This is a genomic window from Micromonospora sp. NPDC005174, assembly GCF_040608495.1.
Taxonomy (GTDB): Bacteria; Actinomycetota; Actinomycetes; order Mycobacteriales; family Micromonosporaceae; genus Micromonospora.
In genome coordinates this window covers 1-57,671 of record NZ_JBEXIJ010000022.1, presented here as the reverse complement: position 1 = coordinate 57,671, position 57,671 = coordinate 1, and the positions used below count along the sequence as shown (strand labels likewise).

The 57,671-nt window shown below is 72.4% G+C and carries 52 protein-coding genes (1 of these 52 running past the window's edge); 35 read left to right on the top strand and 17 right to left on the bottom strand.

What is annotated here, in order from left to right; genetic code table 11:
• Positions 1-1,136 carry the 5' portion of a type VII secretion integral membrane protein EccD gene (gene eccD, locus ABZU91_RS22620; protein WP_355243729.1) on the bottom strand. The gene continues 259 nt to the left of window position 1, outside the view, so 1,136 of the gene's 1,395 nt are visible here — the first part of the coding sequence; the start codon lies at positions 1,134-1,136; its stop codon lies beyond the left edge, outside the window.
• A gap of 157 nt (positions 1,137-1,293) precedes the next feature.
• Here eccD and eccCa point away from each other — a divergent pair, with 157 nt between their 5' ends.
• Complete coding sequence (gene eccCa, locus ABZU91_RS22615; protein WP_355243726.1) at positions 1,294-5,235, top strand: type VII secretion protein EccCa; 3,942 nt, start codon at positions 1,294-1,296, stop codon at positions 5,233-5,235.
• Between the two features lie 34 nt (positions 5,236-5,269).
• Here eccCa and mycP read toward each other — a convergent pair whose 3' ends face one another.
• Both mycP and ABZU91_RS22605 read right to left on the bottom strand, forming a co-directional pair.
• Complete coding sequence (gene mycP / locus ABZU91_RS22610; RefSeq protein ID WP_355243723.1) at positions 5,270-6,508, bottom strand: type VII secretion-associated serine protease mycosin; 1,239 nt, start codon at positions 6,506-6,508, stop codon at positions 5,270-5,272.
• 21 nt (positions 6,509-6,529) lie between these two features.
• Positions 6,530-8,968 carry a hypothetical protein gene (locus tag ABZU91_RS22605; RefSeq protein ID WP_355243720.1) on the bottom strand — a complete coding sequence of 813 codons (2,439 nt, stop codon included), beginning with the start codon at positions 8,966-8,968 and terminating at the stop codon, positions 6,530-6,532.
• Positions 8,969-9,150: 182 nt separating this feature from the next.
• On the opposite strand from ABZU91_RS22605, the gene ABZU91_RS22600 reads away from it, so the two are divergent.
• From ABZU91_RS22600 to ABZU91_RS22590, 3 genes are all read left to right on the top strand, one after another.
• On the top strand, positions 9,151-10,461 hold the full coding sequence (locus ABZU91_RS22600) for a hypothetical protein (RefSeq protein WP_355243717.1): 1,311 nt from the start codon (positions 9,151-9,153) through the stop codon (positions 10,459-10,461).
• A 95-nt stretch (positions 10,462-10,556) separates the two neighbouring features.
• On the top strand, positions 10,557-11,171 hold the full coding sequence (locus ABZU91_RS22595) for a superoxide dismutase (RefSeq protein WP_355243714.1): 615 nt from the start codon (positions 10,557-10,559) through the stop codon (positions 11,169-11,171).
• Positions 11,172-11,177: 6 nt separating this feature from the next.
• Positions 11,178-11,438, top strand: a complete 261-nt coding sequence (locus tag ABZU91_RS22590; RefSeq protein WP_355243712.1) for a superoxide dismutase — start codon at positions 11,178-11,180, stop codon at positions 11,436-11,438.
• Between the two features lie 75 nt (positions 11,439-11,513).
• Here the strand turns inward: ABZU91_RS22590 and ABZU91_RS22585 are convergent, their stop codons facing one another.
• Positions 11,514-12,119, bottom strand: a complete 606-nt coding sequence (locus tag ABZU91_RS22585; protein WP_355243709.1) for an STAS domain-containing protein — start codon at positions 12,117-12,119, stop codon at positions 11,514-11,516.
• Between the two features lie 55 nt (positions 12,120-12,174).
• Entirely contained in the window at positions 12,175-12,339 is a 165-nt protein-coding gene (locus ABZU91_RS22580) for a hypothetical protein (protein WP_355243706.1), read from the bottom strand.
• Between the two features lie 150 nt (positions 12,340-12,489).
• Between ABZU91_RS22580 and ABZU91_RS22575 the strand changes: the two genes are divergently transcribed.
• The 5 genes from ABZU91_RS22575 to ABZU91_RS22555 all read left to right on the top strand — a co-directional run bounded on the left by ABZU91_RS22575 (position 12,490) and on the right by ABZU91_RS22555 (position 15,791).
• Positions 12,490-13,179, top strand: coding sequence for a response regulator transcription factor (locus ABZU91_RS22575; protein WP_355243703.1), 690 nt, complete (start codon positions 12,490-12,492; stop codon positions 13,177-13,179).
• Positions 13,176-14,531, top strand: coding sequence for a HAMP domain-containing sensor histidine kinase (locus ABZU91_RS22570; RefSeq protein ID WP_355243700.1), 1,356 nt, complete (start codon positions 13,176-13,178; stop codon positions 14,529-14,531). Before ABZU91_RS22575 ends, ABZU91_RS22570 begins: the two co-directional genes overlap by 4 nt.
• Positions 14,528-15,097 (top strand): GerMN domain-containing protein, encoded by a 570-nt coding sequence (locus ABZU91_RS22565; RefSeq protein WP_355243697.1) that lies wholly within the window; start codon positions 14,528-14,530, stop codon positions 15,095-15,097. The genes ABZU91_RS22570 and ABZU91_RS22565 overlap by 4 nt, the downstream gene beginning before the upstream one ends.
• Positions 15,098-15,212: 115 nt before the next feature.
• Positions 15,213-15,596 carry a hypothetical protein gene (locus tag ABZU91_RS22560; RefSeq protein WP_355243821.1) on the top strand — a complete coding sequence of 128 codons (384 nt, stop codon included), beginning with the start codon at positions 15,213-15,215 and terminating at the stop codon, positions 15,594-15,596.
• Between the two features lie 48 nt (positions 15,597-15,644).
• On the top strand, positions 15,645-15,791 hold the full coding sequence (locus tag ABZU91_RS22555) for a hypothetical protein (RefSeq protein ID WP_355048005.1): 147 nt from the start codon (positions 15,645-15,647) through the stop codon (positions 15,789-15,791).
• 57 nt (positions 15,792-15,848) lie between these two features.
• Here the strand turns inward: ABZU91_RS22555 and ABZU91_RS22550 are convergent, their stop codons facing one another.
• Both ABZU91_RS22550 and ABZU91_RS22545 read right to left on the bottom strand, forming a co-directional pair.
• Complete coding sequence (locus ABZU91_RS22550) at positions 15,849-17,348, bottom strand: FAD-dependent monooxygenase (protein ID WP_355243693.1); 1,500 nt, start codon at positions 17,346-17,348, stop codon at positions 15,849-15,851.
• Between the two features lie 121 nt (positions 17,349-17,469).
• Positions 17,470-18,090: a TetR family transcriptional regulator gene (locus tag ABZU91_RS22545; protein WP_355243690.1), complete on the bottom strand. Its 621-nt coding sequence runs from the start codon at positions 18,088-18,090 to the stop codon at positions 17,470-17,472.
• A 339-nt stretch (positions 18,091-18,429) separates the two neighbouring features.
• Here ABZU91_RS22545 and ABZU91_RS22540 point away from each other — a divergent pair, with 339 nt between their 5' ends.
• A complete protein-coding gene (locus tag ABZU91_RS22540; protein ID WP_355243687.1) occupies positions 18,430-19,383 on the top strand; it encodes a cyclase family protein in 954 nt (317 codons plus the stop codon).
• A gap of 84 nt (positions 19,384-19,467) precedes the next feature.
• Here ABZU91_RS22540 and ABZU91_RS22535 read toward each other — a convergent pair whose 3' ends face one another.
• Positions 19,468-19,926 (bottom strand): peptidoglycan-binding domain-containing protein, encoded by a 459-nt coding sequence (locus ABZU91_RS22535; RefSeq protein WP_355243684.1) that lies wholly within the window; start codon positions 19,924-19,926, stop codon positions 19,468-19,470.
• Between the two features lie 146 nt (positions 19,927-20,072).
• Positions 20,073-22,310, bottom strand: coding sequence for a tetratricopeptide repeat protein (locus ABZU91_RS22530; protein ID WP_355243681.1), 2,238 nt, complete (start codon positions 22,308-22,310; stop codon positions 20,073-20,075).
• A gap of 186 nt (positions 22,311-22,496) precedes the next feature.
• Between ABZU91_RS22530 and ABZU91_RS22525 the strand changes: the two genes are divergently transcribed.
• Together ABZU91_RS22525 and ABZU91_RS22520 are read left to right on the top strand one after the other, a co-directional pair.
• Positions 22,497-23,207, top strand: coding sequence for a ThuA domain-containing protein (locus ABZU91_RS22525; protein ID WP_355243678.1), 711 nt, complete (start codon positions 22,497-22,499; stop codon positions 23,205-23,207).
• Positions 23,177-24,280 (top strand): Gfo/Idh/MocA family oxidoreductase, encoded by a 1,104-nt coding sequence (locus ABZU91_RS22520; RefSeq protein WP_355243676.1) that lies wholly within the window; start codon positions 23,177-23,179, stop codon positions 24,278-24,280. Before ABZU91_RS22525 ends, ABZU91_RS22520 begins: the two co-directional genes overlap by 31 nt.
• 18 nt (positions 24,281-24,298) lie before the next feature.
• Here the strand turns inward: ABZU91_RS22520 and ABZU91_RS22515 are convergent, their stop codons facing one another.
• Positions 24,299-25,282 (bottom strand): NAD(P)-dependent alcohol dehydrogenase, encoded by a 984-nt coding sequence (locus ABZU91_RS22515; protein ID WP_355243673.1) that lies wholly within the window; start codon positions 25,280-25,282, stop codon positions 24,299-24,301.
• Positions 25,283-25,384: 102 nt separating this feature from the next.
• On the opposite strand from ABZU91_RS22515, the gene ABZU91_RS22510 reads away from it, so the two are divergent.
• The 6 genes from ABZU91_RS22510 (at position 25,385) to ABZU91_RS22485 (ending at position 34,148) form a co-directional block, all read left to right on the top strand.
• Complete coding sequence (locus ABZU91_RS22510) at positions 25,385-26,101, top strand: TetR/AcrR family transcriptional regulator C-terminal domain-containing protein (RefSeq protein ID WP_355243671.1); 717 nt, start codon at positions 25,385-25,387, stop codon at positions 26,099-26,101.
• Between the two features lie 113 nt (positions 26,102-26,214).
• Positions 26,215-27,669: an alkaline phosphatase PhoX gene (locus ABZU91_RS22505; protein WP_355243668.1), complete on the top strand. Its 1,455-nt coding sequence runs from the start codon at positions 26,215-26,217 to the stop codon at positions 27,667-27,669.
• A 216-nt stretch (positions 27,670-27,885) separates the two neighbouring features.
• Positions 27,886-30,462: a class III lanthionine synthetase LanKC gene (gene lanKC, locus ABZU91_RS22500; RefSeq protein ID WP_355243665.1), complete on the top strand. Its 2,577-nt coding sequence runs from the start codon at positions 27,886-27,888 to the stop codon at positions 30,460-30,462.
• A gap of 5 nt (positions 30,463-30,467) precedes the next feature.
• A complete protein-coding gene (locus ABZU91_RS22495) occupies positions 30,468-30,587 on the top strand; it encodes a SapB/AmfS family lanthipeptide (protein WP_013734295.1) in 120 nt (39 codons plus the stop codon).
• A 76-nt stretch (positions 30,588-30,663) separates the two neighbouring features.
• Entirely contained in the window at positions 30,664-32,391 is a 1,728-nt protein-coding gene (locus ABZU91_RS22490) for an ABC transporter ATP-binding protein (RefSeq protein ID WP_355243662.1), read from the top strand.
• Entirely contained in the window at positions 32,388-34,148 is a 1,761-nt protein-coding gene (locus tag ABZU91_RS22485) for an ABC transporter ATP-binding protein (protein ID WP_355243659.1), read from the top strand. The genes ABZU91_RS22490 and ABZU91_RS22485 overlap by 4 nt, the downstream gene beginning before the upstream one ends.
• Before the next feature lie 10 nt (positions 34,149-34,158).
• Here ABZU91_RS22485 and ABZU91_RS22480 read toward each other — a convergent pair whose 3' ends face one another.
• From ABZU91_RS22480 to ABZU91_RS22470, 3 genes are all read right to left on the bottom strand, one after another.
• Positions 34,159-34,743, bottom strand: coding sequence for a response regulator transcription factor (locus ABZU91_RS22480; protein ID WP_355243656.1), 585 nt, complete (start codon positions 34,741-34,743; stop codon positions 34,159-34,161).
• A gap of 120 nt (positions 34,744-34,863) precedes the next feature.
• Positions 34,864-35,469, bottom strand: a complete 606-nt coding sequence (locus ABZU91_RS22475) for a response regulator transcription factor (protein WP_355243653.1) — start codon at positions 35,467-35,469, stop codon at positions 34,864-34,866.
• Positions 35,470-35,672: 203 nt separating this feature from the next.
• A complete protein-coding gene (locus tag ABZU91_RS22470) occupies positions 35,673-36,842 on the bottom strand; it encodes a hypothetical protein (protein WP_355243650.1) in 1,170 nt (389 codons plus the stop codon).
• Positions 36,843-37,113: 271 nt separating this feature from the next.
• On the opposite strand from ABZU91_RS22470, the gene ABZU91_RS22465 reads away from it, so the two are divergent.
• Positions 37,114-38,709 carry a hypothetical protein gene (locus ABZU91_RS22465; protein WP_355243648.1) on the top strand — a complete coding sequence of 532 codons (1,596 nt, stop codon included), beginning with the start codon at positions 37,114-37,116 and terminating at the stop codon, positions 38,707-38,709.
• 69 nt (positions 38,710-38,778) lie between these two features.
• Here the strand turns inward: ABZU91_RS22465 and ABZU91_RS22460 are convergent, their stop codons facing one another.
• Together ABZU91_RS22460 and ABZU91_RS22455 are read right to left on the bottom strand one after the other, a co-directional pair.
• Positions 38,779-39,864 (bottom strand): hypothetical protein, encoded by a 1,086-nt coding sequence (locus ABZU91_RS22460; RefSeq protein ID WP_355243645.1) that lies wholly within the window; start codon positions 39,862-39,864, stop codon positions 38,779-38,781.
• Between the two features lie 173 nt (positions 39,865-40,037).
• Positions 40,038-41,540: a DUF1996 domain-containing protein gene (locus tag ABZU91_RS22455; RefSeq protein WP_355243642.1), complete on the bottom strand. Its 1,503-nt coding sequence runs from the start codon at positions 41,538-41,540 to the stop codon at positions 40,038-40,040.
• A gap of 266 nt (positions 41,541-41,806) precedes the next feature.
• On the opposite strand from ABZU91_RS22455, the gene ABZU91_RS22450 reads away from it, so the two are divergent.
• From ABZU91_RS22450 to ABZU91_RS22380, 15 genes are all read left to right on the top strand, one after another.
• Positions 41,807-42,457, top strand: a complete 651-nt coding sequence (locus tag ABZU91_RS22450) for a TMEM175 family protein (RefSeq protein WP_355243639.1) — start codon at positions 41,807-41,809, stop codon at positions 42,455-42,457.
• A 152-nt stretch (positions 42,458-42,609) separates the two neighbouring features.
• Positions 42,610-43,023, top strand: coding sequence for a DUF6069 family protein (locus ABZU91_RS22445; RefSeq protein ID WP_355243636.1), 414 nt, complete (start codon positions 42,610-42,612; stop codon positions 43,021-43,023).
• A 44-nt stretch (positions 43,024-43,067) separates the two neighbouring features.
• Complete coding sequence (locus tag ABZU91_RS22440; protein ID WP_355243633.1) at positions 43,068-43,421, top strand: YciI family protein; 354 nt, start codon at positions 43,068-43,070, stop codon at positions 43,419-43,421.
• Positions 43,422-43,441: 20 nt separating this feature from the next.
• Positions 43,442-44,641 carry an RNA polymerase sigma factor gene (locus tag ABZU91_RS22435; RefSeq protein WP_355243630.1) on the top strand — a complete coding sequence of 400 codons (1,200 nt, stop codon included), beginning with the start codon at positions 43,442-43,444 and terminating at the stop codon, positions 44,639-44,641.
• Positions 44,638-45,216, top strand: a complete 579-nt coding sequence (locus ABZU91_RS22430) for a dihydrofolate reductase family protein (RefSeq protein WP_355243627.1) — start codon at positions 44,638-44,640, stop codon at positions 45,214-45,216. The genes ABZU91_RS22435 and ABZU91_RS22430 overlap by 4 nt, the downstream gene beginning before the upstream one ends.
• Positions 45,217-45,335: 119 nt before the next feature.
• Positions 45,336-46,259: an NBR1-Ig-like domain-containing protein gene (locus ABZU91_RS22425; protein ID WP_355243625.1), complete on the top strand. Its 924-nt coding sequence runs from the start codon at positions 45,336-45,338 to the stop codon at positions 46,257-46,259.
• Positions 46,260-46,434: 175 nt separating this feature from the next.
• Positions 46,435-47,292 (top strand): peptidoglycan-binding domain-containing protein, encoded by an 858-nt coding sequence (locus ABZU91_RS22420; protein WP_355243622.1) that lies wholly within the window; start codon positions 46,435-46,437, stop codon positions 47,290-47,292.
• A gap of 38 nt (positions 47,293-47,330) precedes the next feature.
• Entirely contained in the window at positions 47,331-48,215 is an 885-nt protein-coding gene (locus tag ABZU91_RS22415) for a peptidase inhibitor family I36 protein (protein ID WP_355243619.1), read from the top strand.
• A gap of 6 nt (positions 48,216-48,221) precedes the next feature.
• Positions 48,222-49,145, top strand: a complete 924-nt coding sequence (locus ABZU91_RS22410) for a SpoIID/LytB domain-containing protein (protein ID WP_355243617.1) — start codon at positions 48,222-48,224, stop codon at positions 49,143-49,145.
• 147 nt (positions 49,146-49,292) lie between these two features.
• The gene (locus tag ABZU91_RS22405) at positions 49,293-49,949 is read left to right on the top strand and encodes a GntR family transcriptional regulator (protein ID WP_355243819.1); all 657 of its coding nucleotides are present in this window, start codon (positions 49,293-49,295) and stop codon (positions 49,947-49,949) included.
• 84 nt (positions 49,950-50,033) lie between these two features.
• A complete protein-coding gene (gene atzF, locus ABZU91_RS22400; protein ID WP_355243614.1) occupies positions 50,034-51,839 on the top strand; it encodes an allophanate hydrolase in 1,806 nt (601 codons plus the stop codon).
• Positions 51,840-51,877: 38 nt separating this feature from the next.
• Positions 51,878-52,567: an isochorismatase family cysteine hydrolase gene (locus ABZU91_RS22395; RefSeq protein WP_355243612.1), complete on the top strand. Its 690-nt coding sequence runs from the start codon at positions 51,878-51,880 to the stop codon at positions 52,565-52,567.
• Positions 52,568-52,576: 9 nt separating this feature from the next.
• Positions 52,577-53,269: an isochorismatase family cysteine hydrolase gene (locus ABZU91_RS22390; protein WP_355243609.1), complete on the top strand. Its 693-nt coding sequence runs from the start codon at positions 52,577-52,579 to the stop codon at positions 53,267-53,269.
• A 12-nt stretch (positions 53,270-53,281) separates the two neighbouring features.
• Complete coding sequence (locus ABZU91_RS22385; protein ID WP_355243606.1) at positions 53,282-54,910, top strand: regulator; 1,629 nt, start codon at positions 53,282-53,284, stop codon at positions 54,908-54,910.
• A gap of 36 nt (positions 54,911-54,946) precedes the next feature.
• On the top strand, positions 54,947-55,333 hold the full coding sequence (locus ABZU91_RS22380; protein ID WP_355243603.1) for an AtzH-like domain-containing protein: 387 nt from the start codon (positions 54,947-54,949) through the stop codon (positions 55,331-55,333).
• A 61-nt stretch (positions 55,334-55,394) separates the two neighbouring features.
• On the opposite strand, the gene ABZU91_RS22375 is transcribed toward ABZU91_RS22380, so the two are convergent.
• Both ABZU91_RS22375 and ABZU91_RS22370 read right to left on the bottom strand, forming a co-directional pair.
• Positions 55,395-55,676, bottom strand: a complete 282-nt coding sequence (locus ABZU91_RS22375) for a hypothetical protein (RefSeq protein ID WP_355243600.1) — start codon at positions 55,674-55,676, stop codon at positions 55,395-55,397.
• A gap of 12 nt (positions 55,677-55,688) precedes the next feature.
• Positions 55,689-56,513 (bottom strand): hypothetical protein, encoded by an 825-nt coding sequence (locus ABZU91_RS22370; protein ID WP_355243597.1) that lies wholly within the window; start codon positions 56,511-56,513, stop codon positions 55,689-55,691.
• Between the two features lie 623 nt (positions 56,514-57,136).
• Between ABZU91_RS22370 and ABZU91_RS22365 the strand changes: the two genes are divergently transcribed.
• Positions 57,137-57,671: endo-1,4-beta-xylanase (locus ABZU91_RS22365; RefSeq protein ID WP_355243594.1), on the top strand; the 535-nt coding region annotated here is incomplete at its 3' end.

Here is a 57,671-nt window from a genome sequence, read left to right as displayed (position 1 = left end):
GGGACCACCACCGTCCAGCGTTGGACGGTGGTGGTCAGGTGCCGGGCGCGCAGGAGGAGCAGGGCGGCAGTGATCAGGGCCAGCGTGCGTGGCCAGGCACCGCCGGGCAGCACCAGGAACACGGCCAGCGCGAGCTGCGCCGCACCGACACCGAGCAACAGCGCGGACTGGTGGCCGACGACCGCGTTGCCGCGCTCCACCACCAGCTTGTACGGCACCGGGTCGATGTCGTCGGAGAGCTGCTCCGGCCGGCGCGGCATCATCGGCAGCGTCAGCCCGCCGAGGCGGAACGCCAGCAGCGGCAGCACCATCATCACCGCCAGCGTGGTGACCAGGGCTGTCCCGGCGGTCCGTTGGGTGTCGAACCCACCGGCGGCGGCGACCACCGCCGGCACACCGGTCAGCAGCAGCGCGGTGATCGCGCCGCTGAAGAGCACCGCGCCGTCCGCGACCGCGGCGAGACCGGCGCAGACCGCCGCCAGCGCGCAGAGGCAGACGGCGGCGACGGTGACCGTCCACGGGGCGTCCGGCGCGGCCCACCGTGCCGCGGCCCAGCCGGCCTCGGCGGCGTACGCGGCGGCACAGCCGGCCAGGAGGGTGCCGGCCACCGGATCGGCAGCGGCCCTGCTCACCAGGCCCGCCGCGCCGACGAGCACGATCGCCGCCACCGCAGCGGTGAGCGCCTGGTACGCCGACGGCCCGCCCAGTGCCAGCACCGGCAGCCCGGTCAGGACGGCGAGGACGCCGAACGACAACAGCAGTGCCCGCAGCCGGGCCGGCGTCCACGTGTCGCGGTGCTGCCCGACCTGGTCGGCGAGCCCGTCGATGAGGTCGTCGTAGCCGATCGGGGGCAGCGCTCCGGCACGTGGCAGCAGGTGGACCGTGTCGCCGTCGAGCAGGTCGAGGGCGGCCGGGGTGCGCTCCTCGTTCAGCGGCGGATCGCCGATCCGTTGCAGGGTCCAGCCGTCGTGGCTGGTGCCGTGGTCGCCCGCCTGCGGGTCGAGTTCGGCAAGCACGACGGGCAGCGCGTCGATCAGTGGTGTGTCGATCGGCATCGCCAGGTCTACAACGTGTCCTTTCAGGACAAAACGTAGCCTAACCGGCGCTACCGTGCGATGCTGGATCAGCTCATCCATCGTTCGGACCCGGTTCCCTCCTGCCGCCCGCTGCCACGCCGACCAGATCTCGCCAGATCAGGGCCGTCACGCTAGCGGCGACAGCGGGACTCCGCTCCCGCAGCCGCACGGCCGGTCGCAGGTAGGGGGAAAACCTCCACGAACGACAGGAGTGCACGTGGGCACCGTTCCCTTCGTCCGCCGTCCGCGCGTCGCCGGCCCGGTCGCGCCACCCGGGGAGATCGAGCTTCAGCCCCCTCCGCCGGTGCCGGAACCGGCAGCGGGCGGCATGGGACAGATCTGGCTCTACATCCCGATGGGCCTCGCCTCGATGGCGATGATGCTCGTCTTCGTGCGTCGTGACGCGGGCGTGCTCGCGTACATCGGCATGGGTCTGATGGCCGTGTCGGTGCTGGCCGGCGTCGTGGTGCCGTTCTTCCGGGCGGCCAGCGAGCACAAGGAACGCATGCACGGTGACCGCCGCGACTACCAGCGCTACCTCACCCAGATCCGGCGCAGCGCCCGCACCAGCCTGGTCGACCAGTACAGCGCCGCACGCTGGCAGCACCCCGATCCACGGGCGCTCTGGTCACACGCGTTGAGCCGCCGGCTGTGGGAGCGCCGCACCGCGCACGAGGACTTCGGCGAGGTCCGGGTCGGCATCGGAGCGCGCCGATCGACGACCACCCTGACCGCGCCGCAGAGCAAACCCGTCGAGGAGCTGGAACCGATGGCCGCGCACGCGCTGCGCCGCTTCATCCGCGCCTACTCCACCCTGCGCGACGCGCCGGTCGCCGTCTACCTCCGGGGATTCGCCCGCCTCCAGCTCACCGGCGACACGGCGGCCGTCCACGGCCTCACCCGTGCCGTGCTGGCCCAACTCGCCGTCGCGCACGCGCCCGGTGACCTGGTCGTCGCCTGCCTCGCCGCGCCCGGCCGGGAGCGGGACTGGGACTGGCTGAAGTGGCTGCCACACGCGCAGAACGACGAGGACCCCGACGGCGCCGGTGCCGGTCGCCTGGTGGTCGCCGACCTGGCGGGGCTCGACGCAGTGCTCGCCGGGCTCGGGGTCACCGACCGTCCGGCCTTCGAGCCGGACACCCCGATCACGGCCTCCGAACCGTTCGTCGTGGTCGTGCTCGACGGCCCGGTGATCCACGGCGAGCACCGGCTGGCTGTGGAGGGCTACCGCAACGCGGTCGTCGTGGACACCGCCGGGGCGTTCGACTGGCAGTCCCGCCCGCAGACCCTGTTCGCCGAGGTGACAGCCGACGACCTGCATCTCGTCACGTTCGACCACCTCGGCAAGCCGTCGCGCAACCGCCTGTGCCGCCCCGACACCATCGGCCTGCCGTCTGTCGACGCCCTCGCCCGCCGGATCTCCCGCCTGCGCATCGGCCAGGCCGTCGACGCCGAGGAACCACTGGCCACCGACTACGACCTGGCCGGTCTGCTCGGCATCGCCGACCTGCACACCTTCGACCCGGACGCGTACCGGGCCAACCGCCCGGCCGCGCAACGGCTGCGCGTGCCGATCGGCATCTCCACCACGGGGGCCCCGATCGAGTTGGACCTCAAGGAGTCCGCCGAGAACGGTATGGGCCCGCACGGCGTCCTCATCGGCGCCACCGGCTCGGGCAAGAGCGAACTGCTGCGTACGCTCGTGCTCGCCCTCGCCACCCGACACACGTCGGCCGAACTCAACCTCGTCCTTGTCGACTTCAAGGGCGGTGCCGCGTTCCTCGGCTTCGACCGACTTCCCCACACCGCCGCGGTGATCACCAACCTGGCCGACGAGCTCGAACTGGTCGACCGGATGCGCGACGCGCTCACCGGTGAGCTGGTCCGGCGGCAGGAGCACCTGCGGGCCACCGGGAACTACGCCTCCCGGCGGGACTACGAACGGGCGCGCGGCGAGGGCGCGCCGCTGGAACCGATGCCGGCCCTGCTGATCGTGGTCGACGAGTTCAGCGAACTGCTCACCGGCAAGCCGCAGTTCATCGAGGTCTTCGCGATGATCGGCCGGCTCGGGCGTTCACTCGGCGTGCACCTGCTGCTGGCCAGCCAACGGCTCGACGAGGGGCGCATCCACCAGATCGAGTCACACCTGTCGTACCGGATCGGTCTGCGGACCTTCTCCGCCATGGAGAGTCGCAGCGTGCTCGGCGTCCCGGACGCGTACGAGCTGCCCAACGTCCCGGGCAACGGGTTCCTGCGTTCGGACATCCAGACCCTGACCCGGTTCAAGGCCGCCTACTCGTCCGGCCCGTACCGGCGGAACGGGCGTACCCAACGGGGTGCGACGCGGACCGGTGTGGTCACCTTCGGCGTGGAGCACGTCGAGCCAATCGCGGCGCCGCCACAGAGCCTCGACGACTCCGACGGCGAGAAGCCGCCCATGCTCGCCGAGGTGCTGCTGCGACGCCTGCAGGGGCGCGGGCCCGCCGCGCACCAGGTGTGGCTGCCACCGCTGCGGGAGCCCGCCAGCCTGGACCGGCTGCTGCCACCGCTCACGGACGACCCGGAACGGGGGCTGTGCCCGATCGGCGGCTACCGACCCCTCACCGTCCCGATCGGGCTGCTCGACCTGCCCGCGCAGCAACGCCGCGAACTCCTCCTCGCCGACCTGTCCGGCGGACGCGGCAACATCGGTGTGGTGGGCGGGCCGCAGAGCGGCAAGAGCACCCTGCTGCGGACGCTGATCTGCGCGCTCGCGCTCACCCACGCTCCGCACGACGTGCAGGTCTACTGCCTCGACTTCGGCGGCGGCAGCCTCGCCTCACTCGGCGGCCTGCCGCACGTCGGCTCGGTGGCGAACCGGTTGGACCGCGACCGGGTCACCCGCACCGTGCTGGAGCTGTCCAACCTGCTGGTCCTGCGGGAGAACCTGTTCAGCCGATACAACGTCGACTCGATGGCGAGCTACCGCCGGATCCGCGCCACCGGTTCCCTGCGTGACCAGGACCCGTACGGCGACGTGTTCCTCGTCATCGACGGCTGGTTCTCCGTCCGACAGGACTTCGAGGAGTTGGAACCCCGCCTCACCGACATCGCCGCGCGCGGTCTGGGGTTCGGCGTCCACCTCGTCGTCGCCGCCCGCCGCTGGGCGGAGATGCGGCCCTGGCTGCGGGACGCTCTCGGCACCCGGTTCGAGCTACGGCTCGGCGACCCGATCGACTCGGAGATCAACAGCAAGTTCGCCGCCACCGTACCGTCCATTCCCGGGCGGGGCATCGTGCCGGAGCGCCTGCACTTCCTCGGCGCGCTGCCCCGCGTGGACGGAGACAGCGGCACCGAGGACCTGACCGACGCGGTCGCCGACCTGGTCGACGCGGTGGCCGCCGGATCACTCCCGCGCGCGCCGGAGGTCCGACTCCTGCCCAGCAGACTGCCGGACACCGCGCTGCCCGCACCCACCGCCGCCCGCCCGAGCGCGGACGTCCAGGTCGCCCTGGGGCTCGACGACGTCAAACTGGAACCGCTCTGGCACGACTTCGACGCCAGCCCGCACCTGCTGATCTTCGGTGACGCCGAGACCGGCAAGACCACACTGCTACGCCATCTGGCCCGCTCGATCGTCGCGCACCACCCCGCCGACGAGGCTCGGATCATCTTCGGCGACTTCGGCCGCGAGCTGTACGACGCGGTTCCGCAGGAGCACCAGATCGGCTACTCGGTCAGCGCGGGCTCGCTCGCCTCGGCCCTGCAGGAGGCGGTCGGGTTGCTCAAGGAGCGGGTACCCGGCCCGGACATCATCCCGAGCCGTCTGCCGTCCCGGGACTGGTGGGCGGGCGGACGGATCTTCATCCTGGTGGACGACTACGAGCTGGCCGAGGCCGAGAAGCCCCTGCAACACCTGCTGCCCCTGCTGCCGCACGGCGCGGACATCGGCCTGCACCTGATCGTGGCCCGGCGGACCGCCGGCGCGTCCCGGGCCATGATGGACCAGGTGGTCCGGCGGGCCTGGGAGCTGGGCACCTCGGCCATGCTGTTCTCCTGTCCACGCGAGGAGGGCAGCTTCCTCGGCACGGTGCGGCCGCGCGTGCTGCCGGTCGGCCGCGCCCAGTACATCGACCGCCGTCGCAACGTCCGTCTCGTGCAGGCGCCGGTCGTCGAGTGAGCCGCCGACGTCCGGGTCGCCCCGCCGGGCGCGGTCACCGCACCGGCGGGGCGACCTCGGGCGCGGGGGTGACCGGGTCCGGCTCGGACACCTCGGCCGTACGCGCCGGACGCCAGCGTCGGCGGTGACCGGCGGGGCCGAGGACGGCCAGCACCGCGCCCCCGGCGGCGACCAGCAGCACCAGCGCCACGCCGGTCGCCAGGAGCGGTCCCACCTCGGCGGTGCCCGTCACGTCCGGTGCCGTCGCCCGCCGCGCCTCGCCCGCGATCGAGCCCGCCGTACCCTCCTCGGGCAGCATCGTCGCCAGCGCGGCCATCGGGTTGACCACGCCCCAGCCGAACTGCGCGTCCGGTAGCGCCGCGGCGGGCAGATCCGCGGTCGCCTGGAGGCGGTGGCGGATCTGCGCCGCGCTGAGCCCGGGACGGTAGGCACGTACCAACGCGGCGGTCCCGGCGACGAACGGCGCCGCGTAGCTGGTCCCGCTGCCCTGCCAGTGGCCGGCCCCTCGTGGACCGATGCTGACGACGTCCGCACCGGGCGCGAGCAGCGCCACCCCCGCATTCGGCGACGCCGCGTCCGACCGCCGTCCGCTGCTGTCCATCGCCCCGACGGCGAGGACTCCGGGCAGCGCCGCCGGGTAGGTGCGTACGCCCGCCCCGGCGCCCCGGTTGCCGACCGCCGCCACCACCACGACGTTGCGCTGCTCGGCGTAGCGGACGGCCGCCTCCATCGCCGAATCACGCACCGTGGTGCCGGCCGAGACGTTGACCACGTCCGCACCCCGGTCCACGGCCGTGCGGATGCCTGTCGCGATGGCGTCCGGCGCACCGGCGGGCTGGTCGGTGATCCGGATCGGCAGGATCCGCACCTTCGGCGCGAGGCCGACGAAACCCGTGCCGGACGCCGGCGCGGCCGCGATGATGCCCGCCACGAACGTGCCGTGGCCGAGGCAGTCGGAATCGGCCCGTCGCCCGCCCGTCCGGGTCAGGTCGACACCCGGCAGTACGCGTCGGGCGAGCTGCGGGCTACGGGCGTCCACCCCGGAGTCGAGGACCGCGACGACGACTCCGGCGCCCTCGGTCAGCGTCCACGCCCGTTCGGGTGTCAGGTGCCGCTGCGGCCACGGGATGTCCGGAATCGACGTGGCCGGCGCCGGCAGGCACTGCCCGGTCCGCAGCGGCGGCAGGACCGGCGCCGCCCACACCGGGCCGACGCCGAGAAGAGTGGTCGCGAGTCCCGCCGTCACGGCGAGGGCGAGCCGACTGAGACGCATCCGTTGTCACCTTCTGTCGGGTCAGGAGACGTTCGCGGTCAGGGTCCGCTCGACGAAGCCCAGCGGCGGCCCGGCGAGGCGGTCCGCGGCGCCCACGTCGGTGACCATCCGGGGCGTGGCGGACCGCCGCCGGTCCAGCGCCCGTTGCAGCCGGCGCAGCGCCGCCCGGTCGTCGTCGTCGAGCCCGCGTCCGCTGGTGGTGTCGCTGGGAAGCAGCTCCCGCAGCAGCACGGCGGCGCCGGGCAGCGCGCCCCGGTCGCCACCCGGCTCGTCGTTGACCGCCAGGACCTTGAACCGCGTACCGGCCAGGAACACCGCCTCGTCCAGATCGCTCTGCTCGGCCAGCACCCCGATCTGCCGGGCGGTCCGGGACAGCACCACGAAGTCGACGTCCGCGCCGTCGGCACACACGTCCATGGACGCGCTGACGCTGCGGAACGCCGGTTCGACGAGCGTCGTGCCCTCCGGGTAGAGACGCCGGGCGGGTACGCCCACCCGCCCCTGACCGACCACGGCCCGGCGGTACGGCGGCAGACGCCGCAGCCCGGAGACCAGACAGGGCAGGAAGCCCGGGGTGTCGACGTCCTGCCCCGTCCGCAGCGCGGCGTTGACCGTGGCGGCCGAGGTGCGCAGGAACGCCCGGACCGCGACCAGGTCCGACTTCTCCGCGGGCGCGACCGCCTGACGCAGCGCGGGCCACGCGGCGAGCGCCGCGTTCACCAGGGTGATCGAGTCGTGGTAGGCGACCCCGAGGGCGGCGGTCAGCGCGGCCTGCTCCTCCCCGGTGCTGGGCCGGTCGACCACCGCTGCACCGGACGCCGCGAGCCAGCGTGGGACCTCCTCGACCGGAGGTGCCTCGGTGACGTCCGGGCCGGAGATCGTGCGCATGGCCGGGATCGGCCCGAGACCGGCGACGCTCAGCGGCGGCGCGGACGTGCCGTGCGTGAACCGCGCGGCGGGCGAAGCGGGCGGCGCGGCAACCGGTGGCTCTGGCGGTTCGACGGGGGCCGTCGGCGCGGCGACCAGCTGCGGTGGCGGGTCGACCGGTGGCGCTGGCGGATCAACCGGTGGTGGTGGCGGGGTGACCGGTGGCGGCACGACGACCGCTGGCACGACGACCGGTGGCGTTACGACGACCGCTGGCGCGGCTACCGGCGGCGGTGCCGTCCGCAGCGGCGCGGCCGGTGGCGGCGCGGCCGATACGGCGGTCGGTGCCGCCACGATCGGTGGTGAGGGGACCGGTGCCGGCGCGGTCGGTGTCGGCGCAGCCCGTTCGGTGTGGGTGGGTGTCCTCGTCTCCGTCGGCTCCGCTTGCGGGCCCACCGTCGGCAGGAGAAGGGGCAGCGTGACGACCTCGGCGGTCGCCCAGGCAGGGCGTGTGCGCAGCGCGGGTGCCGGCGGCTCGTGCAGCGGCGGGGGAGCGTCTGGTCCGTCCCACACCCGGCGTACCGCCTCCCGCATGCCCGGGGAGGTCTCGCCACCCAGCACGAGGCGTCCCTGGACCGGGTCGACGAACGCCAGGTCCGTCGAGGCGTACCCGCCGTCGCGGCGCAGCAGCACCCCCATGGGCACCACCTCGGCGAGCAGCCGCTCCACCGTCCGGTGCCGGTAGAGCCGGTCCCCGGTGCGACGCCAACCCTCCATGATCGCCGGCGGCCCGTCCCGCATCGGTTCGGCAGGAGTCGGCTCCGGCGGCCGGGCATCGCCGAGCAGGGCGGCCAACGCGTCCAGCCAAGCCGGCTCGGGCACCACGTCCGACGTGTCCAGCAGCGCCGCCTCCACCCGTACCGGAAAGTGTGCCGGCAGTCCGGCGAAGAGCGACGCCACGTCCGCGGCCTCGGCCACCGGCCGGCCGACGTGCCGCAGCACGAGCGTCGGCCCGCGCGGGTCGACCGGGATGCGGTATGCCGGGTCCCCGGCGGCGGCCGGCGCGGAGGTGGCCGAGCGCAGCAGCAGGCCGGCCGGGACCGGGTCGGCGACCAGCCGCCCGAGGTTCATCGGTCGGTCGGGCAGGCACGGCTCCCAGGCCGGGGTCGGGCATCGGTTGGCGGTGACCGGGCAGTCACCGCCACCGGCGAACGAGCGCCAACCCCAGGCCCCGGTGCCGCCCGCGGCGTACCAGGTGCCGCGCGGCACGACGACGACCGGCCCGTCGGGCGCGAGCAACTCCACCCCGGTGCGCGCCGCGAGGTCGGTCAACCACGGGGCGTACGCCCCGTCGGGGCGGCCGACGCGGTCCGCCGCCACCCACACACGCCGCACCCCGCCGACGTCCGCGGCCTCCTGCACGACGGTACGCAGCAACGCGGCGCAGTCCGGCTCGCGTAGCGCGCGCTCCGACGGCACGACCAGCACGTCGGGCGGCGCCCCGGCGCGCAGCAGCCGCCACAGATCGAGCGGCTGGTCCTCGACGTGCGAGAGGACGGCGGTCGCGCCGTGCCACTCGACGTGCAGGGGCACGTCCCGTCGGCGCTTTCTCCACCCGATCGCAGTCACGTCCTTGCAACGGGCTCGGCACCCCGCCCGGTTCACGCCGGGAACATCCGGGCAGAATCTTCGATGTCGATCGCCGTCGAAGTGAACGAGCGCGTTCCCGTCCACGTTGCTAGTACGTGGCTGCTACCGGGAGAGGGTGGAACACGGTGCGGGGCTTCGGGCTACAGAGGATCACCGGGACAGGCCGTGGCCTGATCGTCGGCGTCGCGGCGGTGATCGTGCTGGTGCTGGTGGTCGGCCTCGGATGGAGCTTCGCGTACGCGGGCAAGGACACCCTCACCGGCCGTGCGCTCACCGGGGACCAGCTCACCGCGCTGTCCAGGGCGGGTCACGCCTGCCCGGCCGTGAGCTCCGCCCGCCTCGCCGGTCAGCTCATGGCGGAGTCCGAACTGGATCCGGCGGCCGCGCGTACGGAGTCGGGCGGGCGCGGCATCGCCGGGCTCACCGACGAGCAGTGGCGTCGGTGGGCGCCGTGGCCCGGTGCGCAGCGCGAGGACACCGGCGCGGCCCTGCTCGCGTTGGCGCATCTGATGTGCAACCTCGTCGGCGAGCTCCGCACGAGCGGCGTCGACGGGGACGCGTGGCGGCTGGCGCTGGCGGCGTTCCGGTCCGGGCTCGCCGAGGTCCGCAAGGCGGGCCGGGTGCCCGGCAAGGCGAACGACTACGTCGACCGGTCGGGGAAGTACGCGGCCTACTACCAGACCCTGCCGCAGTTCGCGTCCGCCGGGTCGACCCAGTCCCTGGCCGCCGGGTCGGCTCCCGCGGCGGTGCCGTTGCCGGACGAGTTGGTCCCTGCCGTGGTCGCCGCGGGCAGCCGCTGCCCCGAGGTGAGCGCCCCGGCAATCGCCGGGCAGTTGATGGCGCTGTCCAGCTTCAACGCGGAGCAGCGCGGGCCGTCCGGTGAGTTGGGGATTGCGGGCTTCTCCGAGGACGTGTGGCAGGACAACGCCCCCAAGGGCGCCTCGGTGTGGGACCCGCAGGTGGCCGTGCCGGTGCTGGGCGACGTGCTGTGCCGCCTGGTCCGCGAGCTGTCCGGGCTTCCCGGCGACCCCTACTTGCTGGCTGTCGCTGCGTGGCACGCGGGTGTCGACACGGTACGCCGGGCCGGCGGCGTGCCGGACGCGATGACGCGGGCGCACCTGCAGACCGTCGCCGCGTACACCGACTACTACCGGCTCGACACCCGGCTGGCGAAGCCGTCCGCGCCTCTGCCGTCCCCGTCGCCGTCCTCGTCTCCGGCGTCCGCGTCGCCGTCGGCCCGGACGCCGGCTCCGACGAAGGCCGCACCGCCTGCCACCCGAGCCGCCACGAGCCCGGCCAAGCCAGCGGCCACCACGGCGCAGGCGCCCGCGACCACGGCGGCCCCGCCGCCGGCCGTGACGACGGCACCCACCCGCTTCGGCCCGCCGGGTGGCCCCGGCGGCGGCTATCCGTGCCGGCGTCGCTGCCGCTGGTGACCGCCACGTCGTGACGTCCCCTGGGCGGTGATCGCCTCCTTGTTGCAAGATAATGGCAATAGCCATAACTAGGCAGCAGCGAGAGGACCTTTCTCATGCCCGTGTACAACCTGCCTGACCTGCCCTACGACTACGGTGCACTTGAGCCCGCGATGTCCGGCGAGATCCTGGAGCTACATCACGACAAGCACCACGCCGCGTACGTCAAGGGCGCCAACGACGGGCTCGACCGGCTCGCCGAGGCCCGCGACAAGGGTGACTACGCGACGCTGGTGGGGTTGGAGAAGACGTTCGCGTTCAACCTGTCCGGGCACGTGTTGCACTCGATCTTCTGGAACAACCTGTCCCCGGACGGCGGTGACCGCCCGGACGGTGAGTTGGCGGCGGCGATCGACGAGCACTTCGGTTCCTTCGAGGGGTTCGCCGGCCAGTTGTCCGCGGCGACGAAGGGCGTGCAGGGCTCCGGGTGGGGTGTGCTGGCGTGGGAGCCGCTGAGTCAGCGGTTGATCGTGGAGCAGGTCTACGACCACCACGGCAACGTCGGGCAGGGTTCCACTCCGATCCTGGTGTTCGATGCTTGGGAGCACGCGTACTACCTGCAGTACCGCAACGTGCGTCCGGACTACGTGGACCGGCTGTGGAACCTGGTGAACTGGACCGACGTGATCTCGCGTTTCGACGCTGCCCGCGCCGCCACTCCGAAGATCTGACCCGGCGTGAGTGGGTACACCCCCGAGGCGGCCGAGATCGTGCAGCGCGCTGCCGGGGTCATCGCCGCGAAGCATCGCGGTGACCTCGCTGGCGCGGAGGCGTTGATGTCGGCGTTCGGCTCCGAGCAGGCCCGTACCCTCGGCTTCTATCTGCTGGCGGACCTGGCGCTCGGCCTGGTCAAAGCGCAGAGCGGCCAGTCGATGGACGACCTGGTCCGCGAGCTATCGCTGCTCTTGGCCGACACCGCGCAGTCGCCACCGGCCTGACCGTCCGCCGGGTCCCGTCCACCGACGGGACCCGGCGAACGCCGCGGCCCGCGCAGCGCCGTTCCGGGAGAACGCCTACGCCCCAGCTCTGGGCGCGGCCGCCGCGGACAGCGCCGGTCGGGCCATCCGGTCGAGGGCGTCCTCGCGGCTGTCGAAGATCGGGAAGACCCCGTCCAGGCGCATCGTGTGCAGGACGGTCCGGACGAACCGCGACGGCGCGGCGAGGCAGAGCGTGAGCCCCCGCTCGCGGGCGTCGAGGTGGGCGCGCACCAGCAGGCCGAGCCCGGTGGAGTCGATGGCGCGAACACGGCTCAGGTCGACCAGCACGGGTGCTCCCGCGTCGCCCGCCTCCCGTAGCGCGGCACGCAGCGCGTCGCCCGTGGCGAGGTCGATGTCTCCGCTGGCCGTGACGACCGTGGCGTCATCCAGGTGGTCGATGCCGAGGATCCCGCCGGGACCGTGGCCCTCGATCGGGGCCTGCCCGGGGCGCGAGGGCGGGAGCAGACTGCAGTGCGGGCAGCGGTGCGGGCCGGTGGCGAACGGGGAGCCGCTCCACCCGTGCTCGGCGACGAGCGTCCAGACGACCTCGGCGTCGGGGAGTACGCAGGCGGTGGCGGTGAGGCTGTCGCCGCAGGTGTCACAGATGAGTGTCATCAGGTTGTCGTCCGGGACGACGGTCATGCTGCTGGTCCTTCCTGTCCGGATGAGTCGGGCCGGCCGGGGCGGCCAACGGGGCTCACGGTCGCGGCGACGTCGGCCCGACGACCACCCGCTCGGGACGCAACGCCAGCAGTCGGTCGAACGCCGTCCCGCTCTCGGTCAGGCAGCTCAGGTCCAGTTGGGTGATGCAGACCTCCACCAGCGGCAGCGCGTACGACGGAGATCTGAGCGGTCCCGTCACTGTCGTACCCCTCTCCGGTGGCTCTGGTCGCCTGCCACCGTGCCTGTCCGGCGTGGCGGGCGTCGCGCGGATCTATGACAGTTGGGTGACAAATCCGCAGGCCGGCGGACGCGATTGGCCGTGTCGTCGTGGCCTGGGGATGATGCGGTTATGACGGCCGTACTGGTGATCGAGGACGACGACCGCATCCGCCTGGCGCTCTTGCTCGCCCTACAGGACGAGGGGTACGACGCGGTGGGCGCGGCCACCGCCGAGGAGGGGTTGCGCGCGCAGCGCCGTGACCCCGCCGACTACGTGCTCGTCGACCTGATGCTGCCCGGCCTCGACGGTTTCGAGTGCATCCGCCAGCTCCGCCGCGACGACGACGTGCCGATCGTGGTGGTCAGTGCCCGGGACGACACCCACGACATCGTCGCCGCCTTGGAGGCCGGTGCGGACGACTACCTCGTCAAACCGGTCGCGATCAAGGAACTGACCGCGCGGCTGCGGGCGCTGCGCCGCCGCGCTCGCGCCGTCGTCGGGGGACCGGCGGTGGAGCCGGTGCCCGTGCTGGCGTTCGGCGATTTGGAGATCAGTCCCGACGCGGGCGAGGTGCGTCGTGACGGCCGGCCGGTCGCGGTGACCCGTACGGAGTTCCGGCTGCTGTGCGAGCTTGCCGAGCACGCCGGTCGGGTGCTGTCACGTCAGCAGTTGCTGCAACGGGTCTGGGGCTACGACATCGGCGACGAGCGGCTTGTCGACGTGCACGTGGGCCGGTTGCGGCAGAAGATCGAGCCCGATCCGGCGACCCCTCGCCACCTGGTCACCCTGCGGGGTATGGGCTACAAGTTGCAGCGATGAGACGCCTCGGACTGCGTACCCGGGTCACCGCCGCCTTCGCGGTCGGCGCGCTGCTGCTCGCCGCCTCGATGGCCCTGGTCTCCTACGAGCTCACCCGCCGCTCCCTGATCGGCGAGCGGGAACGCACCGCCCTGCGCGCCGCCTACTTCGACGCGACCGTCGTACGCGCCGGGATCGACACCGACACCCCCGACGTCGTGGAGGTGCTCCGGTCACTGGACACCGGTGGTGGACGACGGCCGGTGCTGCACCTCAACGGCGAGTGGTACGCCCGCACGGCCGACCCCGGCCCCACCACCGCCATTCCCCGTGACCTGCGGCGCGTCGTGGCGTCCGGGCAGCCGGCGGTGCAGCGGGTACGGGTGGACGGTCAGTCCGTCCTCGTGGTCGGCGTGCCGCTGTCCGCGACGGCGGCGTACTTCGAGGTCAACTCCCTGCGCGAGTTGGAGCAGACGTTCCAGGTCCTGGCGCTCGCGCTGACCACCGTGGCGATCATGATCGCCGGGTCCGGGGCCGCGCTCGGTTGGCACGCGACCCGGCACGGGCTGCGCCCGCTGACGGCGGTGGCCGACGCGGCGGAGAAGATCGCCGCCGGTGACTTCACGGCCCGTCTGGACCCGGCCACCGACCCCGATCTGACCCGGTTGTCCTCCTCGTTCAACCAGATGGTCGACCGGCTCGCCCACCGCATCGAGCGGGACCGCCGCTTCGCCGCCGACGTCAGCCACGAACTGCGCTCGCCGCTGCAGACGCTCGCCGCCGCGGCGAGCGTGCTGGCTCGTCGTCGGGAGCACCAGGACGAGCGGACGGCGATGGCGGCGGGGTTGGTCGCCGACGAGATCGACCGCTTCCAGCGGCTCGTCAACGACCTGATCGACCTGGCCCGCAGCGATCAGCCCGCGCATCGCGCGCCGGTGGACGTGGTGGCCCTGGCCCGCGCCGCCTGTGCCGCCCTGGACCTGCCGGCGTCGATCGTGCGCCTCGCGCCGGGAGTTCCCCCGATGTGGCGGGTCGAGCGTCGGCGCGTCGCCCAGGTCCTGGCGAACCTGCTGGACAACGCCGTGACGTACGGGGGCGGCCCGACGTCCGTCCTGCTCGACCGCGACGGCAGCGCCGCCGTCGTCGAGGTCGAGGACGACGGCCCCGGCGTACCCGTCGAGGACCGGGAGGCGATCTTCGACCGCTTCGTGCGGGGACGTGCCGCCCACACCCGTGGCGCGGGCGACGGCACCGGCCTCGGTCTCGCCCTGGTCGCCCAGCACGCCACCGCGCACGGCGGGAACGTCACCGTCACCGACCACCCCGGCGGAGGCGCCCGCTTCCGCGTCACCCTGCCGGACAGCCTGGCATGAGTCGTCGGCACCTGCCCGGGTTGGCGCTCGTCGCGCTGCTGGCCGGCTGCGGCATCCCCGCCGACGACGCGCCCCGCCCGGTGCCACCGCCGCGCGGACCGTTCCCGACCACCGCCGACACCGCCTCCGCCGACTCCGCACCGGCCGGTCCCGCCACGGAGACCCTCTGCCTCGTCCGCGACAACCGGATCGTCCCGGTGCTGCGGAGCGTCGACCGTCCACCCACCATCGAGGAGCACCTGCGGCACCTGTTCGCCGGCCCCACCGCGCCCGAGCGCGACACCGACCTCACCAGCGCCCTGCCGGGGGCGGTCACCGCGGTCGGAGCGACGGTGAGCGCCTTCCAGGCCCGGGTCGTCGTCGACGAGCCTGGTGACGACGCCGGGCGCAGCGACGAGGTCCTCGCCTTCGGGCAGATCGTCTGCACCCTCACCAGTCGCCACGACGTCACCACGGTGACGTTCCTGCGCGACCGACGGCCGCTGGGAGTGCCCCGCGCCGACGGGCTGCTGTCCGCGCAGCCGCTCAGTCGTGCCGACTACGCCCCCCTCATCGCTCCACAGTGAGCCGTTCCGCTCACGAAGCCGTCCGAGATTGATCGCCGGATGTCGTTTCGACCGGACAGGTCCGTGGGTATCAGCCCGCCGGCTGATCGTCCAATCGACGGAGACCCTCGTGATCATGGCTCTGCTGCTCGACCTCGCCAACATCGTCGGCGGCTTTCTGCTCGCCATCGCCGTGCTGCGGCTGCTGCCGCGCGTCGGTGACGACCTGGGCCGCCTCGCCGGACGGGTCGCGCCGATCGCGTGGGTGGTCGGCCTCGTGGCGCTCGTGACCGGCGGCTACTACCTCATCGTCCACCTGGTGTCCGGCCCCCGGGTGTTCCACTTCGAGGTGGTCGGGATCGGCGTCGGCCTGGCCCTGTTGTGGGGCCGTCTGACCGGTCGTCGGTCGTCGGGCGTCGAGCAGTCGGACGGCGCGACCGGAGTCCGTCTGTTGCTCGCGATCTTCGGCCTGATCGCGATCGTCGTCGGCATCCAGGGGCTCTTCACCCCGGACGGCTGATCGTTTTCCCCGCACCCCCGCAACCCCCCCCTGAATGAGGAGACCTCCATGTCCGCCCAGGCATTTCTCTACATCATCGCCGTCATCCTGATCGTGCTCGCCGCCCTGCCCCTGCCCACCCGGGGCATCTCGTTCGCGCTCCTGGGCGCCGCCTGCGCGTTGCTCGCCTACGCCTGGCCGGTGATCACCAACTGACCCTGCGCTGTCGACAGCCGGTGGCCGGGAGCGCGAGGCGCTCCCGGCCACCTTTGGTCACAGCGGCCGGCCGAAGTGGCGCGTGAGCGCGGCGCGCAGCGTGTCGGCGTCCCCGTCGGACCAGGCGACGAAGCAGTCGGGGCGTACGAGCAGCGCGGTCGCGGTCGTGCCCTCCAGGTGACCGGTGACCACGTCCACCCGGTCCCGCCACGGCGCGGCGACCCCGGCCCAGGTGCCCGTGGAGTCCAGCAGCAACGGCCGGGCGGTACGGGTCAGCTCGGCGAGGCGTACGACACCCTGGTCGCCGCGTACGACCACGTCGGGGGCGGACCGGCCAACCATCTCCTCGGCCGGGTCGGCGGGGTAGCGGACGTCCGCTCCGGACATCAGCGCCGCGATGTGCCCGGTCACCTCCGGTATCCGCAGCAGCTCGGCGAAGAGCTCCCGCAGGCCGGTGATCTCGTCACCGGGGCTGATGAGCGCCGACTGTGCCCGGGTGGACATGACGACCCGTTCGGCGACCGGCCGGCGCTCTGTCTCGTACGTGTCGAGCAGGTCCTCCGGTGCCCAGCCGCGCACGGTGGCGGCGAGTTTCCACCCCAGGTTCACCGCATCCTGGAGGCCCAGGTTGAGGCCGGGGCCGCCGATCGCGGGGTGCACGTGCGCGGCGTCGCCGACCAGCAGCACCCGGCCGGCGCGGTAGCGGGCGGCGATCCGGGTGTTGCCGCCGCTCAGCCGGCGGAGCAGGCCCGGCCCGTCCGGGGGGCCGAGGGGAAGGTCGACACCGAGCACCCGGGTGACGCTGGCGCGCAGCTCCGCCAGGGTCATCGCGGTCTCGTCGCTCGTCGACGCGTCGGGCCACTCCGTGGTGCTGACCAGCGCCGGGCGGCCGGGGAACGGTGCCCAGGCGATCACGCCGCGGGGGGTACGGGTGTGCTGGAACGGCGGCACGACGCCGTAGCCGGGGGCGAGCAGGCCACCGGTCCCGGGATCGAGGGAGGACGCCGGGACGGTCACGGTGGCCGTGCGGGAGACCGACCGGTCGTTGGTGACGCCGGGGAACTCGATGCCGGCGATGCGGCGTACCACGCTGCGGCCGCCGTCCGCGCCGACGAGGAAGCGGGCGGTGAGCCGCGTACCGTCGGCGAGGTCGACCTCGACCGCGTCGGGCCGTTGGCGCAGGTCGACGACCTCGTGGCCGCGGCGCACGTCGACGCCGAGTTCGGCGGCGCGGGCGGCGAGGGTGGCTTCGAGCTGGGCCTGCGGTACGCCGAGCACGTAGTGCGGGTTGTCCGCGAGCACCGTGAGGTCCAGCGGGAACGCGCCGAAGGCGAAGGCGGGTTGCGGGGTCGGCGGGGTGTTCTCGCCGGTGAGGCGCGCATACAGGCCGCGTCGGTCGAGGAGCCGCACGACCTGGCCGACGAGGCCGTTGGCGCGGGGCTCGCCTCCGGGCGTCGGGTGGCGTTCGAGGACGACGGGGTGGACGCCGGCGAGGGCCAGCTCGCAGGCGAGCATGAGGCCGTTCGGGCCGGCGCCGACGATGAGGACGTCGATCACGGTCGTGATCCCTTCGGGGCGTGCGTCATCGCCACGGCGGGCGCGGCGGATGACCGGCCTGCCGCGGGGTGTGACGCGGCGGAGGATGTGGGTGAGTGGTGCCCTGGTCAGGGCCGGGTTGTCAGCGCGGTGGCGCGGGAAGGCCGGCGGCGACCTGGGCGAAGGCGTCGGTGATGAGGTTTTCGATCGGGGTGGGCGGGTCGGCGCTGTCGAGGTAGTGCTGCATGGCGACGGCGACGGCCGCGCTGGCGGCGGCCGCGACGAGCCTCGGGTACATGTCGGTGGCGAGGTCGGTTCCGGTGCGCTCGGCGACCGCGGCGGCCAACTCGGCCTCGGCGGTCGCGACGGCGCGCAGTCGCTCGCCCTGGAGGGCGGGCTCGGCGAGCATGGTGCGGACGCCGGCCACCCACTGGGCGTGTGCGGGGGAGGGCATCGCCTCGACCTCGGGGCCGCGCGTGAACTGCTCCAGCGCGGCCTGGGTGAGCGCCTGCCACAGGGGCTCGTCGGTGGGGCGTTCGCGCAGCGCGGCGGCGGTGCGCAGGCTGCGGTCGAGGTGGCGGGAGGCGATCGCCTCGGCCTTGCTGGAGAAGTAGTTGTTGAAGGTACGCGGGGAGACGCCGGCCGCCTCGGCGATGTCCTCGACGCGGACGTTGTCGTAGCCGCGCTCGGCGGTGAGGTGGATGGCGGCCCAGCCGAGCGCCGCCCGTGTCTCGGCCTTCTTGCGCTCCCGCAGCCCCGTCATGCCACCACGTTAGCACTTCTTGCGTGACCCGCAAAGATGCGTGCCCCGCAAAACTCTACCGTTGCCTCGTGTTCCGCGTCGCGTCGATCGGGCTCGATAAGGTGCGTCGGTCGCCGTCGACGGCGCTCACCTACACATCGACTACGTCTACTTCTGGAAGCGGCTGCCGGCGTACCAGCTCCTGTGGATGACCGGCTACGACATCGTCGGTGGCACCGCGTCCGACCACAACGGCGTCGTCGCCACGTTCACCATCCAGAGCTGACGCGTCGGCCCACCGGGGCCTACGGGATACCCTGCCCGGGGTGCCCCGACGGCCTGGATGAAGGAGCCGAAGCGATGACGGCAGAGCGGATGTTGCCGACGCAGGAGGACGTGCTCGGATACTTCGACACGCTGTCGAACTGGGGCCGCTGGGGCGACGACGACGAGCGCGGCACGCTCAACCACGTCACCGACGACGTCCGGCTGGCGGCAGCGCGGGCCGTGCGCCACGGCAGGAGCGTGTCCTGCGCGTGGGAGGTCGCCGTGCCGGGGGAGATGGAGCGGTCCACGACCGTCTGCCCGTACGCCGTCGACATGCCGGGCGCCGAGAACATGCCGGCCGCCTTCCACGCCGACCGGCGCTGGGGCTTCTCGACCGAGCGACTCGGCATCACGTACCACGGCAACACCATCACCCACCTCGATTCGCCGTGCCACCTCTTCTGGGACGGCACGCTGTACAACGGGCGGTCGCACTCGCTGGTCGACGAGGTGACGGGCTCGGCGTGGGCGGCCGTCACGGCGGCGCCGGACGGCATCGTCACCCGCGGTGTCCTGCTGGACGTCGCCCGGGCCCGCGGCGTGCCCTGGTGGGAACCCGGGCAGGGCGTGTTCCCCGCCGACCTCGAGGAGGCCGAGCGCCGCCAGGGCGTACGGGTGCGTGCCGGCGACGCGGTGCTCCTGCGGACCGGCCATGGCCGCTTCCGGCGCGAGGGTCGCGAGGCCAGCGGCTTCGCGCAGACCGGCTGGCACGCCTCCTGCCTGCCGTGGCTGCACGAGCGCGGCGTCGCGCTGATCGGCGCCGACTCCCCGCAGGACGTCCAGCCGTCGGGATACGACGACGTGTTGATGCCCGTGCACGCCGTCGGCCTCGTCGCGATGGGTCTGTGGATGCTCGACAACTGTGACCTGGAGGCGTGCGCGGCGACCGCCGCCGAGCTGGGTCAGTGGGACTTCCAGCTCGCCGTCGCCCCGGTCCGCTTCGTCGGCACGTCCGGCAGCCCGGTCAACCCGATCGCCACGTTCTGACCGGAACGCGGGACGACCGCCCCGGCCGGAGCCGGGACGGTCGTTGGCCGAACACCCCCGATGTGACGTGCGCCCCGCGCGTACTCAGTGGTTGTTGTTCAGCCAGATACAGGAGTTGTCGCTGCCCGTCCACCGCCAGCACAGGTGGTCGCGGGTCTGTGGCCCGTACTCGCCGTCGACGGAGATGCCGAGGTCGGCCTGGGTGCTGCGCAGCGCGTTGTAGGTGTTGCCGCCGAAGTCGTTGTCGACTCCGTTGGGGCCGAGGTACTTGCCGTAGATGCCCTGCAACGTCCGCTGCAGCTCACCGACGCCGGAGCTGTGGTCACCCCGGGTCAGCAGGCAGTTGAAGTTGATGGTGCTGGAGACGTACGCCGGGATCCAGGCCGTCGAGCCCCGGGCGCCGGACCAGGTCGAGGTGTAGACGCCCGCGCCGTTGCAGTGCGGCAGGGCGGCCTGTGCGGGTGCGGAGATCGCCACCGCGCCGCCTGCGGTCGTGACCGCGAGAAGTGCGGTCAGGCCGAGGCGTTGGAGACGTCGGAGCATGGAACCCCCCAGGTCGAGGTGGAAGTCGTCGCATGCGCATCGATGCGACGAGCGCCTTGCCTCACCATCGTTTCGTCCGCCGCCGGGACCGAACAGGAGCCGGACCGGAGATTGACCGGCACTTGCGGCCGGGTGTGCGTGGTGTCTCAGCGTGCTGACGCGAGCTTGGCGTCGAGCGCCTCGGTGTCGGCCTCCCCGAGCGAGACGAGGATGTCCCGCGCCTGCTCCCAGGCCACTCGGGCCGACGCGGCGTCGCCGGCGGCCAGGTGAGCGTCGCCGAGGCTGACCAACGCGTCCGCCTCCAACCGGCGGTGACCGATCTCGCGGCGCAGGCGGACCGCGTGCCCGAAGCAGGTGACCGCCTCGGTGCACGCGTCGAGCTGGAGGTGCGCCTGCCCGAGGCTGGCCCAGGTGATCGCCTGGCCGAGCACGTTCTCCACCGACGTGAACAGGGCCAACGCCTGCTCACAGCTCTCGATCGCGGCGTGGTGGTCGCCGAGTTGGCCCTGGGACCAGCCCACCGCGTTGAGCGCGAAGGCCTGGCCGGTGACGTGGCCGGCCTGCCGGTGCAGGCGCAGCGCCTCCCGGGCGTGGCCGAGGGCCAGCTCCGGCTCGCCCGTCTGGTCGCGGATCCACCCGAGGTTCAGTTCGACGCGGGCCTGGCCGGCGAGGTCACCCAACCGCCGGTACCGGTCGTACGCCGACTCCAGGTGGCGCTGCGCGTCGGCGTACTGGTGCAGCGCGATGTCGGCGAAGCCGAGCACCCCGTGGGCGTACGCCTCGGCCCGGTCGTCGGCCAGCCGGACCGCCGCCGACAACGCCGCCTGCAAACTGCTGGTCCAGTCCTCCCAGTAGCCGCCCTGGTTGAGGTAGGTGGTGATCGCCCAGGCGAGGTGGCACGTGTGGCGGTCGAAGCCGTGGTCGGCGGCCAGCCGCAGCGCCGAGAGCAGCACCGGGTGCTCGTCGGTGAACCACGCCATCGCCGCGTCCCGGTCGGCCAGTGGCACCGGCGCGACACCGGGCCCCGGCGGGTCGACCGGCAGCCGGTCCCGCTGCGAGTAGAGCAGTTCGTCGGCGGCGTACGCGACGGCGAGGTAGTGGTCGAGCAGCCGGGTGCGGGCCGCGTGGCGGTTCGCCGCGCTGTCCTCGGTCGCGGTCAACTCGGCGGCGTACGCGCGCAGCAGATCGTGGTACGTGAACCGGCCGGGGCGGTGTTCGCTGAGCAGGTGTGCCCGGGTCAGCTCGGTCAGGTGACGCTGGGCCTGCGCGGGCGTGATCCCGGCGAGGCTGGCCGCCGCGGCGACGGCGAAGTCCGGGCCGGGATGCACACTCAGCAACCGGAACAGCCGAGCGGAGTCCTCCTCCAGCGTCCGGTACGACCAGGACATGACCAGCCGCAGGTCGGTGACGGGTTCGCCGCCGTCGAAGGCGTCCAGGCGTCCGGCCTCCGGGCGCAGGTGCGCCGCCAGGTCCACCAAGCGGAATTCGCCGTGGATCGCCGCCCGGGCGGCCACGACGGACAGCGCCAGGGGCAGTCCGGCGGACGCGCCGACGATGGCGCCGACGGCGTCGGGCTCGGCTGTCACCCGCTCCGCGCCGAGGCGTCGGGTCAGCAGTTCGCGGGACTCGTCCCCCGACAGGACGTCCAGGGTGACCGGGTGGGCGCCGTTGACGCTGACCAGCCCCAGGAACTGGTGCCGACTGGTGACGAGGACGAAGCAGCCCGGCGCTCCCGGCAGCAGTGGGCGTACCTGGTCGGCGTCGCCGGCATTGTCCAGGACGACGAGCACCCGTCGGCCGGCCAGCAGGCTCCGGTACCGGGCGACCTGCTCGTCCAGCCCGGTCGGCGGACGGCCGACCGGTCCCGCGAGGGCGTTGACGAACCCGGCGAGCGCCGTGCTCGGGCCGAGCGGGATGCCTCCCGGGTCGAAGCCGCGCAGGTTGACGTAGAGCTGGCCGTCGGGAAAGTACGCGGCGACGCGGTGTGCCCAGTGCACCGCGAGCGATGTCTTGCCCACCCCGGCGGTGCCGGAGACGATCGCGAGTCCCATCGCGGTCGGCTGGTCCACCGCCCGGGCCAGGATCTCGTCGAGGCGGGCCAGCGCGCCGTCGCGACCGACGAAGCCGAACCCGTCCGCCGGCAACTGCGCCGGAACACCGTTCGGCGGGGGCGGGGTGGGCGCTCCGGCGAGGAAGCGGTCGCGCCGGGACCCCTGAAGGCCGAAGGCGTCGGCCAGCAACAGCATCGTCGCGGGGCGCGGCCGGGCGATCCGGCCGGCCTCCAGATCCCGCAGGTGCCGGACCGAAAGCCCCGTCTTGGCAGCCAGATCCTCCTGGGTCAGCGCGCTGCTGCGCCGAAGTTCCTGCACGGCCTCCCCGAACACGGGAATCACCGTATCGACGGCGCTCAGCATGGACAATCGGCCATCCGACGTACGTTCCGGAAGTGCCGTCGGACGGCCCGCAGCGCCTTCGCGTTGTCACCTTTCGCCGCCTTGGACAGAATGGTGGTGATCACTGCGGTCGGTCGTGGCCGGTCCGGTGACGAACGGACGGTGGGAGGAGCGACGGTGGCGCAGCCGAGAGCACTGGTGGTCCGCGGCGGATGGGAGGGACACCAGCCGGTCGAGGCGACCGAGCTGTTCATCCCCTTCCTCGAACGGAGCGGCTACGCGGTACGGGTCGAGGAGTCGACGGAGATCTACGCCGACGCCGACGAGCTGGCCGGGACCGACCTGATCGTGCAGTGCATGACGATGTCGGAGATCACCTCGACCCAGGTGGCGGGCCTCAGGGCGGCGGTCGTCGCGGGTACGGGCTTCACCGGCTGGCACGGCGGCATCGTGGACGCGTTCCGTGCCTCGTCGGACTACCTGCACCTGGTGGGCGGCCAGTTCGCCACCCACCCGGGCAAGGAGCCGTGCGAGCGGCACGGTGGGGAGGAGGACAACTTCCTGCCGCACACGGTGCGCATCACCGACCTGGGCAGGGAGCACCCGATCACCGCGGGGATCGAGGACTTCGACCTGGTCACCGAGCAGTACTGGGTGCTGCACGACGACCTGGTCGACGTACTGGCCGTCACCACCCACCCCACCCGGGAGTGGCATCCGTGGCACCGGCCGGTCACCTCGCCGGCGATCTGGACCCGCCGCTGGGGCGCCGGCCGGATCGTCGTCACGACCCCGGGCCACAACCTCGACGTGCTGGAGCACCCGGCCGTGCGTACCGTGATCGAAAGGGGAATGGTGTGGGCGACCCGCACGGCGTCGGCATCGTAGGTCTCGGGGTCATCTCCCGCGCCTACCTGGACACCCTCGCGCAGCACCCCGCGGTCCGCATCGCCGCGTTGGCCGACCTCGACGCGTCCCGGTCGGCCGCGGCGGCGGCCACGATCCCCGGCAGCGAGGCGGTGAGCGTCGAGGGGCTGCTCGCCCACCCGGACGTGCAGACCGTGCTCAACCTGACGATCCCGGCGGCGCACGCCGACATCTCGCACGCCGCGATCGACGCAGGCAAGAACGTGTACGGCGAGAAGCCGCTCGCCGTGACGTTCGCGGACGGCCGCTCGATCCTGGAACGGGCCGCGTCGGCGGGCGTCCACGTCGGGTGCGCGCCGGACACCGTGCTCGGCACGGGTACGCAGACGGCGCGTGCGGCGATCGACGGTGGGCTCGTCGGACGCCCGATGTCCGCGACGGCCGTCATGGTCACGGCGGGTCACGAGCGTTGGCATCCGCACCCCGACTTCTACTACACCTCGGGCGGCGGCCCCCTGTTCGACATGGGGCCGTACTACATCTCGGCGCTGATCCACCTGCTCGGGCCGGTACGCGCCGTGGTCGGCGCCGCCAGCCGCCTGCGCTCCGAGCGCGTCATCGGTTCGGGCCCGCGGGCCGGCGAGCGCATTCCCGTGGAGGTGGACACCCACGTCACCGGCGTCCTCGAACACGTCGACGGCGCTCTGTCCACCATCACCACGAGCTTCGACGGCACCACCACGACGGCGGTGCCCATCGAGGTGCACGGCGAGACCGGCACGCTCGCCGTACCTGATCCGAACTACTTCGACGGCGAGGTCCGCCACTTCGCGCTCGGCGGCACGGAGTGGCGGCCTCTGGAACCGCAGGCCGGGTACGCCGAGAGCGGCCGGGGCATCGGTCTGCTCGACTTCGTCCTGGCCGACGGTCAGCGTCCACCGCGCGCGGGCGGCGACGTCGCGTTGCACGTCCTCGAGACGATGACCGCGCTGCTGGAGTCGGCGGCGAAGGGTCAGCGGATCGAGCTGACGACGACGGCGCGGCGGCCCGACGCGGTGCCGCTCACTCCGGCCGACAAGTGGAAGGGGCGCTGACCGGTCGCGCGGCGGACGTCAGATGGTGATGACGACCTTCGCCCGGGCGTGCTCGCCCTCGACGTACCGGATGGCGTCGGGGACCTCGTGCAGCGGGTACGTCCGGTCGATGACCGGGGTGAGGTGGCCGGCCTCGACGTGGGCGCGGAGGGTGTCGAGGTGTCGACGGTCCGGCGTCGTGGTGAGCGTGACGATGCGCTGTCGGACCAGCGGCGCGAGCAGTCGGCCGCGGGCGATCAGCCACACCGGCCCGACGAGGCTGCCGCCGCCGTACACGCCGCCGCCGGAGAGGACCAGAGTCCCGGTCGGTGTCAGCGCCCGCCGCAGTGCGCTGAGTGAGCGGTTGCCGACCAGGTCGAGCACGACGTCGTGGCGGCGTGTGCCGTCGGCGAAGTCGTCCCGGCGGTAGTCGACGACGTCGTCGACGCCGAGGGAGCGGACCAGGTCGACGTTGCGGGTGCTGCACACGCCGGTCACGGTCGCGCCGAGCGCCCTGCCCAGTTGCACGGCGAGGGTGCCGACGCCGCCCGAGGCGCCGTTGACGAGCAGGCGCTGACCGGGCTCGACCCGCCCCGCGTCGCGCAGCCCCAGGAGCGCGGTGATGCCGGCCAGCGGCAGGGCCGCCGCCTGGTGCGGAGTCAGGTTCGCCGGCATGGCCGCGACCTGCGTCTCGGGCACGCACGCGTACTCGGCGAACGCGCCGTTGGCGTCGCCGAGGTCGCCGAAGACGGCGTCACCCACCCGGACGTCCCGCACGTCGGCCCCGACGGCCTCGACGCGACCGGCGATGTCCCGGCCGCGGATGCGCGCGCGAGGCCGCGAGGGGCCCATCGCCAACCGCGCCATCCGGGGATCGCCGCGCATGGCATGCCAGTCGTACGCGTTGAGCGAGGCCGCCTGCACCCGGACGAGCACGTCGTTCGGGGCGGGCACCGGCGTGGCGACGTCGGTGAGCGCGAGGGTCTCCGGGCCGCCGTATCGGTCCTGCACGATCGCCTTCATGGCCCCTCCTCGGGGTGTACGGTGTACACCAACGCTAAGTGTACGCCGTACACCTGTCAAGACGGTTATGGTTCAACGACCGCCGGACAGGACGAGGACGAGATGGCTGAGCAGGCTGAGACGCTGCGCCGGACGCCGCTGAGCAGGGACCGCATCCTGCGCGCGGCCGTCGCGCTCGCCGACGAGGCCGGCATCGAATCCCTCAGCATGCGCAACCTCGCCCAGGATCTCGGCGTCGTACCGATGGCTCTCTACAAGCACGTGGCCAACAAGGACGAACTGCTCGACGGCATGATCGACGTGATCGTCGACCAGATCGACCCGGTCGCGCCCGACACGCACTGGAAGGACGCCACCCGCCGGCGCGTCCTCTCGGCACGGGAGGTGCTGCGCCGTCACCCCTGGGCCCCCCTGGCGATCGAGTCCCGCAACATGGCCACGCCGGCCGTCCTCGCCTACCTCGACTCGGTGGTCGCTACCTTCCGAGCCGGCGGATTCTCCGCCAACCTCGCCCACCACGTGATGCACACGATGGGCAGCCGGGTCCTGGGCTTCAGTCAGGAGTTGTTCGACGACGCCCGCCGCGTCGGTCGGTCCGGAGCGGCCAGCCCCGAGCCTGCCGCCGCCCTGCCGCCGGAGTTCGCCGACCGGTTCCCGCACCTGGCGGAGATCGCCACGGCGGCCTCGCACGACGACCAGTCGGTCGTGGGGCAGGGCTGCGACGACCAGTTCGAGTTCGCGTTCGCGTTGGACCTGCTGCTGGACGGCATCGAACGGCTGCACGAGCAGGGCTGGACGTCGCCGCGACGATCCCGGTGACGCCGAGTCTTCACCCGGATGTCACCGCCCGAACCCACGGGTGATGCGTCGGCGTCTGTCGGCGGGGGTTGGCTGTCGGCCGTCGCACTTGTCCTGACCAGGAGCTGATCCGCGTGCCTTCCTCCCGTCGTACCTTCCTCGCCGGCGGCGCCGCCGCCGGTGTGGGCCTCGCCGTCGCCGGTGGCCTGCCGTCCCTGGCGCAGGCCAGCCCCGGCCGGCCGCACTCGCCGGGCTCGGGCGGTCACGTCCCCTTCCCGCCGCTCGTGGACGACCCCAAGGGGGTCCTGGCCCTGCCCGAGGGCTTCCGCTACACCGTGGTCACCCGGGCTGGCGTCACCAGACTCGACCGTGGACAGGGTGTGACCCCGTCGGACCACGACGGCATGGCCGTCTACGACGCCGGGCACGACCGCTACACCCTGATCCAGAACCACGAGATCGACCCGGGCGCCGAGTTCGGCGTGCCGCACGTGAAGGGCACCGTCTACGACGCGAGCGCCGTCGACGCCGGTGGTTGCACCGTGATCAGGACCGACCGTGCGGGGCGCAACCTCGGCGAGTTCGTCGCGCTCTCCGGCACCATCTCCAACTGCGCCGGCGGGCCGACCCCGTGGGGCACCTGGCTGACCTGCGAGGAGACCGAGGACCGCGCCGGCGACAGGTGGGAGGAGGGCGACCGCTCCGGCGTCTTCGCCAAGGACCACGGGTACGTCTTCGAGGTCTGGGCCGACGGCAGCGCGGACCCGAGGCCGATCAAGTGCCTCGGCCGCTACTCGCACGAGGCCCTGGCGATCGACAAGGACCGCACCCACGTCTACCTCTCCGAGGACGCCGACGAGCCCAACGGCCTCTTCTACCGCTGGTCCGCGCCGCGCGGCGTGAAGCTGGGCCCCGGCGTGCTGACCCGCCTCGCACCGAACGCCGGTGTCCTCGCCGCGATGCAGATCATCATGGACGACGGCTCGGTGCTGCCGGACGTCGCCTACCTGACCTCCGCCCAGCTCGGCCGCCCGTTCGCCGTCCGGTGGATCGAGGTGCCGGACCGCGACGCGCGGCACACCTCCGTCCGCGAGCAGTTCACCGACGGTCAGGTCACCCGTGGCCGCAAGTTCGAGGGCGTGTGGAGCACCGACGAGGGCGTGTACGTCGTCAACTCCTACGCGTGGGACGAGGGTGACCTGCCGGCGGACGCGGCGCCGCACGACGGCATGGTGTGGTTCTACAACTTCAAGGACCAGACCATCCAGCTCGTCACGTACTTCCCGCACCAGGGCGCCTCCGAGGAGGGGACGCCGGTCAGGTACACCGACATCACCTTCGACGGCCCGGACAACGTGACGGTCACCCCGTGGGGGAGCCTCGTGCTCGCCGAGGACGGCAAGGGCGCCTCCCACGTGCTCAGCACCATCCCGGGCGGGCCGACGTACGCGATCGCCCGCAACCAGCTCAACGACTCGGAGTTCTGCGGGCCGACCTTCAGCGCCGACGGGAAGGTGCTGTTCGTGAACATGCAGGACCCGGGTCTGACCCTGGCCATCACCGGCCCGTGGGAGAAGTACCTGGGCTGACGACGAACACGACCGACAGGTGGGGACCAGGCGGCAGGCCGGTCCCCACCTGCGGTTTTTTCAAACCTCCGCAGTGCCTGACTATTGTCACGAGTTCGCGTGCACCTCGCACCGGAGCCGGTGACTAAGCGCACTGGAGCCCACCCAGGCCCGTCGATGAGACTCGATGCAACGCCGGAAGACAGCAGCCGGCCGGATTCGAGAGGTGGCGGGACGGTGGACGAACGCTACGACAGCTACTGCGCCGCGGATCGCCTCTTCTACGACTCGCTCGGCAGCGCCGTCGCGCAGCCCGTCTTTCCGGCCGCGGAGCGCCCGATCCCGACCGGCTGGCGACGCGAGCCGCTCGACGACTGGCTGATCTACGCGCCGGACGGCGGCTCGCTCCCGCAGCAGGGCTGGAAGATCCACGTGTCGGCGGGGCTGGAGAACGCCGAGCGGGTGCTCGACGCGGTCTGGGACTACTGCGTCCCCCGGGGCCTGTCCTTCAAGTTCCTCCGCGGGCCCCGCACGCTGCTGCTGCGCAACTCCAAGTACGCCTCCCGGGCGGCCAGCGGCAAGTTCATCACCGTCTACCCGCACGACGACGCGGAACTGGAACTGGTCTGCAAGGAACTCGACGAGCTGCTGACCGGCGAGTCCGGGCCGTACATCCTGAGCGACCTGCGCTACGGCGCCGGCCCGGTCCACGTGCGCTACGGCGGCTTCGCGGCCCGCTACTGCCACTCGCCCGACGGCCAGGTCGTGCCGGCGATCGAGGACGACTCCGGCACGCTGGTGCCGGACCGCCGCGATCCCGTCTTCCACGTACCGGCGTGGGTCACCCTGCCCGACTTCCTCGGCCCGCACCTGGCGGCCCGCGGCGGCACCAGCACCGACCAGGTGCCCTACCGGATCGAACGGGTCATCCACTTCTCCAACGGCGGTGGACTGTACGTGGGCCGGGACCTGCGCACCGACACCGAGGTGGTGCTCAAGGAGGCCCGTCCGCACGCCGGCCTGGACGCCGACGGCACCGACGCCGTCGCCCGGCTGGCCCGGGAGGCCGACGCCCTGCGACAGCTCGCCGACCTGCCGCAGGTGCCACGGGTGCACGACGAGTTCGACCTGGGGGAGCACCGGTTCCTCGCGCTCGAGTTCATCGAGGGTCGACCGTTGAACAAGGTGCTCGTCGACAGGTACCCGCTGATCGACGCCGACGCGACGGACGACGACCGGGCGGCGTACGCCCGCTGGGCCCGGCACGTCCACGAGCAGGTCGAGACCCTCATCGCGGCGATCCACGAACGCGGTCTGGTCTACGGGGATCTGCACCTGTTCAACATCATGATCCGCCCGGACGACCGGGTCGCCCTCGTCGACTTCGAGGTGACCGCCCCGATCGACGGGCACCGCCGCCCCGGGCTGCGCAACCAGGGTTTCGCCGCGCCGCGGGACCGCACCGGGCCGGCTGTCGACAGGTACGCCCTGGCGTGCCTGCGGTTGGCGCTGTTCCTGCCACTGACCCAGCTGGTGCGGCTCGCCCCGGCGAAGGCGGCGCATCTGGCCGACGTCATCGCCGCCAACTTCCCGGTGCCGAGGTCCTTCCTCGACGCCGCGGTCGAGGAGATCACCGGCGGCCCGCAGGTCGCGGACCTGCACCACGCGCCCGTCACGCGGGAGAAGCTGGCGACGGCCATCCTGGCCAGTGCCACCCCGACGCGCGACGACCGGCTCTTCCCCGGCGACATCGAGCAGTTCCGCAGCGGCGGCCTCAACCTCGCGCACGGCGCGTCGGGAGTGCTGTACGCGCTGCACACGAGCGGCGCCGGACGCTGGCCCGAGCACGAGGACTGGCTGGTACGACGGGCGACCGCGCCCCCGTCCGGCACCCGCTGCGGCTTCTACGACGGGCTGCACGGCGTCGCCCACGTCCTCGACCGCCTCGGACGCCGCCAGGACGCGCTGGACGTGCTCGACATCTGCCTGCGTGAGCCCCTCGACGGGCTCGACCACAGCCTGGCGAGCGGGCTTTCCGGGATCGCGCTCAACCTGGCCGAGCTGGCCGCCCGCACCGGGGAGGTGTCGTTGCGCGACGCCGCGTGGCGGGCCGCCGAACGGGTGATCGGGCAGCTGGCCGACGACCCCGGCCCGGACGTCAGCGGGGGTCGGAACCCGTACGCCGGGCTGCTGCGCGGCCGGACCGGGCCGGCGCTGCTGCTGCTGCGGCTCTACGAACTCACCGGTGACGAGGACCTGTTGGAGCACGCCGCCACGGCGCTGCGCCAGGATCTGCGCCGGTGCGTGCTGCGCCCGGACGGTGCCCTGGAGGTCAACGAGGGCTGGCGGACCATGCCGTACCTGGCACACGGCAGCGTCGGTATCGGACTGGTCCTCGACGCGTACCTGCGCCACCGCGACGACGACCGGTTCGCCGAGGCCAGCGCCGGCATTCGCCGCGCGGCACGGTCACCGTTCTACGCGCAGTCCGGGCTCTTCGCCGGCCGGGCCGGCATCATCGCCTACCTCGCGGCCTCGGTCCACGACGGCGACCGCCGGGAACTCGCCGCGCAGGTGGACCGGCTGGCCTGGCACGCGCTGCCGTACCAGGAGGGGGCCGCGTTCCCCGGTGAGCAGTTGCTCCGGCTCTCCATGGACTTCGGCACCGGCACCGCCGGCGTGCTGTACGCGCTGACCTGCGCGCGGCAGGACGATCCGCCGGTGCTGCCCTTCCTCGCGCCCCTGCCGGGCGCGCAGAGACTCCCCCGCGACAGCGGGGGCGACCGGATCGACGAAGGCATGGAAGGGAGGTGAACGACATGGCGCTTCTGGACCTCCAGGGCCTGGAGATGGCTCCGGCCGACCGTACGGGTGGCGGTAGCCGGGCGAGCCTGCTGCTCTGCGGCGACAGCTCGCTCTCCGTCACGACCTGCAACTGATCCGTCGCATCAACGTGATCGCCCTGGGTGGGTAGACGTGCCCACCCAGGGCGACCGCGTAGCACCGGGAGGACCGATGTCGACGTTCGACGCGGGGGACCGGCTGCTGCGGCGGACGGTCCTTGCCGGCGGAGGCTGGACGGCCGGCCTCGCGGCGGTCGCGCTACTGGGCGCGGCCGCCGAACTGTTGCTTCCCGCGGCCCTGGGCCGCGCCGTCGACGCCGCCCTCACCGGCGGCTCGATCTGGTGGGCGGTGTCCGCCTGCGGCCTGGTCGTCGCCCTCGTCTGCGTCGACGCCCTGACGGATCTGACCAGCGGATTCGGTGCGGCACGCGCCACCGCCGGGCTACGCCGCCATCTGCTGCGCCACCTGTTCGCGCTGGACGTCCGTGCCACCCGTCGGTACCCGGTGGGTGATCTCGTCGGCCGCCTGGTCGGCCAGGCCGCCGACGCGGGACAGGCCGGCAACGCCGTGGTCCTGACCGTCGTGGCGGTGCTGCCGCCCCTCGGTAGCGTCGTCGCGCTCGCCATCCTGGAGCCGGTCCTGGGCATCACCCTGCTCGCCGGCCTCGTCCTGCTCGCCGTGCTCATGCGTGCCTTCGTGGCCGACGCCTCGACCGCGACCGCCGGGTACCAACGGGTGCTCGGCGTCATCGCCGGCCGGCTGCTGGAGTCGCTGACCGGGGCACGGACCATCGCCGCCGCCGCCACGCTGCGCCGCGAGGAGAACCGGGTGCTGGCGGCCCTGCCGGAGCTGGGTCGGCACGGTCGACGCACGTGGGACCTGTTGGCGAGGGCGAGCGCGCGCACCTCCGCCGTCGCGCCACTGCTGCACCTGAGCGTCGTAGCGGTCGGCGGGTACGCCCTGACGGCGGGCTGGCTCACGCCCGGCGAACTGGTCGCCGCCGTCCGGTACGCGGCCATGGGCGCCGGCCTCGGTGCGGTCCTCGCCACGCTCAACCACCTGGTACGCAGCCGTGCGGGGGCACACCGGGTGGCCGAGCCGCTGCGCGAGCCCGCCACCGCGACGGGCGACCGGCCCCTTCCCCCCGGCGGCGGTGCGCTGCGACTGCGCGGGGTGTGCGTGTACGGCGACGACGGCAGAGTCGTCCTGGACGGCATCGACCTGGACGTACCGGCGGGCGCGACAGTCGCCGTCGTCGGGGCGTCCGGCGCCGGTAAGTCGACACTGGCAGCCGTGGCCGGCCGACTGCACGACCCGGACCGCGGTGAGGTGCGCCTCGATGGCGTACCGCTGCGGGACCTCGGCGCGTCGGCGTTACGCCGAGCTGTCGGCTACGCGTTCGACCAGCCGGTGCTGATCGGCGCCACCGTCCACGACGCGATCGGCCTGGCGTTGCCGGCCGCGTCCGCGACACCACCTGCCGACGGGCCTCCGGCCACGCCGGCGGTCCTGCGGGCCGCGCGCGGTGCGGCGATCGACGACGTGATCGACCGCCTGCCCGAGGGGTACCGGACCCCGCTGACCGACACACCGCTCTCCGGTGGTGAGACGCAACGCCTCGGCCTGGCCCGGGCGTTCGCCGCCGAGCGGCTGCTCATCCTGGACGACGCCACGTCCAGCCTGGACACCGCTACCGAACACCGGATCACCGAGGCGGTCGTCGGGCGCGCCGGCGAGCGGACCCGACTGGTGGTCACCCACCGGACGGCGGCCGCCGCCCGCGCCGACCTCGTGGCCTGGCTGGACGGCGGTCGGCTGCGTGGCCTGGCACCGCACCGGCGACTCTGGGCCGACCCGGACTACCGGGCTGTCTTCGCGCCGGTTGGCGGTGGGTCGTGAAGCCGCTGACCGTACGCCAGGTGACCTGGCGGGCGCTGCGGGCCCGCCGGCGTGACCTCGCCGGGCTCGGCGGGTGGTCGCTCGTCGAGGCGTTTCCCGCGCTGCTCGCGGGTCTGCTGGTCGCCCGTGCCGTCGACGACGGCTTCCTGGCCGGGCGCCTGGTCGACGGCCTTGCGTGGTTGGGGGTCCTCGCCGTGGCCGTGCTGGTCGGCGCGGCGGCGACCGGGCGGACGTACCGGAGCCTCGGCGCGGTGGTCGAGCCGTTCCGCGACGAGGTGGCCGCCCAGGTGGTGCGGGGCGCGCTGCGCGATGCCACCCGTGCCGGGGGGCGCCCGGACAGCGCGGCGATGACCCGGCTGACCCACCAGATGGAGATCGTCCGGGACACCTTCGCCGGTCTGCTGATGGTGACGCGCGGCTTTCTCTTCTCCGCGGGCGCGGCCCTGCTCGGCCTCCTCGCCCTCGCGCCGGTGGCGGCGGCGCTGGCCGCCGCGCCGCTGGTCGCCGGCCTGGTCGTGTTCCTCGCCGCACTGCCGGCGATGGTCACCCACCAGCGGGCGTACGTCCGCGCGGGCGAGCGGTTGGGCCAGTCGGCAGCGACGGCGCTGGCCGGTCACCGCGACGTGCTCGCCTGTGGCGCTCAGGCACGCGTGGCATCCGAGGTGGAGCAGCGGGTGTCGGCGCAGGCCGCCGCCGAGCGCACCCTCGCCCGGATGGCCGTGATCCGCAGCCTCAGCCTCGGAATCGGCGGCTGGTCCCCGCTGGTGGTGCTGCTCGTGGCCGCCCCGTGGCTGGTCGACCGTGGCATGACGGCGGGCGCGATCCTGGGGGCGCTGATCTACGTGTCCACCGGACTGCAACCCGCCCTGCACACCCTCGTGCAGGGCCTCGGCGGCGGCGGGTTGCGCTACGCCGTCACCCTGGAGAACATCCTGCGCGTCTATCCCCACCTGCCGCCGTCCGCCGGGGAGACCCCTGGCCCGCGCCCGTCGACCGGGCCGGTCGGCGGCCTACCGGCCGCCGAGGTCCGGGGACTGACCTTCCGGTACGGCCCGAACGCCCGGCCCGTCCTGCGGAACTTCTCGCTGACCCTGGCCGACGGCGAACACCTGGCGGTCGTGGGGCCCAGTGGCGCCGGCAAGTCCACGTTGGCCGCCCTGCTGGCCGGTCTGGTGCCGCCGCAGGAGGGTACGGTCCAGCTGGCCGGTACTCCGGTCGCCGACGTCGCGCCGGCCGTCCTGGCCCGGCTGCGGGTGCTGCTGCCCCAGGAGGCGTACGTCTTCACCGGCACACTCGCCGACAACCTGCGCTACCTGCGGCCCGACGCCGACGACGACACCCTTGAGGTCGCCCTCGACGCGCTCGGTGCGCGTCCCCTGGCGACCAGGCTGGGCGGCCTGGACGCGCCGGTCGTACCGGCCCTGCTCTCCGCCGGTGAGCGGCAGCTCGTCGCGGCGGTCCGGGCCTGGCTCGCGCCCGCCCCGCTGGTGCTCCTCGACGAGGCGACCTGCCACCTCGACCCGGCACGGGAGGCGACGGTCGAGGCCGCCTTCGCCCGGCGACCCGGCAGTCTCGTCGTGATCGCCCACCGGATCAGTTCGGCCCTGCGGGCCGGCCGGGTGCTGGTCCTCGACGGCGACGTGCCCGTCGAGGGGACGCACGAGCAGTTGCTCGACCGCTCCGCGACCTACCGGGCGCTCGTCGGCTGTTGGGACGAGCCGATGACCCCGTCCCGGACGGTGGAGCGGCAGGGCTGAGACCCGTCGCTCAGATCCACCCCGCCTCGCCCGCCATCCGTACGGCCTCCACCCGGGTGCGCGCACCCACCTTGCGGGCGATCCGACCGAGGTGGTTGCGGACGGTGCCCCGGCTGAGCCCCAACGCCGCCGCGACCTCGGCGACCGGCGCCCCCGCCGCCGTCAACGTCAACACCTCCCGCTCGCGCTCGCTCAGCGGGTCGTCCGAGTGCAGGGCCGCGACGACGAGGTCCGCGTCCACGACGGGTTCTCGGCGCGCGAGTCGTCGGATGCCGTCGACGACCCGCTGGGGTGCGGCGTCGTTGCGCAGGACGCCGACCGTGCGGCCGGGGCTGAGCATGCCCCGCAGTCGCCGGGCCCGCTGCGGGTGGACAAGCATCAGGACGGGGCACAGGCCCAGTCGGCCGGGAGCCGCCGCCTCGACAAGGTCGAGGTCGGCCACCACCACGTCCGGGCGTTGGGCGTGGACGGCCGCCGGTACCGCGTCGCCGCGATCCACCTCCGCCACGACGCGGATGTCCTCCTCTGCGGCGAGGACGAAGGAGAGCGCCCCCAGCATCAGGGCCCCGTCCAGAGCGAGCAGGGTACGGATCACGACGAACCTTCCCGCGCGTGGACAACGATCACTCAACGTCAATATTCAAACACGCATCCTCCGGGGCCGCACGGCGACGGGGCGGGTCCGCACACCTCCGACGGACCCGCTCCGAGATGCCTACAACCAGCCGTTGCGCCGGGCGTGCCACACCGCCTCCAGCCGGTTGCGGGCTCCGATCTTGTGCAGGATCGCCGACAGGTGATTACGCACCGTCCCGTGGGCCAGGAAGAGGCGGCCGGCGATCTCCTTCAGTGGCAGCCCCTCGGCCGCCATCCGCAGCACGTCCATCTCCCGAGGCGTCAACGGCATCTCCGGGGGACTGAGCACCGCCACGGCGGCGGTCGGGTCGATGGCCCGCTCGCCGGCAGCGAGCAGGCGAATCGACCGCACCAACTCCACCAGTGAGTTGTCCTTGCCGACCAGACCGCGCGCACCGGCAGCCAGCGCCGCCTCGACCAGCGCCGGGTTCCACCGAGGGCTCATCGCCAACACGGCGGTGTGCGGCGCCTCGACGTTTATCCGGGCGACCATCTCCACCGGATCGGGCAGCTCCGGATCAAGCGCCAGCACCACCACCTGGGGTCTGCACCGGCGGACCGCCGTCAACAGCTCGCCGACGCCCTCGACGTCGGCGACCACCTTCATGTCCTCCTCGCGGGAGAGCGCGGCGCAGAGTGCCCCGCGCAGCAAACCCATATCCTCGGCGACAACAACGTGGATCACCGTGTTTCTCCGATCTCAGGTGCACGTCACGACGGTCACCGAACCCGGAGTGTCCACGGGGCGGCCAGGACTGTCGTGCGCGAAAAGTCGGACGGCCAGGGACCCCCGCGGCACCATTGTGCGAGCGGGCGCGGGTGCCATCGACCAGGCCAGCGGGATGAGACCGACCAGGCGGGCCAGCAGCCCGGAGTCGGCGGGAGACCTCAGCCCGGGCGGGCGATCGCAGACGGAGTTCGGGTGTCGACGAAGAGCGGAACGAGGTGACAGGGCGCGGCGGTGCCGGGGTCTGACTGCCGATGAGCGGGTCGGACCAGACCCGGCGTGGGCGTGGCGCCCCCGTCGGTGCCGGCGGCGTCCTGGTCGGCCGGGGTGACGGGCTGACCCGGAGGGTAGGCCGCTACGGCCGGTGGGGCCGGGCGCGCGGCGAGGTGGCCCGGTGGGGCCATGGGAGGTAGGTGCGCCGCCACGGGTGTCGGCGGCGATGCTGCCGGGGGTGGCGTCGCCGCGGCGCATACGGGCGGCGGCGCCGGACCCGGCAGTGACGCTGGCAGGGCGGCCGGGCCCGGCGCGAAGGCCGCGCCGGCCGGTTCGAGCGCCGGGGGAGCGGGCCGCGCCCTCGGCGCGGGCACGATCACCGCGCCGAGGGCGGGCGGCAGGACGGCGTCGACGACACCCAGGAGGGCCGTGACGACCGGCGCGATCGGCAGTGCGCGCACGACATCGACGGCGGGTCGCAGCACAGGGGTGAGCAGGCCCGCCACGGCGGGCGAACCGAGCGCTCCGCGTAGCTGTCGGTGAACGGGCGCGGCGGCGGTCGGCTGCCGTGCGGGATCTGCCGTCGCTCGGGGCGGGCGGGCGCGGTGGGCGGGACGATGAGTCGCTCGGGCCGCGGTCGAGGTGCGCAGCCGTTCGTGCCGCGCGGCGTCGGACCGTACGAGTGTGCCGGCCCGGGACGACGGCACGGACATCCGCGCCGCGTCGGTCGGGCGGCGGGACTCGGCCGGAGACGGCACATCGCGTGCGCCGACGACACCGGCGATCGCGCCGGTCAGCGGGGCACGCTGCCCGTGATGGTGGCGGTCCACGGCGCGTGGGCCGCGTCGGGGATCGTGGTCGGAGCGCTCGATGGTGGTGACCTGTCGGACCGGCTCCACCAGAGCGCCGAGCTGCCGATGAAGCTCGTCGCCGGAACTGCCGCGCGTGCCGTCGGCGCTGGCCGGCCCCTGGAACAGGAGGGCCAGGAGGAAGCCGCCCCCGACGGCCACCGCGATCAGCGCCAGACGCCGGGCGAGCCTGCGCAGACGGTTGACCACGACCGGCGTGGGTCGACCCGGCGCGGACGTCGGCGCGGTTCCGTTGACGGGACTTCGCACGCGGGCACGACCCCCTTCCCCTCTGGATTGCTGACCCATAGTAGCGATGCCATCACGTATGCGCATCCGCTGATGCGCACTGCGCGGACTGAGTGTCGGGCGGCCTGCTGTGGCTGCCCGCACCTTTTGCACCGATTGTGGGACTTATTCGCGTAAGCCCGGTTGATGTGAGTTCGGCTCGGCTACCTTCCCCGTGGGCGCGACAACCGACTTGTCGCTGTCTGCGCCGACTGTGGCGTACAGAGACACGGTGTACGGAGAAGGGCCAGATATGTCCAACCATCGACACCCGAACGTCAGCGATGCGGCGGCAGAGCAGCCACGTCCGCCGAGGAGGCGCAGGGCCCGCTGGCTCGTCGCCGGGGTGGCCGGCCTGACCGGGGTCGCCGGTCTGGCTGCCGTCGGCGTGCCCGGAGGCCTGACCGGAGCGCTCGGAGCGGGCGGAGCGCTGTTCGGGAAACAGGTCCTTGCCGGCAGCAGCCGGGCGGCGGACGACGACAGCGGCAAGCACGATCCGGGCGGTCGCGACAAGGAGCACGGGGGCGACAAGGAGCACGGGGATGACGACTGGAGCGGAGGCGGCCGGGACGCCTGGGACGTACCGTGCGGTGCCAACGAGCTGATCGCCGCGATCGTCCGCGCGAACGCCGAGCACGGGGCGACACTCCGACTCGCCAAGGGGTGCACCTACACGCTCACCGCGTCGGCCCCCCAGCCGCCCGTGCCCCACGGCCCCGTCGGCCTGCCGATCGTCACCCAGCCGATCACGATCGACGGAAACGGCGCCACCATCGTCCGCGCTGCCGCCGCCACCCCGTTCCGGATCCTTGAGGTGGGGACCGGCGGTGACCTGAAGCTCCGCGACGCCACCATCAAGGGCGGCGACGACACGAGTGGGATCGGCGGCGGAGGTGGCGGCATCCGCGTCGACGTCGGCGGCCGGGCCACCCTGGAGAACATCGACGTGGTCTTCAACCACACCAACGGCCCCGGTGGCGGGATCGCCAACTTCGGCGACACCCGGATCCTCGGCCGCAGCGATCACGGTGGCAAGGACAAGGGTGACAAGGGCCGGGACGGCAAGGACAAGGACGGCAAGGACCGGGAGCGCTACGGCGACGACGAGAGCCGGATCAGCGACAACGGCGCCCTGTTCGACGGTGGGGGCGTCTACAACAACGGCAACCTCACCGTGAAGAACACCAGCCTCAGCGACAACAGCACGATCGGAGTCGTCAACATCCTGCCGATCGGTGGCGCGGGCGGTGGGCTGTCGAACTCCAGCACCGCGGTGCTCGACGACGTCCGCGTGCACCACAACAGCGCCGGTTTCCGGGGCGGTGGCATCCGCACCGGCATCAACGCCACCACCACGGCCAGGAACGTCGAGGTCAGCGAGAACACGACCGGCAGCGAGGGCGGCGGCATCTTCACCGACGGCATCTTCCAGCTCCAGCACGGCAAGATCTTCCGGAACGACGCCGGCCAACGCGGCGGCGGCGTCTTCAACCAGATCGGCCGGTTCGTGGCCGAGGACAGCCAGATCAGTGAGAACGCCGCCAGCACGAGAAGCACCATCGAGAACGGCGGCGGCGTCTACAACGGCAGCGGTGTGGTCGTGCTGCGGCACACCCTCGTCAGCCGCAACAAGGCCTTCGGCACCAACTCACGCGGCGGCGGAATCTACAACAACGCCACCCTCACCCTCACCGAATCCACGGTGACGGAGAACGTCTCCGTGGTGGCGCCGGGTGGGGTCTTCAACGACGGTGGCCAGGTGTCCGTGGACGACAAGTCGGCCATCAGCGGCAACCGCCCCACCAACTGCACGCCCAGCGCCCCACCCGTACCCAACTGCTTCGGCTGACCACCGCGGCACCCGGTCCCGCCCACGGTCCGATCCGATCGGACCGTGGGCGGGATTCGCCGCGTGCGGTCAGAGCCGGGAGGTGAAGGTGGCCAGGAAGCGGTGCGGGGTGACCGCGCCGCTGTTGTCGAAGCAGATCACGTCGACGTCGGCGTTCGTGGTGTACGTCCACGCCTGGGTGAGGTGGCAGTAGTTGCTGCCGGCGCCCTGCGCCACCACCTGGGCGTGCGTCTCCTTGAGGCCGACCTGCGGGAAGGTCGCCAGATAGCGGCCGGCGGGCACCAGCGCCGCCACGGTGTTCGCGCCGACGCCGAGCACCGAGTTGTCGTTGGTGGGCCCGCCCACTGCGGTGCCCAGGTAACCGAAGTACGACGGCGGGCCCAGGGAACCGATCACCGGCCGGCGACGGTGGTACGAGAGGGCGAAGTCGGTGTTGACGAACGCCCCGGCCTGGTCGTAGCAGAAGACGTAGACCTGCACGTCGGTTCCGGCCGCGCTCCACGAGTAGACCTTGCAGCGGCGGGGTCCGGCGTTCGGCTCTACGGCGGTGACCTGCACGTTGCCGGCGAGCACGCCGGCCAGCCCGACGCCGGGCAGCCGCACCAGATACTGCCCGACGCCCACCGGCCCGGCCGTGTTCACCACCCCCGTCGAGTTGTACCACTGCGCCACCGCCCCGCTGGCCCACTGCACGAACGCGTGCGAATTGCCGGCCGGCAGCGCGCCCGAACTGGTCGTCCAGAGCACGGTGAACGGGGTGTCCTCGCGTGTGCCGCCGGGTCGGTGGCACTGCACGTCGACGATCTCGTCGACGCCGGACTGGAACCAGCGGACCACCTCGCAGTAGTGCCCGGTCCGGTTCACCGGGGTCACGTGCGGCACGCCGCGCGCACCCGCGCCCACCTGCGGGAAACGGACCTGGAACCGACCGGGCGCGAGCTTGACGCCGTCGGCCCAGGCGGCCGGGAATGCCGTCTTCCAGCTACCCCACTGCCGGCTGGTGTCCAGCACGGTCCAGACCGTGACGGTGGGGTCCTTGACGTACGCGAATCCCCAGCGGTCGGCGGTGGCCGCGGCGGCCGGCGCCGGTGGCGCGAGTGCGCTGGCTGCCAGGACGGCAGCCAGCGCGGCGGTCACGAACGAGCGGAGACGCATGTGTTCCTCCATTCGACAGGGACGTGTCGGAGAGGAGTGTGCGGTAGGTGATGTCTCGGTGACAATCGGCTACTACGCGCTGCGGTGTCGGGTGTCGGCCACCGGCCGCCCGTCCATGACGGACGGCCCCCACGCTCGAGCGTGGGGGCCGTCCTCGGTGTGGCGCCGGTGGGTCAGCCGCCGGCGAAGGTCACCTCGGTGCCGCACTTGGCGTTCTGGTTCAGGCAGGACTTCACCAGGGGGCCGAGGTGGGCCGGGTCCCAGGCGTTCATGAAGTCACCGTGCATGGAGGACGGCTTGCCGGAGGAGAGGCTGAGGCCGTCCCCGCCCAGCGACTGGTAGTTGACCATGAAGGACAGGTCCGGCACCGCCACCGGGTACTTGCCGGTGCAGACGCCGTTGACCGGGTCGCCCATGTGCGACTTGTGGTCGGGGGAGTCGATGTTCTTGCCGTCCCAGCAGTCCTTGAAGACGAGCTGGAAGATGAGGTTGCCGCCCGGGGCGCAGACCGGCCAGTTGCCGTCGGCGCTGCGGCCGGTCTCGGCGCTGCCAGCGCACCAGAACTGGTTGCTGCCGGCGTTCTTCGGCGTGTCGACCTGCTTCTTGGCGTCGCCCTCGACCATCCGCAGGCCCGGCGGGAACGGCTTGACGGTGGACGGGTCCTTGACCCGCGAGCCGTAGTAGACCCGGAAGCTCTTCATCGGTACGGGCTTGCCGTCCTTGCGCAGCTCCGGCGTCCAGTAGGCGCTCAGGTCACCGGGAGCGTTGCAGGTGGTCTTCGAGGACAGCAGCTGGTCGGTCGTGGTGAACGCGTCGACCTTCGGGCCGAAGAAGGTGTGCATGTGCGAGGCGCCCGGCAGGCCGGGGACGACGATCGGGTCGTCCGGAGCCGAGTTGGCGAGCTCGCAGTCGGTGTGGAACTCGGGGACGCGGGTGGTCCCCGGCGTCACCGGCTTCGGCTTGATTGCGTTGAAGGCCGCCAGTTCCTGGTTCCACCGGGCCTGGTCGACCGGCACCCAACCGGCCGCCGGCGGCGTGCCCGGCGTGGTGCCCGGGGTGGTCGGCGTGGTTGCCGGGGTCGTCGGCGTCGCCGGGCTGGCGCTCGGCGTGGGCGACGCGCTCGGGGTCGTGGCGGTCCCGGAGCCGAACGTGAACCAGTTCAGGTTCACGAAGTCCGACCGGGAGGTGCTCTTCATGACGGCGAAGACGGTCTGCGGACCGGACGGCACGCTGGTCGCCGTGGCGGTCACCGTCGTCCACTTCTGCCAACCGCCGGTGTGGGCGATCGGGAAGCTGGCCAGCAGGGTGCCGGTCTGCGTACCGAGGCGCAGCTCGACGGCGCCGCCGTCGGTGTTGTTCGCGGCGACCCGGGCCTTCAGGTCGGCTCCGGTGATCGACACGCCGTCGTAGCGCAGCCAGTCTGCGTTGCCGAGCCAGCCGACGTTCTTGCCGCCGTCGGCGTCGCCGGTGCTCTCGGTCTGCGCGCCGGACTGCGCCGCGAAGCCCTCCGCCTGGATGCGGCCCGGCACGGCGACCTCTTCGGCCTGGGCGCCGGCGATGTAGATGCCGCTGCCGGCCAGGGCGGCGGCGACCGCGGAGGCGAGCGTGATGCGGGCGAGGCGGCGGCGCTTTCGCGTCCGGTCCGGCGGTGCGACGTGCGCGGGGGGAGTCCGCATTACCAGTGATTCCTTCGAGTCGGCGATAACGCTCCTGTCGACTGAAGTATGTGCACGTCCAGGGCTTGCGGCAACGTACGGAAAAAGAATTAAGGAGGGTGGTGGGCAAGTCTCCTGGTGGCCGCCGTTCCGACGTCGGATAACAATTTTTGGCCCGCACAGCCTTAAGTTTGTATTAAATCCGTCGACGGGGGTCGCCTGGCGTCCCGATTCGGTGATGACGAATTCTCCGGTTACGAATCGTGTTCGCGTCGAATACTGGAGGCATGCCTTCGAGGACGGGCGTCCCCCGGCTCACGCGCCAGCCGGGTCGGCTGGTGGCCTTCAGCGACGCCGTCTTCGCCATCGCCGTCACGCTCCTCGTGCTGGAGATCCAACCGCCGAGGGACTTCGGGCACCTCCTGCGGGGCCTCGGGGCGTTGTGGCCGTCGTACCTGGCGTACGCGTTGAGTTTTCTACTTGTCGGGCAGGTCTGGGTCAACCACCACGTCATGTTCGACCGTGTCCGGCACGTCGACCGTCAGGTCCTGTTCCTCAACACGCTGCTTCTGATGGTCATCGCGTTCCTGCCGTTCTCCACGTCGCTGCTCGCCGACGCGCTCCGCGCGGAGCAGGGACTGCGCACGGCGGTCGTCGTCTACGGCACCACGCTGTGGGCGGCGGCGGCCCTGTTCAACGTCATCTGGGCCCGTCTCCGCCGGGCGCGGCTGCTGGACCCCGGCCTCGGCCCCCTCGGCGTCCGGGCCATCGGTCGCCGATTCGCGCTCGCGCTGGCCTGGATCGGCTCCGGCGTCCTCGTCGGCGCGTTCCTGCCGATCGCGGGCGTCGTCATCATCGCGGCCTTCCTGCCCGCCTACTACCTGCCCATCCGCGGCGAGGACGGCGAGGACGGCGAGAGCGCGCACCGCCCCGGCTGAACCGGACCCGAGGACCCGCGGACCGACTCGGCGTACACCGGCGACGAGGCCGCCAAAATAATGTGGGTGCGGCTGTCGATCGGGACCGGCTCTGTTCGTAGCCAGGGTGAGGGCCCGGCATCGAGACGGGCACACACCCGCCGGGAGGCATGATGACCACCACTGCGAACACCACCCGCACCACCGCGTCGGCCTTCGGCGCGCTGATCGGGGCCGGTGTCGTCGCCACGGTCGCCGCGAGCGCCGCCACCATGGTCGTCGCCGCCGCAGGTCGCACGGCAGGAATCAGCCTCGACGTGAGCGGTGCCCCGATCCCGGTCGCCGGGTTCGGCGTGCTGACGACCGCCTTCTCGCTGGTCGGCGTCGTCCTCGCCGCGCTGCTGTCCCGATTCGCGCGACGCCCCCGTCGTGCGTTCCTCCGTACGACGGTGGTGCTGACGGTCCTGTCCCTGGTGCCGGACGTGATCGCCGACGCCGACACGGCCACCAAGGCGCTGTTGATGCTCACCCACCTGGTCGCGGCCGCGATCGTGATCCCCGCTGTCGCGCGCCGTCTGGCCGCCTGAACCGTCACCGACCATCCCGCTGTCGAACTACCGAAAGGATCGTCATGAAGCAGTATCTGCTGTCCGTGCACCTCGTCGAGGGCGCTCCCGCCATGTCGGACGAGGAGACGGAGACCATGTTCGCCGAGACCGGCCGGATCAACGACGAGATGCAGGCCGCGGGCGTCTGGGTCTTCGCCGGGGGCCTCGTGTCGCCGGACAGTGCCACGGTCGTCCGGATCGAGAACGGCGCCACGACCATGAGCGACGGGCCCTTCGCGGAGACGAAGGAACACCTCGCCGGTTTCTGGATCATCAAGTGCACGGACCTGGACGAGGCGCTCGCCTGGGCCGAGACGTGCGCGGCGGCCTGCGGACCGGTCGAGGTGCGTCCCTTCGACGACCTGTCCCAGGCCTGACCACGAGCCGGTCGACCGACATGGACCTGGCGGGCATCTACCGCGCGGAGTACGGCCGCTGCGTCGCCACCCTGACCCGCGTCCTCGGCGACATCAACCTCGCCGAGGAGGCGGTCCAGGACGCCTTCACCACGGCGGTGCAGAAGTGGCAGACGCCGCCGCCGAACCCGGGCGCCTGGATCGTGACGACCGCGCGCAACCGGGCCATCGACCGGCTTCGGCGGGAATCGACCCGCGAGGCCCGGCACGCCCAGGCCCTCCTGCTCCAACAACAGGACGCGCCCCAGGAGGTGGGACCAGTGAAGGACGACCAGCTGCGACTCATCTTCACCTGCTGCCACCCGGCGCTCGCCCCGGAGGCGCGGACGGTCCTCACGCTGCGTCTGCTCGGTGGTCTCGAGGTGCCGGAGATCGCCCGGGCCTACCTGCTCCGGGAGACGACCATCGCCCAGCGGATCGTGCGCGCCAAGAAGAAGATCCGGGACGCCGCCATCCCGTACCGGGTACCCGCCGACCACGAGCTGCCGGATCGACTGCCGCCCGTGCTCACCGTGCTCTACCTGATGTTCAACGAGGGCTACGTGTCCACCTCGGGGCCGATGATCAGGACCGACCTGTGCGCCGAGGCGATCCGGCTCGCTCGCGAGCTGGCCGCGTTGATGCCCGACGAGCCGGAGGTCCTGGGCCTGCTCGCCCTTCTGCTGCTGACCGAGGCACGCCGCCCGGCCCGCCTCGGTCCGACCGGCGACCTGGTGCTCCTCGCCGACCAGGACCGCTCACTGTGGAACCGGGATCTCATCGCCGAGGGGCACGATCTGGTCCGGCGGTGTCTGCGGCGCAACCAGCCCGGCCCGTACCAGATCCAGGCCGCGATCGGCGCTGTGCACACCGACGGCGCGGCCACCGACTGGCGGCAGGTCCTGGCACTGTACGACCAGCTCCTGGCGCACGCGCCGACTCCCGTCGTGGCGCTCAACCGGGCGGTCGCGGTGGCCGAGGTGCACGGCCCCGAGGCCGCCCTCGCCGCGGTCGAGGCGATCGACCTTCCCGGCTACCACCGGCTGCCCGCCACCCGGGCCGAGCTGCTGGCCCGACTCGGACGCGACGCGCAGGCCCGCGCCGCCTACGACGAGGCCATTGCACTGACCAGCAACGACACCGAACGCGCCTTCCTGGGGGCGCGCCGGAGCGAACTCACCCACACGAGGAGACCATCGTGACCGCGACCTACACCTTCGACGTCTTCATGAGCCTCGACGGCTTCGGCAGCACCACCGGCGACTGGGGTGGCTACTGGGGCAAGCAGGGCCCGGAGTTGCTTCAGCGTCGCCTCGCCACATACGGCGAGGACCACCGCATGGTCTTCGGCGCCCGCACGTTCGAGCTGTTCGGGCAGATGCTTGCCGACAGCACCGAGGAGTCCGACGTCCGGGACGCCTGGGTCACCCGGATGACGAACCTCCCGGCCACTGTCGTGTCGAACACCCTTCAGGGACCGCTCGACTGGCCGGACGCGACCCTCGTCCGTGGTGACGCCGTCGACGTCGTCGCCGGGCTCAAGAAGGGGTCCGAGGTGCCCCTGCGGTCGCACGGCAGCCTGTCGATGAACCGGGCACTGATGGCCGCCGGCCTGGTCGACCTCGTCCAGGTGACCCTCTTCCCGGTGGTCACCGGTCAGACCGGGACGGAGCCGATCTTCCACGGGGCTGCGGACTTCGACCTGGAGCTGGTCGAGAGCCGCACGCTCGACGGTCGGACCCAGGAACTCCTCTACCGACCGACCCGGCACACCTGAGTCCTTTCCACCACACGGCGGTTGGCGCGGTGCACCACATCGGTGCTTGCCGTGGCTCATTCGGTAGCCTCTGACACGTTCTGACAACGTCTGACGGAGCCGTCTGGCATGGGGGACTGATGAGGGACCAGCGTGCCGCCGCGGAGTCGAGTCAGGACGGACGGGCCGCCGCTGAGAGGTTCGCCGAGCAGTTGAGAGCACTGCGCAGCACGGCGGGGAACCCGTCCTTCCGCAAGATGGCGGGGCGATCAGGACGTATCTCGCACACGACGCTGCACGAGGCCGCCGCCGGGACCCGTTTTCCCTCGTGGGAGACCACGCGGGAGTTCGTCCGAGCGTGCGAGGCGGACGAGGCCCTGTGGCGGCGCCGATGGGAGGACGCGCAGCGCCCGGGGACGGTCGCCCGGCCCGGCGGAGACGATGACGACGTGCCGGTCGTCGCCGCGTCCGCGCCGAAGGAGCAGGGCGTGTCGCAGGCCGTGGAGGCCCCGCAGGCCGGGGATGACGTCGTGGGTACGCGGCGGCGGCGTCTGCTGTGGCTCAACGCCGCAGTGGTGGTGCTGGTGGTGGCGGTGGCCGTCGTCCTGGGTGGGACCGTTCGTGGCCGGTCGGGCTCGGGCGGCTCCGGCACACCGACGGCGTCACCGACCCCGTCGCCGTCCACGACGACGTACTCGGACTCGCTGATCCCCGGGGACTCGAGCAGGTTCGTCGCCGACGTCACCATCCCCGACGGCACCCAGGTCAAGGTGAACGCCCAGTTCGACAAGGTGTGGGCGCTCGCCAACGTGGGAGAGGTCGAGTGGCACAACCGGTACCTGGCGCGGATGGAGCCCACCGCCGACGGTGACGGCTGCCGGACACCGGATCGGGTGCCGATCGGTGACACGCCGCCCGGCGAACAGGTGATGATCCGTGTTCGGGTCACCGCGCCGAGCGTCCCTGGCAGGTGCTGGGTCAGTTGGAAGATGGTCGACGAGGCTGGCCGGGAGTACTTCCCGACCCGACGGCCGGTGTACTTCATGGTCACCGTGACCGCCTGAGGTCAGGTCGCGATGTCAGACACGGGCGTCGAGCCAAGCTGACAACACCGCATTCATCGAGGTCGGTGACGGTCTGACGGATCTGACAGGCCGCCGGGGGTACCGAACACCAGGGCACTTCTCGCAGGGTGAGGTCGAACCGAGAACGACTCACCAGCTACGAGGAGGAGCCACCTTGCGCCGTCCCTGGTTAACCGTCGGACTCGCCGCGCTCTGCGTGGCCGTCGGCGTCCCGGCCCACGCGGCGGCATCCGGTGCCACAACGCAGCGGACCGCCACCGCGGCCGCGCGGCCGATCGTGGACATGGAGGCCACCGTCCTGGCCGCCCAGATCGACCCCCGTCGGGCCGACAACACCCTGACTCCGGGTGCGAAGAACTCCGTGCTCGCCGTGGAGCAGGCGTTGCAGGCGCAGGGCCTGCTGAACGCGCAGTGGGTCGACGGCTACTTCGGCACGGTGACCGTCTCGGCGTACGCGGCGTACCAACGCTCGCTGGGCTACACCGGCCTGGCCGCGAACGGCCTGCCCGGTGTGACGTCGCTGACGAAGCTCGGACAGAACCGCTACACGGTCGCCAACACGATCGGACCGGGCACGAAGGTCCCGCGCGACGGGTACGTCGTGAACGCCCGAACCCAGGCGATGCTGGCCGAGGCGCAGCGTCTGCTGGGCCAGACGCTGGTGCTCGAGCAGGGCTCGTACAACCCCGGGGGTGACCCGACCTCGGCCGGCACGCATGACGGCGGGGGTGTGGTGGACATCGCGGTCACCGGTATGACCGCGACCCGACGCACCGCCGTCGTCCGGGCGCTGCGACGGGTCGGCTTCGCCGCCTGGCTCCGTGACCCGAGTCAGGGCGACTGGCCGTGGCACATCCACGCCGCGGCGATCAGCGACACGGACCTGTCCAGCCAGGCGCAGCACCAGACCGGTGACTACCACCTCGGCATGAACGGCCTGGCCAACCGTGGCCCGGACGACGGCCCCCAGATCCCGATCCAGACCTGGGAGCAGTACCAGCGCGGGCAGTGACCCGCACCCACCCCCCGCACCGTTCCGGAAAGGACACCATGAACATCCGTAGAAGCCTCGCCTCGGTCGGCGTCGCGCTGGCCGCGGCCACCTCGATCCTCAGCGTCGCATCGCCCGCGTCGGCAGCGGCTCGGGACGGGGTCTGCGACAGCGGCGAGTTCTGCTACTACTACAACAGCGACAACGCGGGATCGCTCTCGGACTTCACCGGTTCGCTCGACGACTACGGCACCGAGCAGCCCTCGTGCTACGACTTCAAGGGCGCGGGCGCCGGCAAGGGCCTGTGCATCAAGAACGAGGCTGCCTCGGTCTGGAACCGCAGCACCAAGACCGTACGCGTCTACTACAACAGCGGCTACGCCGGTTCCTACCAGGACTTCGCGGCCGGTGCGAAGACCAACCTCAACGCCACGCTGAAGAACAACAACGCCTCGCACCAGTTCTCGCCGTCGACGCGCACGAACCTGTCGTACGCCCTGTACCAGGCCAGCGGCGGCACTGTCACGTGCGGCTTCGACGGTTACACCACCACGCCCGGCCGGCACGAGGGCATCGACATCGCCCGCAGCGTCGGTTCGGACGTGCACGCCCTGGTCTCCGGAACGGTCACCTACGTCGCGCGGGGCAGCACCGGCAGCGGCGGACTGTCCACGATCTCGGTCTACAACTCCTCGTCCAACAAGACGGTGATCTACCTGCACACCGCGCCGAGGTCCGGGGTGAGCGTGGGCGACGCCATCAGCAAGGGCGAGATCATCGCCGACGAGTCGTGGCACGGGGTGTCGTCCAGCTCGGGCGCGCACACCCACGTCGAGGTCCGGGCCGGTCGGCAGACCCACGCGGCCGTCAGCGTCGGCGACCCCACCCTGGACAACGCCGACCCGACCGCGTTCTGGAACTCCCAGGGCTACAACGAGAAGTAGGACGTCATGAATCTCCGCAAGGGCCTCGCCGCCGTCGGCGCCGTCCTCGCCATGTCCGCCTCCATCCTGAGCGTGGCCTCGCCGGCAGCGGCGGCCGAACGGGACGGAACCTGCGACAGCGGCGAGTTCTGCTACTACTACAACAGCAACCAGGCCGGCTCGGTCTCCGACTTCACCGACTCGCTGGACGACTACGGCACGACCCAGCCGACCTGCTACGACTTCAAGGGCGCGGGCTCCGGCAAGGGCCTGTGCGTGAAGAACAACGCGGCGTCGGTGTGGAACCGGACCGGCAAGACCGTGCGGGTCTACTTCAACAGCAACTTCGCCGGTACGACGCAGGATTTCGCGGCCGGGGCGACTGGCAACCTCAACGCCACGTTGAAGAACAACAACGCCTCGCACGAACTGCTGAGCGGGCCGACGGGCTGTAGCACCGACGGCACCAACAGCAAGCTGCCGAGCACCATCCTCGTCTACCGGGTCGGTCTCGGGCGCGTCGACCGGGTCGACTTCAAGACGTACGTCAAGAACGTCCTCCCGAACGAGTGGGTGTCGAGCTGGCCGGCTGCCTCGCTGGACGCCGGTGCGATGGCCGTGAAGAGCTACGGCTGGTACTGGGCGCTGCACTCGACCCGCAAGACCTCCGGCGGCCAGTGTTACGACGTCCGGGACGACACGGGCGATCAGGTCTACCGGCCGTCGTCGGCGCAGACCTCGACGTCGGCGGCGGTGGACCGGACCTGGTCGACCCGGTTGACCCGGAGCGGCAACATCCTGCGGGCGCACTACTGCGCGACCACCACCGCGTGCGGTGGCTGGGTGGACGGCGACTGGCTGTCCCAGTACGGCTCGCGTGATCTTGCCAACTCGGGCAGCAGCTACCAGACGATCCTGCGCCACTACTACCGCGACGTGGTCATCTCCTGACGTCACGCGTCGACCGTGCCGCCCGCCGCACACGGCGGGCGGCACGCTCGTGGTCGGCCCGGCGCGGCCGAAGCGGTCGCCGGGCCGAGGGGACGCGCCCGCGCCGCTCGTAGGGCGACGGGTGGCAGACTCGTCAGCGTGAACGACATGGCCGCACCGACGATGGACGGTGAGCTGGAGAGCGTCAGTCTGGTGGACCTCGCCGTCTCCCGGCTGACCCGGGACATCCTCAGCGGCAAGAGCGATCCGGGCGAACGCCTCGTCGAGGAGCAGCTCACCCGTCGGCTCGGGATCAGCCGAGCGCCCCTGCGGGAGGCGCTGCGGTTGCTGGCCCAGCAGGGGCTGGTCGAGCACGTGCCCCGACGAGGCGTCCGGGTCGCGACGCTCTCCGACCGCGACGTGCGGGAGCTGTACGAGCTACGGGACGTCCTCGAACGATTCGCGGTGCGGGCGGGGATCCCGGTGGCCAGGGAGAGCGACCTGGCGGGGTTACGGGCGACGCTTCAAGCGATGCGGGAGGCGACAGGGGCCGGCGACCGGATGGCGGTCGCCGAGTCGCACCGGGCGTTCCACGTCGCGCTGGTCGCGCTCGCCGGCAACCGTCAGCTCTCCGCCGTGTACGGCTCGATCCTGGTGAAGTTGCAGCTCTACATGGCGATCAACCTGCGGCGTGAGGCGGAGGCGGCGCAGCCGTCGGACGGGGTCCACCGGCACGAGCGGTTGTTCGAGGCGGTCGCCGGGGGAGACCCCGAGGAGGTTCTCGCCGTGCTGTCCGGGCACGGCGCGCGCTCCTATCTGGATTAGGGCCGGCAGCCGGGCGCGCAGGCCGTCATGTCCCCGTTACAGAACGCGCCGCTCGCTGTAACAGAACGGTCGACAATCGACAGTATGCCAAAGCCAGTCGGATCCATCTCGGACCTGCGGACGGCGTACCGCGAGGGCCGCCTGACCCCGACGGACCAGGCCGAACGCGTGCTCGACGGGCTGGCCTCCAGCGCCGACGGGCCGGTCTGGATCAGCACCGTGCCGGCCGGCGACCTGCGGGCCCGAGCCGAGTCGCTGACCCGCCACGGTGATCCCGCGTCACCCCTGTACGGGATCCCCTTCGCGGTCAAGGACAACATCGACGTGGCCGGCATGGTGACCACGGCGGGCTGCCCCGACTTCGGATACGTGGCCTCCGAGGACGCGCCGGTGGTGCGCCGACTGCTCGACGCCGGCGCGCTACTCGTCGGCAAGACCAACCTGGACCAGTTCGCCACCGGCCTGACGGGCGCCCGCTCGCCGTACGGCAGTTGCGAGAGCGTCTTCGGTGGCGGCCTCATCTCCGGCGGCTCCAGCTCCGGCTCGGCGGTCACGGTCGCCGCGGGCCAGGTCAGCTTCGCCCTGGGTACGGACACCGCCGGCTCCGGCCGGGTGCCGGCGGCGCTGAACGGGATCGTCGGCGTCAAGCCCACCCGTGGTCTGCTCAGCACGGCCGGTGTGGTGCCCGCCTGCCGCTCGCTCGACTGCGTGTCGGTCTTCGCTCCCGACGTGGCGGGCGCCGTCGACGTGCTGCACGCCGCCCGTGGCGTCACCTCGGCCGACCCGTGGGGACGTCCGTTGCCGGCGGAGCGGGTGGTTGCCCGCATGCCGGGGACGCTACGCCTCGGGGTGCCGTGGGCAGAAGACCTCGAGTTCTTCGGCGACGCCGGGCAGGAGGCCCGTTTCGCCGCCGGCGTGCAACTGCTGCGTACCCTCGTCGGATCTCTGCGGTCGGTGCCACTCGCCGCCTTCTTCGCGGCGGGTGACCTGCTCTACCAGGGGCCCTGGGTGGCGGAGCGGCTCGTCGGCCTGGGTGACTTCCTGCGGACGCGTCCGGAGTCGGTGCTGGCGGTGACCCGGGCCGTGCTGGAGACCGGCCTGCGGTACGACGCGGTCGACGCCTTCCGGGGCCGGCACCGCCTGCGTGAGCTGCGCGCCCAGGTCGACCACCTCTGGGAGGACGTCGACGTGCTCGTCGTGCCCACCGTCGGCACCACGTTCACGCTCGACGAGATCGCCGAGGACCCGATCGGGCGCAACGCCATGCTCGGCCGCTACACCCAGTTCGCCAACCTGCTCGACCTGGCCGCGGTGACCGTACCCAACGGCTTCACCCCCGCCGGCCGACCGGCGAGCCTGACCCTGCTCGGCCCGGCGTTCAGCGACACCACCCTGGCCCGGCTGGCCGCGACCCTCACCACGGGCGGCGACGCGACACCAGGACCGGCGGTCGGCGCGATGTCCGCCGCGCCCCCGGCCGAGGTGCTGATCGCCGTGGTCGGCCGGCACCTGACCGGCGAGTCCCGCAACGGCGAACTGCTCGGGCGCGGCGCGGTCCTCGCCGGCGTCGCCCGTACCGCGCCGCTCTACCGGCTCTACCGGATGGACACCGCCGACGGCGAAGGGCTGCCCGGACTGGTCCGGGTCGCGCCGGAGACCCCGACAGGCCACCCGATCGAGGTCGAGCTGTGGCGACTGCCCAGCGCCGCGCTCGGTGGGTTGCTGGCCGGCGTGCCGGCACCCCTGTCGCTCGGCTGGGTCCGACTGCACGACGGGCGGGACGTCCTCGGCTTCCTCTGCGAGGCGTACGCCGCGGGCCCTCCGGCCGAGGACATCAGCGCCAGCGGTGGATGGCGGGCCTACCGCCGCTCGGCCGCGGCTCGGCGCTGACCCGGGCCGTACCAGCGATCACGACAGGAGGCGAGAGGATGGCAAGCATCGGGCCGGTACCGGCCAACCCCTATCCGTGGCCGTACGACGGTGTCGCCGACACCGCGCGGACCGCGCTGCTCTGCATCGACTGGCAGACCGACTTCTGCGGGCCGGGCGGCTACGTCGACGCGATGGGCTACGACATCGGTCTCACCCAGGCCGGCCTGCCGGCCACCGCCCGGCTGCTGGAGCACGCCCGGTCGCTCGGGATGCTGGTCGTGCACACCCGGGAGGGGCACGACCCCGACCTGTCCGACCTGCCGGCCAACAAGCGCTGGCGTTCGGCCCGCATCGGCGCGGAGATCGGCGGGGCCGGTCCGGCCGGCCGGATCCTCGTCCGGGGCGAGCCGGGGTGGGAGATCGTGCCCGAGGTCGCCGCGCTGCCCGGCGAGGTGATCATCGACAAGCCGGGCAAGGGCGCCTTCTACGCCACCAACCTCGACCTCGTGCTCCGGACCCGGGGCATCACCCACCTGATCCTCACCGGCATCACCACCGACGTCTGCGTGCACACCACCATGCGCGAGGCGAACGACCGGGGATACGAGTGCCTGATCCTCTCCGACTGCACCGGCGCCACCGACAAGGCCAACCACGACGCGGCACTGCACATGGTCACCATGCAGGGCGGCGTCTTCGGCTGCGTCACCACATCCGACGACGTCATCGCCGCCACGGCGAAATGAGGTGAGCCCATGCCGACCATCGCCGACGCGCGGCCCGGCCCGTACTCCTTCGACATCCCGACCACGGCGCTGCTCGTCATCGACATGCAGCGCGACTTCCTGGAACCCGGTGGGTTCGGTGCGAGCCTCGGCAACGACGTGAGCCAGTTACGCCGTACCATCGCGCCGCTCGCGGCCCTGCTGGCCGACGCCCGCGCCGTCGGCCTGGCCGTCGTGCACACCCGCGAGGGGCACCTTCCCGACCTGTCCGACTGCCCGCCGGCCAAGCTCAACCGGGGCACGCCGAGCAAGCGGATCGGTGATCCCGGGCCGACGGGCCGGATCCTCGTCCGCGGCGAGTACGGCCACGACATCATCGACGAGCTGTCGCCGCTGCCCGGCGAGCCGGTCGTCGACAAGCCCGGCAAGGGCGCCTTCCATGCCACCGACCTGGACGTCCTGCTCGCCGAGCGGGGCATCCGCAGCCTCCTGGTCGCCGGGGTCACCACCGAGGTGTGCGTGCACACCACCGTCCGGGAGGCCAACGACCGCGGGTACGAGTGCCTCGTGCTCGCCGACTGTGTCGGGTCCTACTTCCCGGAGTTCCACCGGGTCGGGCTCGAGATGATCGCCGCCCAGGGCGGGATCTTCGGGTGGGTCGCGGACTCGACGCAGGTCCGTGCCGTGTTGCCCACCACGTCCGCGTTGCAACCCTCCTCCTGACCGGGAGCAGTCATGGTCTCCACGAAGCCCACCGTCGTGCCGCTCCCGTTCTGGGTACGCGGCGACACCAACGCGTTCTTCGGTTTCGGCGTCAACGTCCTGGTCAACGTGCTCACTCTGACCGGGCTCTGCATCGGCGTGGTCAAGCTGCCCGAGGGGGAGGTGTTCGGCACGATCCTGCCGGCGCTCGGCATCGCCCTGGTCGCCGGCAACATCTACTACACCTACCTGGCCCGCCGTCTGGCCCGTCGGGAGAACCGCGCCGACGTGACGGCCCTGCCGTACGGGCCGAGCGTGCCGCACATGTTCATCGTCATCTTCGTCATCATGCTCCCGATCTACCTGCGCACCCAGGACCCGGTGCGGGCCTGGGAGGCCGGGCTGGCATGGGCCTTCATCATCGGCGTGATCGTGCTGATCGGCGCGTTCGTGGGGCCCTACATCCGCCGGTACGCGCCCCGGGCGGCGCTGCTCGGTACCCTCGCCGGAATCTCGATCACCTTCATCTCGATGAACCCGGCCGGGCAGATGTGGCGGATGGCCTGGGTGGCCCTACCCGTCCTCGCCCTGCTGCTGATCGGCCTGCTCACCGACGTGAAGCTGCCGTTCAACTTTCCGATCGGGCTCGCGGCCCTGCTGGTGGGCACCGCCATCGGCTGGGCCGGCGGTGCGATGTCGGTGCCGGACGTGACGGCCGCCGCCCGGGACATCGCGGTCGCCGTACCCTCGTTCAAGCTGGACCTGCTGTTCACCGGGCTGTCCGACATGGCGCCGTTGCTGGCGACGGCCATCCCCCTCGGCGTCTACAACTTCACCGAGGGCATGACGAACGTGGAGAGCGCGGCGACGGCGGGGGACAACTACAACCTGCGCAGCGTGCTGCTGGCCGACGGCGCGGGCGCGGTGATCGGCGCGGCGCTCGGCTCGCCGTTCCCGCCCGCCGTCTACGTCGGCCACCCGGGCTGGAAGGCGGCGGGTGGCCGCAGCGGCTACTCGATGGCTACCGGCGTGGTGATCGCGGTGCTCTGCTTCCTCGGCATGTTCGGGCTGCTCGCGGCCATCTTCCCGACGGCGGCCATCGTGCCGATCCTGCTCTACATCGGCCTGCTGATCGGGGCGCAGGCGTTCCAGGCGACCCCACGGGCGCACGCGGCGGCCGTGGTCGCCGCGCTGGTGCCGAACATCGCGGCCTGGGCGACCGGGCAGATCGACAACGCGTTGGCGGCGGCCGGCACCAGCGCGGCCGCGGTCGGCGACGACGCGCTCAACGGGGCCGGCGTCGTGTACGACGGGCTGCTGGTGCTCGGCCGGGGCGCCATCCTCGCCGGCCTGGTGCTCGGCGCGGTGGTGGTCTTCGTCATCGACAAGCGGTTCGTCCGGGCGGCGATCTTCGCCGCCTCCGGCGCGGTGCTGTCGTTCATCGGGCTGATCCACGGCGAGCGGATCGAGTGGAACGCCAACGGGCAGGTGGCCCTGGGCTATCTCTTCGTCGCGGTGATCTGCGCGGTCTTCGCGCTCGGCCGTCCCACGCCACGCGAACCGGACCCGGGGGAGGCCGAGCTGGACGAGGCGCCCGGTGCCGCCGCGCCCACCACCGACCAGGAACCCGCCGAACAGCATCCCGCGGCGGTGCGTGGCTGAACCGCCCGACCGGACCGATGGAGAGGACGGCACCAGATGGAGATCGATCGCACGGACGTGGTCGCCGAGGTGGCGGCGGCCTTCGCGGGATACGAGCGGGCGCTCGTCGACGGTGACGCCGACGCGATCTGCGGGTACTTCTGGGACTCCGACCGGACGGTGCGGTTCGGCATCGCCGACCATCAGTACGGGCTCGACGAGCAGCGCAAGTGGCGGGCCGCGCAGCCACCGCTGCCGGCGGGCCGCCGGCTGGTCGACCCGAGGATCAGCACGTTCGGCGCGGACCTCGCGGTCGTGACGACCCGATTCGGGTACGCCGACAGCGCCGCGACCGGGCGGCAGACCCAGACCTGGGTACGCCTGCCCGCCGGTTGGCGCATCGTCACCGCCCACGTCTCCGAGCCCGCGCCGAACGTCGACTGAGCTGGCCGGCAGGCCGTACGACGAAGCGCCCCGTCCAGACTGGACGGGGCGCTTCGTGGTGTCAGCCGAACGGCGTGCCGGGCGTCCGGTGGTCCTCGTCGGCGCGCGACAGCGGCGCGGCCACCTCGATCCGGGGCGACCGGTCCGGCGGAAGGTGGGCGGGGTCGGCGATGACGACCACGTCCACCTCGCCGTCGACCATCTTCTGCTCGACGGTCTCCCACGATGCGCGGACGATCCCGTTCAGCCGGTACTCATGTCGGCGCAGGTGGGTCAGACACGTCGCGATGGCGTGTTCCGACGGCTCGATGTGGGCGGGTACCCAGATGACGGCTAGCTCCATGATCTCTCCTGATCAACGTCGTGGACGCGGATGGGCGATCAGGAGCTGCCGTGGTGGCGGGGGACCCCGCTCCACGGGTCGACCGGTGGCTCGATTGTCGAAGGGGAGGACGGCGCGTCCCCGGTGCAGCGGCCCGACGGCCGGCGGCCCGTCGGTGGCCGACGCCGCCAGGTCGGCACCACCGGCGCTCGTGCTGGTCGGTGCGGACACGAAGGCCAGGACCAGCGCCGGTGGTCCCGGTAGCGGGGGAGCGGGAGGGACCGGCGTCGGTGCAGGTGCGGCGGTCATCGCCGTCCGCTCGCGCGCCGGCAGACGACGGTCGACGCCGTCGGCACGGGACGCCTGCACCGTCTGGGGCGGGGCCGCCGGCGGCGTGGCGCGGGTGGCCGACGGGGCGACCGGTGTGGGCGCGGTGGGTGGCGAGGACGGCTGTCGCGTACGAGGCGGTCGAGTGGGCGCGGGTGCGGACGGTTCCGTCGTCGGCAGGCGAGGCACGGTGGCCGTCGGCAGGGGCAGCGGGGTGGCCGTCGGCAGCGGGACAGCCGTCGGCAGCGGCAGGGGCAGAGCCGTCGGCAGGGGCAGGTCGATGTGCAGCGGAGTCTCGAGCACGCCCCGCAGCAGCGAGCCGACGATGCCTGGTGCCCCGGGATCGTCCACCGAGCCGGTGGTGCTGGGCATCGGCACCGGCGCTGGGGAGACGAGATCGACGGAGACGAGTTGCGCTGCGGCGGGCTCCGCTGCGGCGGGCTCCGCGCCCAGGGCCGCCGCGAGCGCGGCCGCGCCGAGCGCCACCGCGCCGAGCGCCGCCGGCGGCGGGCAGTGCTTCGGGCGTGTCACGCGGATGCCCGCGACGATCGCGCCCGGCCCGGCTCGACACGCCGGTGCCGTTGTCCGAGCAGTCGCTCGTCGACCCGTGGCGTCCCACCCATGCGCGGGTTGTTGCCCCCTCGGGACTCCGGCTACACCTGCCACCGGCGGATCGACGCCGGTCAGGGTGCCCAGCCCGCCCTGTGAGCGATAACAAGGCTCGCGTTCGGCCCGTCCGCCGCGTCCGAGACGCACGGCCCGCCGGTCCGATCCCGTACCGGCATTGAGTGGCGACGATGAGCTGCGCTCCGCGAACCGGTGCCGTGCGGGGCGTCGTGTGGCCGGCTCGTTACGTCTTGACGAACAGCATGTTATCGCTCACTCTCGATGCAGAGGTCGGCGGCGTCGGTGGCTCACCGGGCGGGTCCCGCGGTCGCGCCTCGACGTACGGCGTCCCCACGGGCAGCGGACGCCGTCTCAGGACTCGTGTGGTTCCCGGTGCACGCCGGTCGATCCCGCGTGCGTCGGTGCGCGGTGGGCCAGGATGACCGTCCCGGATTCCGTGGCCCAGCCGACGTGCGCCGCCGGGAACAGGTCGTCCTGAGCGAAGTGGCACCTCACCACCGCCGATGCACCCACCGAAGAGGAACGACATGACATTGAGAAGGAATCTGCTGGCGACGGCGACCCTCGCGGTCACGCTGACCGCGGGTATCACGGTCGCGCTGGCACCCATGGCCAGCGCCGGAACGACGTTGAAGGCATCGGCGGCCGAGAAGGGCCGCTACTTCGGCGCCGCCGTCGCGACGGGCAAGCTCTCCGACGGCCAGTACACCAGCATCCTCAACGGCGAGTTCAACAGCGTCACCCCCGAGAACGAGATGAAGTGGGACGCTACCGAGCCCCAGCAGGGTCGGTTCAGCTACACCGGTGGGGACCGTCTCGTCAGCCATGCCCAGGCCAACGGCATGAGCGTGCGGGGGCACGCGCTGTTGTGGCACGCCCAGCAGCCGGGTTGGGCGCAGGGCATGTCCGGGACCGCGCTGCGTAACGCCGCCATCAACCACGTCACCCAGGTCGCCACCCACTTCCAGGGCAAGATCTACGCCTGGGACGTGGTGAACGAGGCGTTCGCCGACGGTGGCAGCGGTGGGCGGCGCGACTCCAACCTGCAGCGCACCGGCAACG

Excerpts from the sequence above, each read along its gene's own strand:
- ABZU91_RS22585 (WP_355243709.1), bottom strand. The coding sequence starts at position 12,119 with ATGACCGTCGTCCCGGACGACAACCTGATGACACTCATCTGTGACACC.
- ABZU91_RS22560 (WP_355243821.1), top strand. The coding sequence starts at position 15,213 with ATGGCTCTGCTGCTCGACCTCGCCAACATCGTCGGCGGCTTTCTGCTC.
- ABZU91_RS22535 (WP_355243684.1), bottom strand. The coding sequence starts at position 19,926 with ATGCTCCGACGTCTCCAACGCCTCGGCCTGACCGCACTTCTCGCGGTC.
- ABZU91_RS22455 (WP_355243642.1), bottom strand. The coding sequence starts at position 41,540 with ATGCGGACTCCCCCCGCGCACGTCGCACCGCCGGACCGGACGCGAAAG.
- ABZU91_RS22415 (WP_355243619.1), top strand. The coding sequence starts at position 47,331 with ATGAACATCCGTAGAAGCCTCGCCTCGGTCGGCGTCGCGCTGGCCGCG.
- ABZU91_RS22565 (WP_355243697.1), top strand. The coding sequence starts at position 14,528 with ATGAGTCGTCGGCACCTGCCCGGGTTGGCGCTCGTCGCGCTGCTGGCC.
- ABZU91_RS22450 (WP_355243639.1), top strand. The coding sequence starts at position 41,807 with ATGCCTTCGAGGACGGGCGTCCCCCGGCTCACGCGCCAGCCGGGTCGG.
- ABZU91_RS22515 (WP_355243673.1), bottom strand. The coding sequence starts at position 25,282 with ATGAAGGCGATCGTGCAGGACCGATACGGCGGCCCGGAGACCCTCGCG.
- ABZU91_RS22495 (WP_013734295.1), top strand. The coding sequence starts at position 30,468 with ATGGCGCTTCTGGACCTCCAGGGCCTGGAGATGGCTCCGGCCGACCGT.
- ABZU91_RS22540 (WP_355243687.1), top strand. The coding sequence starts at position 18,430 with ATGACGGCAGAGCGGATGTTGCCGACGCAGGAGGACGTGCTCGGATAC.
- ABZU91_RS22425 (WP_355243625.1), top strand. The coding sequence starts at position 45,336 with ATGAGGGACCAGCGTGCCGCCGCGGAGTCGAGTCAGGACGGACGGGCC.
- ABZU91_RS22570 (WP_355243700.1), top strand. The coding sequence starts at position 13,176 with ATGAGACGCCTCGGACTGCGTACCCGGGTCACCGCCGCCTTCGCGGTC.
- ABZU91_RS22445 (WP_355243636.1), top strand. The coding sequence starts at position 42,610 with ATGACCACCACTGCGAACACCACCCGCACCACCGCGTCGGCCTTCGGC.
- ABZU91_RS22395 (WP_355243612.1), top strand. The coding sequence starts at position 51,878 with ATGGCAAGCATCGGGCCGGTACCGGCCAACCCCTATCCGTGGCCGTAC.
- mycP (WP_355243723.1), bottom strand. The coding sequence starts at position 6,508 with ATGCGTCTCAGTCGGCTCGCCCTCGCCGTGACGGCGGGACTCGCGACC.
- ABZU91_RS22405 (WP_355243819.1), top strand. The coding sequence starts at position 49,293 with ATGGCCGCACCGACGATGGACGGTGAGCTGGAGAGCGTCAGTCTGGTG.
- ABZU91_RS22595 (WP_355243714.1), top strand. The coding sequence starts at position 10,557 with ATGCCCGTGTACAACCTGCCTGACCTGCCCTACGACTACGGTGCACTT.
- ABZU91_RS22490 (WP_355243662.1), top strand. The coding sequence starts at position 30,664 with ATGTCGACGTTCGACGCGGGGGACCGGCTGCTGCGGCGGACGGTCCTT.
- ABZU91_RS22380 (WP_355243603.1), top strand. The coding sequence starts at position 54,947 with ATGGAGATCGATCGCACGGACGTGGTCGCCGAGGTGGCGGCGGCCTTC.
- ABZU91_RS22435 (WP_355243630.1), top strand. The coding sequence starts at position 43,442 with ATGGACCTGGCGGGCATCTACCGCGCGGAGTACGGCCGCTGCGTCGCC.
- ABZU91_RS22460 (WP_355243645.1), bottom strand. The coding sequence starts at position 39,864 with ATGCGTCTCCGCTCGTTCGTGACCGCCGCGCTGGCTGCCGTCCTGGCA.
- ABZU91_RS22440 (WP_355243633.1), top strand. The coding sequence starts at position 43,068 with ATGAAGCAGTATCTGCTGTCCGTGCACCTCGTCGAGGGCGCTCCCGCC.
- ABZU91_RS22465 (WP_355243648.1), top strand. The coding sequence starts at position 37,114 with ATGTCCAACCATCGACACCCGAACGTCAGCGATGCGGCGGCAGAGCAG.
- atzF (WP_355243614.1), top strand. The coding sequence starts at position 50,034 with ATGCCAAAGCCAGTCGGATCCATCTCGGACCTGCGGACGGCGTACCGC.
- ABZU91_RS22545 (WP_355243690.1), bottom strand. The coding sequence starts at position 18,090 with ATGACGGGGCTGCGGGAGCGCAAGAAGGCCGAGACACGGGCGGCGCTC.
- ABZU91_RS22390 (WP_355243609.1), top strand. The coding sequence starts at position 52,577 with ATGCCGACCATCGCCGACGCGCGGCCCGGCCCGTACTCCTTCGACATC.
- ABZU91_RS22385 (WP_355243606.1), top strand. The coding sequence starts at position 53,282 with ATGGTCTCCACGAAGCCCACCGTCGTGCCGCTCCCGTTCTGGGTACGC.
- ABZU91_RS22555 (WP_355048005.1), top strand. The coding sequence starts at position 15,645 with ATGTCCGCCCAGGCATTTCTCTACATCATCGCCGTCATCCTGATCGTG.
- ABZU91_RS22410 (WP_355243617.1), top strand. The coding sequence starts at position 48,222 with ATGAATCTCCGCAAGGGCCTCGCCGCCGTCGGCGCCGTCCTCGCCATG.
- ABZU91_RS22575 (WP_355243703.1), top strand. The coding sequence starts at position 12,490 with ATGACGGCCGTACTGGTGATCGAGGACGACGACCGCATCCGCCTGGCG.
- ABZU91_RS22510 (WP_355243671.1), top strand. The coding sequence starts at position 25,385 with ATGGCTGAGCAGGCTGAGACGCTGCGCCGGACGCCGCTGAGCAGGGAC.
- ABZU91_RS22375 (WP_355243600.1), bottom strand. The coding sequence starts at position 55,676 with ATGGAGCTAGCCGTCATCTGGGTACCCGCCCACATCGAGCCGTCGGAA.